A 57,499-nucleotide genomic window follows, 5' to 3' on the forward strand; every position below is an offset into this window, starting at 1 on the left:
CTAACAGCTCGCTGCCGCTGGGCGACAACGGTCGTCGGCCGGGCGCCGCCGGTCGCTCGGTGCGGCTGAGCGCCATCCGTGGCGATGTGCGGGCGGGCGCGGACCGCCATCAGCAGCGCGGCGAGCAGGACGCCCGCGGCCGCGAACGCCTCATACGAGGCCGAACTCCACCAGGTCACGACCGCGGACGGGCCGAACGCGACCGCGCACACCGTGAGCAGGCCGGTGAACGACGCGAGCAGGGACAGCAGGGTGACCGTCGCCGCGGTGGTGCCGGTGGCGCCGCGACGACGGTACTGCTGGACGGCGAAGGCCGCCGACATCGCCGAGCCGGCGGGCAGGGCCATGCTGATCGCCGAGCGGCTGTAGGTGATCGCCAGGGCGTCGCGGGCGGAAACGGTCACGCCGGCCGAGCGCAGCAGGCGGCGTTGCTGCCACGCGAACGCCGCCTGGGAGAGCACCTGGGCCAGCAGAGCGGACGCTGCCCAGCGCGCGTCCGCCGTACGAAGAATGGTCCAAATCGCACCGGGAGCCGGAAGTCGACCGCGGAGCGTGAGCACGACGGCGGCCGCGGCGATCGTCAGCACGGCGGACCGTGACAGCCAGTGCCTGGTCGCGGTGCTCAGGGTTTTCACAGCACCTAGTTTCACCCAAACTTGCACTTCCGGCAAGTTTGCACTTTGAGAAGTGGATCACGTCGTTTAGGGTTGCGCCGTGGAGGAGAACCTCGGTCTGCGCGAGCGCAAGAAGCTGGCCACCCGGATGGCGCTGTACGAGGCCGCCGTGCGCCTGGCCGCCGAGCGTGGCGCCGAGAACGTCACGATCGACGCGATCGCGGAAGCCGCCGGGGTGTCGCGGCGGACGTTCACGAACTACTTCGCGAACAAGGAAGAGGTCTTCTACTACCGCGACGCCTACCGGATGCGCCGGCTGTGCGCGGCGATCCGCCAGCAGCCGGGCTCCGATCTGTGGACGGTGCTGACCGGCGCGGCCCTGGAGTTGCTGACCGAGGCGTACCGGGACGCGGACACGTCGTGGATCACCCAGCGGCGGCTGCTGCACGGCGATCCGAATCATCTGGCGCACCAGATCGCGGCGTACACCGCGATCGAGCGGGAGCTGGCCGGCGAGATCGCGTCCCGGGTGACCGGGCCGGGCGCGGAGCTGCGCGCCCGGGTGTTCGCGGCGTCGTTCATGACCGCGATGCGCACCTCGGTCCAGTACTGGATCGACCACCCGGAGACGTCCCTGCCGGACACGTTCCGCACGGTCGCCGCGATGGTCGCCCCGAAGGGATCCTGATCGGTCAGCGGCCCAGACCCGGGTTGACCAGAACCAGTCAGCGCGGGCGGACCAGGCCCACGTCGTAGGCGATGATCGTCGCCTGCACCCGGTCCCTCGCGCCGATCTTGGTGAGCAGCGCGTTGACGTGCGCCTTGACCGTGCCGACCCCGATGCCCAGCGCCGCGCCGATCTCCGCGTTGGACAGCCCCTGCGCGATCTGCCCGAGCACGTCCCGCTCGCGCGGGGTGAGCGCGTCCAGCCGCGGATCACTTTCGGGCACGGACGTCACGGCCCCGGTGGCGAACGCATCGATCAGCCGCCGGGTGACCGCCGGGCTCAGCATCGCCTCACCGGCCGCGACCGTGCGGATCGCCGCGACCAGCTCGGCCGGCTCGGCGTCCTTGAGCAGGAACCCCGACGCGCCGGCCCGCAGCGCCGCGAAGACGTAGGCGTCCTGATGAAAAGTGGTCAGAACCAGGACCTTGGGTGGGCGCGGCCCGGCGGTCAGCCGCGCGGTCGCGGTCAATCCGTCAATTCCCGGCATCCGTACGTCCATCAGCACGACGTCCGGAGCGACCCGGGCGGCGAGGGCCAGCCCGGCAGCGCCGTCGCCGGCCTCCCCGACCACGTCCAGGTCGGGCTGGGAACCGACGATCGCGGCCAGCCCCACCCGGACCATCACCTGATCGTCCACGATCATCACCCGAACACCGATGGCGGCACCTCCTGATCCGAACCGGTCAGCACGGCCGACGCGGGCACGGCCTGCGTGGTCAGATTGTCGAGCAGGGAGCGCATCGCCCTCAGCGCCTCCCGGGCCGACGTCAGCACCGTCGGCAGATCACCCCGGTCCGCGGCCTGCGGGAGCGCCGCCGCGTGCTGCAGCACCGCCGCGCGCAACCCGTCGGCGAACCGGGCCCGTTCCGCGCGCGCCCGCAACCCCGCGAGCGCGGTGGCCGACGCCACCCCGGACTCCTCCCGGCTGCGCCGCCGCTCCCGCCGCACCCGGGCCGCCCGCCCGGCCGCCCAGCTGCCGAACATCGGCGCCGCCAGCAGCACCGCGATCAGCACCGTGAAGACCGCCAGCAGCGCCAGCCCGAAAATGTTCACGAACGGGTTGCCCGACGACGCCGCCGAGACCGCCACCATCAGCACGGACAGCGCCACCGCCGACGACAGCGCCGCACCCAGCCCGGCCAGCCAGGTCAACCGCGGCCGGACCCCGTACGCCGCGACCGCATAGACCGCGATCACCTCGGCACCCGCGCTGAACAGGAACACCCACGAGTCCTCGTCGCCGACCACCCCGGCCGCGACCAGCAGCGGGCCGAGCCAGGTGGTCGCCGCGACGGCGAGCAGCACCCACCACGGCCCGTGCCGGCGCCACAGCAGCGGCACCACGTGCGCGACCAGCGCCGCCAGCACCAGCAGGGTGGCCGCGGTGTTCAACGCGCTGTCCGGTGCGAACAACCCGGCCGCCGGGAGCAGCACGGCCAGCAGGACCAGGCCCGCGTCGATCACGGCTTGGCTGCGCAGCCAGCGGTTGACCCGCTGGTTGCGGCTCTCCGCATAGGGCAGCGAGGCCTGCACCCGCCACCCGCCGCCGTCGCGCGGGTCGGCGGTGAGCGTCCCGCCGAGCGCCTGTGCCCGGTCGCGCATCCCGGTCACGCCGCGCCCGCCGCCCAGCCCCACGACACCGGTGGCCTCGGTGCCCGTCCCGTCGTCGTCGACGGTGAATTCGGCGCTGTCCCGTCCGTACCAAAAACGGATTTTGATGGTGGATCCTGGCGCGTAACGCAGCGTGTTGGTGAGCGCCTCGCGGGCGATGCCGTGCAGCGCGCCGGCGAGCGGCCCGGGCGGATCGCCATCCGGAAGGTCAAGGACGACCTGCTGGCCCAGCTGGGCAAAACCGGCCACCAGCTCGCTCAGTGGCGGTGCTTCCTCCTGCGCGTCGGCCGCGTCCGCGGGCAGGATCGCGACCAGCCGGCGCAGCGCGTCGAGGGTCTCCCGGCCGGTGCGCGCCGCGAACGACAGCGCCTCGTCGCGCAGCTCCGGGCGCTGCTCGGCGAGCAGGTCGGCGGCCTGCGCGTTGACCACGATCGAGGTGAGGTGGTGCGCGGTGACGTCGTGCAGTTCCCGGGCGAGCCGACCGCGTTCCGCCGCGGCGGCCTCCCGATGTGCCGTTTCGGCCGCAGCGAGCCGGCGGGCGGCCGCGGCCCGGTCCCGGTGCCAGCGCCGGCGGACCCGCCCGAACGCCGCGGCCATCCCGTTGACCGCCAGCGAGAGCAGCACCTCGAGGGCGAGATCGCTGGTCACGCCGCTCTGCACGGCACTCAGCGCGCCCTGCCAGACGACCAGGCCGCCGAGGCTGAGCAGCATGGTCCGCATCGGACAGCGCGCCGCGACGCTGAACAGCGCGATCAGGTCGGCCAGACCGATCAGCAGCACGGCGGCAACGTGATCGTCCGCGGACACCACCGTGGTGGCGACCGCGAGCGCCGCGGAGACCACCAGCAGGCTCCCGACCGGGCGGCGCAGGCGCAGGCCGAGACCGCCGGCCACGGCCAGTGACGCGAGCACGACCGTCACGTTCTGCCACCGTGACAGCGGGTCCAGCGGCAGCAGGGCGAGTTGTCCCGCGGCGAGGAGGACGGGCAGCAACCAGGTGGCCATGGTGGCCATAGATTAGGCGAGCGCTCCGCACCGCCGGGTAGAGGGCGGTTCCTTGATCGCCGCGCTTGACCCGCTTGCTTAGGGTGATCCGCATTCATCGACGGGAGCATCATCGTGACGGCTGAATACCTGCTGCAGACCGCGGAAACCTACGAGCGCGCGTTCGGCTTCCTGACCGAGGAGTTCGACCTGCGCGCGGACCGCCCCCAGTTCCGCCACGGCGGGTTCGCCCTCACCTACCAGGGCGTTTCCACCGGTGTGCGGGTCGACTGGTACCCGCGCGACCCGATCTCGGTCTGGCTGCTCTGCCCGGAGGCGTTCGACCTGCAGGACTTCGAGGAGCTCAGCGGCCACACCCGCCAGGTCGGCGACGCCATCTACTCCCCGAGCCCCGAAAACGCACTGCTCCTCGCGGAGAATCTGCGGGCCTACGGCGCCGACGTGCTCCGCGGCGACCTGACCCGGGTCCCGCTGGTCCAGGCCCGCGTTCAGCAACGCGCCGCCGAGTTCCGGGTCCGCTGACCCCTATTCGGTACGTGTACGGAGCGCCCGTCCGCAGGCTACGAGCCGAGTCCCGGGCTGGTCTCGCGCGACACCGCCCCGCCTCCGGACCCAGCCGCGCCCTACGGTCCGCGCCGCTCACACTTCCGGACCGCTCACCAGGCGCGACCGCAGCCAGCCCGGACCGCCCGGCGCCACCCCGCCCTTGGCTGGTGCTCAGGGGTGTCTCGGCACGCCGGAGACACCCCTGAGCACCAGCCGGGCGCGGCCGGCTGGCCGTGAGAGGTACCTCAAGCGCCCGGAGACACCCCCGAGCACCAGCCGGGCGCGGCCGGCTGGCCGTGAGAGGTGCCTCAAGCGCCCGGAGACACCCCCGAGCACCGGCCGGGTGCGGTCGGCTGGTGGTGAGGGGTGTCTCGAGCGGTGGGAGGCAGCCCTCAGGGCCAGCCGGGGATCGTGGGGCGCGCGGCGGTCTGGGGTGGCGCGGGTGTGGCGCGAGACCGGCACGGGGCGTGGCTCGTGGCCTGCGGAGGGGCGCTCCGTCTTCGTACCGGAAAACGGCGGTCGGAGGGAGACGCCTGCCGCGAGTGATGGGGCGGCAGTGGGCGGTTTCGGTCAGGCGGGTTGTTCGATGAGGTCGAGGAGGTCGTCGAGGACGTCGGGCCAGGCGACACCGCGGGACTCGGCCAGCTGCTCGAGCATCTCGGCGGTGGCGGAGATCAGGACCAGGCCGTAGGCGGCCGGGCCGATCAGCGGGGGCTGGCCGAAGCCCAGCGTTGCGGAGAGTGCCCCGGCTACCTGTGCGGGGTCCGGCAGGCCCAGCCAGTCGCCGTGCCGGGTCGAGATGCGGGCGGCGAGCGCGTCGGCGGCTCGCTGCCGGGCGGCGGGGTCGTCCGGTTCGCCGACCGTGGCGGAGATCGCCAGGAGCAGTACCGCGCCGGAGAGCCGCAGGGCTTCTTCCGGGTCGTCGGCGTCCAGGCGTTCCAGCGCGGCGGTCAGGGTCGGCGCGTGGTGGGTGGCGACAGCCGCATACGCGTGCCGCAGCACGTCCTCGCGCTCCGATTCGATCTGCATCGCTGTTCTCTCGTCTCGCGGTGGGTCGTGCCCGTCATCCTCAGCGTGCCATGCAATAGCCGCAGATCGGACGCCACTGCCGAATTCGGCCTGCGATCCGAGCCGCCTTGACTCTCCGGGCCTCCCTGGTTCCTGGCCGCTCGCAATCCAAACCTCCGGCCACCCCACGCCTCGGGCCACCTCGAACTCCTGGCCGCCCGCGCCTCGAGGCCTCCCCCTGACTCCAGGTCACCCCGCGCCCAGGCTGCTCCGGGCTCGTGCCGCTCCGGTCGCGCTGCCGGCGCTGGCCCCCTGACCGAAAACGACGACCCGAAGCCGAACCGCCGGGCCGGGCCGTCGGCGCCGGGGCCGAGGGCCGAGGGTCGGGCCGGGGCGCTGGATCGCTGGTTAGCCGGCGGGCAGTCGAATGGGAGATATCCGGGTGATTAACGTCCGGATAAAACGATCATGAGGGGGCTTCTGTCGTTTTCCGGGGGCGGCGTCGTGTGCCACTCTGAACGCCCGGATCACGGCCAGGGAGCGGAATGACCAGACGCGTTTTCGTGCATATCGGCGCGCCGAAAGCCGGCAGCACCTTTGTACAGAATGTGTTGTGGGACAACCACGCGGCCCTGAAACGCGCCGGGATCCTGCTGCCCGCCACCCGCACCGCGCAAGACCAGGCGATGACCGATCTGCGCGAGGTCTCCTGGCGCGACCCGCACGCCACCTGGACCTGGGACCAGCTGGTCGAGGGCGCCGCGAGCTGGCCCGGCGACGTGATCATCACGAACGAGGGGCTGGGCGGCGCGACCGCCGAGCAGGCCGCCCGGGCGATCCGCAGCCTGCAGCCGGCTGAGGTACACGTGATCGTCATCGGCCGCGATCTGTGGCGGACCCTGCCGTCGATGTGGCAGGAGAACGTCAAGTCCCGCAGCGTCGGCGGCTTCGACGCGTTCCTCAGCGCGATCGAGCGAGGCAAGAACGACGCGTTCTGGAACCACACCGCGAACCGGATGCTGCGCCGCTGGGGCGACCTCGTGCCGGCCGAGCGCCGGCATCTGATCACCGTGCCGCCGCCGGGTTCGCCGCACCTGACGCTCTGGCAGCGGTTCGCCGGCGTGACCGGGATCCCGGACGGCCTCTGCGAGATCCGCGAACAGTCCGCGAACGCGTCACTCGGCGCGGCCGAGATCGAGTTGCTGCGCCGGCTGAACCGGGCGCTCGGCGACCGGTACCCGCACCGCGCGCCGTACCGGGCCGGGGTGCTGCGGCACCTGGTCAACCCGGTGCTCAAGCAGGGCCGCAACGAGCTGCGCTTCGGCATCGGCCAGGACCGCCGGCAGTGGATCCTCGACCTGACCGACGAGCGGATCAAGGAGCTCGAGGAGTACCCCTGCCAGATCGTCGGCGACCTCGCCGAGCTGCGCCCGCCCGACCTCACGGCGGCGATCTCCCCGGACGAGGTCACCGAGTCGCAGATCCTGGACGTCGCGGTCGAGGCGCTGATCGGCATGATCGGGTATGCCGACGGGCTCAGCCAGCGCGCCGAACGCGGCATCATGACCCGCATCCGCGGCCGGATCACCCGCCGGCTCAGCTGAACATTTTCAGCCCACCACCTCGCCGAGAAGGTGCAGCGGCGCGGCCACGACCCCCACAAGATCAAGAGCTTTCTGGTACGCCATGGCGTGCTCTGGCGTGACCGGCCCGCCCACCAGAGGCAGCCCGGGGGTGACCGCGTGCAGCAGCGACTCGAGCTGGCACGACGCGATCGCCCCGGGCAGCCGGCCGGGATGCGCGGAGATCGGCAACCCGGCGGTCATGGTCCGGGTCGACGGCCCGCAGTCGAGCAGTCCCCCGCCGACGATCAGCACGTCGTTGCGGGCGCGCATCCGCGCCAGCGCCCGCGTGGTGTCGAAGCAGTGCGGGAACGAGTCGTCGACCAGGATCGTGCCGGGCCGCAGCCGATCGACGTCGAGGGTGCCGGGCCCACCGCTGGTGGCGGCCACGATCACGTCGGACCGGTAGATCGCGCCGACCCCGTCGGTGACGATCTCGATCGGCCCCGGATACCCGTTCCGGCGCAGGTCGGCGCCGAGGGCGAACAGTCGCTCGGCAGCCGACGGCAGGTCGCACAGCACCAGCGCGGCCGGGGGTTCACCGGCCTGGGCCAGCAGCAACGCCAACGACGACGACCCGATCGAGCCGACCCCGAGCACGCCCAGCACCCGCCCGGCCAGGGAGTGGCCGGCCGCGGCGAACGTGGTCCGGACCACCGAGGCCGCGGTCACCGCGTGACCCGTGGTGACCTGCACGTCCGAGCGGATCAGCCGGGTGACCGCCGCGCCGTACCCGGTGTGCGCGGGGATCATGCCGGCCAGCGAGACGGTCCGGGCCCCGAGCCCGGCCGCCAGGTCGGCGGCGGCCGCGGCGTCGGGGGCCAGATCAGTTGCGGTCAGCTCGTCGGCGAAGCGGGGCAGGCAGACGAACCCGGACCGCCCGAGCGGGGTGTCGACCGTCTCGAGCAGCCGCGGAGCGTTGCCGGGGAAGAGGGCGGTCCGGATCGCTTCCCGGGAGAGGGTGGGCAGCATGTCCCGTACGGCTGGGGGCAGGTCGCCGGCGAGCGCCGCGAGGTGGGCGGGCGCCGGGAGGTAGCCGACGAGCGCGGCGTCCAGGCGGTCGGTGGCGGTCGTCGTGCCCGATGGCCGGGAGGCGGGACGGGTCGTGGCGCTCGTTGCCGGGCCCGGGCCCGAGCCGGAGTCGAAGCCGGGACCCGGGTCATCGAGCGGCGTGCCGGATTCCAGGTCGGTGCGGAGGTGATCGGCCAGGGTGGTCAGGGTCGCTTCGGGGAGGCGGCCGCGGAAGGTCAGGCGTAGGCCGCCGTTGACCGGGCGGGCCGCCAGCAGCACGTCGGTGCCGGGCGGCACGGTCATTTCGGCGTCCGTGTCGTCCCAGGTCAGGCGCAGGGTTCTGCCCCGCAGGGGACCGAGCGCGGCGAAGTCGAGGTAGGTGAAGAAGAACTGCCAGCCGCGTGGCGCGACGAAGCTGCGAGTGCGAGCCTCGGTCACCGCGGCCGCCATCCGTTCCAGGTCGGCGCGGAACCCGGCGGGCGGGCCGGGCCGCACGGCGACCGCTGTCGCGCACGGTCCGAAGATCCGGGCCAGGTCCGGGAGGGCGTGATCGCGACCGGTCACCGCGACACCGATCGCCGGGTCCGGGCGGTCCAGCACCCGGCTGAGGGCCCGATGGTAGGCGGTGAGGACCGGCGCCATCGGGGTGGTGCCCGCCGCCACGGCGAGGGCCCGCAGCCGGGACACCGTCGCCGCGCCGAGCGTGATCCCGGCCGTCGCGGTCGCCGTGCCGCGCCCGAGCGGCAGCCCGTCGTAGGGTGCGGACTCCGGCGCCAGCCCGTCGAGCAGCCCGACGTAGTCCCGGAACGACGACCGCAGCGGTGCCAGCTCTTCCTGGTCGTAAACGGTCAACAGTTCCCGCGCGAGCAGCGCCACGCTGTACCCGTCACCGACCAGGTGGTGCGCGTGCAGCAGCAGGACGTGCTCCTCCGGACCGACCTGGATCAGCCGCAACCGCACCAGTGGCCAGCGCGCAGGGTCGAAGCGATGCGCCCGCTCGGCCGCGATCGCCGCCTGCTCTGCTCCCGGCTCGGCGGCCGCGACGTATTCCACGGTCAACCGGGCTGTGGCTGACAGCTCTCGCTGCACCGGTGGGCGGGCGTGCCGGCGGAACACCGTTCGCAGCATCGCGTGCCGCTCCACCAGGGTGTTCACCGCCTGCTGCAGACGTTCCCGATCGATCGGGCCGTGCAGACGCGGCGCGGCCAGCCAGGTCGACTCGGCGCCGACCGCGTCGGCCAGCAGGAACCCGCGTTGGCTCGGCGTCAGCGAAAACTCCGCGTTGTCGGGAGCCGCAGCCGTGCCGCCCGCCGCGACCGCCCGCTCGGCCGGCCCGGTCTCCGACGCTGCCTGGGCCGCATCGATCGCTGCGGCCAGGGCCGCCACGGTGCGGTGCTGATAGATCACGGTGGGCCGGGGCAGAATCGGACACTCTGGTTCCAGGGCCGCGAACATCTCCAGGACCCCGATCGAGTCACCGCCCAGCGCGAAGAAGTCGTCGTCGCGCCCGACCTCCGGCACGTCCAGCTGCCGCGCCCAGATCCGCGCCAGCAGCCGCTCGGTCGCGGTGACCGGAGCCGCCCGCACCGGTTCCGCACCCGCCACCAGCACCGTCCGGTCGATCTTGCCGGTGGCGGTCAGCCGCAGCTCCGCCACGATCTCGATCCGCGCCGGCACGAGATAAAACGGCACAAACCTTTCCGCGTACGATCGCAGCTCCGCTCCGGTCACCCCCGCGCCCCGGGCCTGCACCCACGCGATCAGCCGTTTCCCGTCCACCCGCACGGCGACCCGGTCCACGTCGGGGTGCCCGCGCAGCACGGCCTCGACCTCACCCGGCTCCACCCGGTACCCGTGCAGTTTGACCTGGTCGTCGAGCCGCCCGCGGAACCACAGCACCCCGTCGCGGTCGCACACCGCCCGGTCGCCGCTGCGATACCAGCGCCGCCCGTCGCGCTCCACGAACACCGCCGCGGTCTGCTCCGGATCGTCCAGGTACCCGGCTGCCACCCCGGCACCGCCGATCCACAGCTCCCCGACCTCACCCGGCGCGCACACCCGCCCGTCCACGCCGACCACCTCGACGATCGCACCGCCGACCGCGCGCCCGATCGGCAGGTGCCGTACGTCGTCGCCCGGCCGCTCCGCGATCACCTGGAACGTCGCGTTGATCGTCGTCTCGGTCGGGCCGTACAGGTTGGCGACCCGCTGACCCGGCCCGACCAGGTCGAACCAGCGCCGTACGTGCGCCGGGGACAGCTCCTCGCCGCCGACGTGCACCCACCGCAGCGCGGACAGGTCGGCGTGCTGCCGCTCGGCCGCCGACAGCAGCTGCTCCCACAGCGTCGGCACCGAGCTCCACACCGTCACCCGGTCCGCGACGAGCCGGCGCACCAGCTCGGCCGGATCGCGGACGGTGTCGCGCCCCCAGCACACCACGGTCGCGCCGACCAGCAGTGGGGCGAGCAGCTGCCGTACCGAGGCGTCGAAACACGGCGACGCGGTCTGCGCCAGGCGGTCGCCGGCACGATAGCCGAACTCCGTGATCGCCCAGTCCAGGTAGTTGGCCATCGCCCGCTGACTGATGGCGACACCTTTCGGGCGGCCGGTCGATCCCGACGTGAAGATCACGTATGCGTCGTCGTCGGGGTGGGTGGTGACGGCCGGGCGCTTGCCCTTCGTACCATCGAGGGTGATTGCCGGTCGTGGGCGGACCTGCCTCCGGTCGCCTGCGGTGACCACCAGCGGCCTGTCGTCTTCGACGTTGACCAGCGTGAATCCGTTGAGCAGCGGTGCGGTGGTGGTGTCGCAGACGAGCACGGTGACGCCGGCACGTTCCAGCTGGCCGGCCAGGCGCGCGGGCGGGTGCGCGGGGTCGAGGGGCACCCAGGCCGCGCTCGCCTTGAGGATCCCGACCACGCCGGCCACCGTGGCGAACCCCGGGCCGGTGATCAGGCCGATCCGGGGGGCTCGATGGCTCGCCAGCCGCGCCGCCAGCCGATCCGAGGCTTCGTCGAGGTCGCGGTAGGTGAACGGTTGCCCGTCGGCGAGGACGGCTGTCGCGTCCGGGGTGCGACGGCTCTGCTCCCGGATCCGGTCGATCACCGCGGTCGGCGCGGGCGGCGCGCTTTCCGCGGGCGGCGCGCTTTCCGTCGGATGTTCCGCGGCGGTCGGCTCCGCGCCCTCGTCGGGCAGGGCCAGTGACGCGATTTCGGCCATGTGGTCCGCGGCGAAGCGGTTGATGGTGGCGGGGTGGAACAGGGCGGTCGGATAGTTCCAGGAGAAGTGCAGGGTCTGGTGGGACTCGAAGCAGACCAGGCCCAGCCGGGTCGCCGCCGACGCGGTGCCGGCGGTGGTCGCCAGCACCGGTGCCGCCGTGCCGCCCGCGCCCGGGAAGCGGGCGAAGCTGAAGCTCGCCGGGCTGGCCGTGCGCGGACCGGCCGGCCCGGTGGCCAGCATCCGGGCCAGGTCCACGGTGGCGACCGAGCCGTGGCGTTCGCTGTCCAGCCACGCCTGCCGCAGGCGGTCGGCGAGCGCCACCGCGGGCTCGCCGGGCACGATCCGGGCGAGCACCGGCAGGGTGTCCGCGAACGGCCCGACCATCCGGTCGATGTCGGCCAGCCGTGCGGTCCGGCCCGCGCGGGCGACCTGCACCGGTATGTCGTCCTGGCCGCTCCAGCGGGCCAGGCAGCGCACATATCCGGCCAGGAGCAGGTGGAACAGCGAGACACCGGCGTCGCGGGCCCGTTGCTGCAGCCGGGCGCTCAGTTCGGCGTCGATGGCGACCTGGTGCACGGCGTAGGGCGGCTCCGGATCCGTGCCGGGGTCCCCGTCGAACGGGAGGGCCAGAGCGGGATATCGGGTGAGCTCGGTCTGCCACCAGCGCAGATCGGCGGTCTCGGGCGGGACGCGGAGCGCCTCGTGGTCCGCGAACGTGGCTACCGGCGCCGCGGCCGGCTCGCCACCGGCATAGCGGGCCCAGAGTTCGTCGCCGAGGATCGCCAGGCTGTAGCCGTCGGCCGCGGCGTGATGCGCCACCAGGATCAGGTATGCGGTGGCCGGGCCAGCGATCGCGAGCACCGCCCGCAGGGGCGCTTCCCGGTCCAGGTCGAAGGTCCGGTTCCGCAGCGCCGCGTCAAGCTCCGCAACCGGGCCGGGCAGGTCAGTCGGACGGTCACCGACCGATCCGCGCAGGTCAGTGCGGAAATCCACGACCGGGCCGCGCAGGTCGGTCGCGGGATCCGCTGCCGGGTCGCGCAGGTCGGTGACGGTGAACCACGTCGGCCATCCGCCACCGCTCGCGGGTTCGACGTGCTGGCCGCCCGCGCCGAGGCGCACCCGCAGCATCGGATGCCGTTGCTCCAGGTCGGCGAAGGCAGCCGCCAGGCGCTGCACGTCGATCGGCCCGGCCAGGGTCTGCCGCACGCAGGCGTACGACGGCACCTCGGGATACAACCGCCCGTTGGTGTGGAACGCCCGCTGCACCGGGCTGAGCGGAAACGCCGGGCCGGCGACGGCACCGGCCGGAGTCTCGCCGCCGCTGAGGTGCCCGGCCAGTTCGGCCACCGTCCGGAACTCGAAGAACAGCGTCGTCGACAGCGTCCGTCCGAGCCGCGTCTCCAGCTCCTTGACCAGGTCGACCGCGGTCAGCGAGTCCAGCCCCAGCGTCAGGAACGGCTCGTCCGTCCCGATCGTCCCGGGTTCCCGCTCGAGCGCCCCCGCCAGCAGCTCCCGGATGATCGACGCCAACCCGTCCCGGCCCGCCGCCCCCGTCTCGGCCTGCCCGCGGGCCGCAACGATGCCGCTCGAACCCGCCGTGGTCCCGCTGCCCTCCGTCGGCGCCACCGCGGGGCTCACGGTCCGCACCGCCACCCGGGCCATCCCCTCCGGCAGCGCTCGGGCCAGGCCGGACGGCTCCGGACGTGCGGCGACAAGCGGCGATCCCCGCAATGCCGCGGCAGCCCGCGCCCCGCCGCCGGTCCGTGCTTCCGGAAGGGAGACCAGGACCTGGGCGACGTCCAGGCCGGCTGCGGCCCACAGCAGGTCGGGCAGCAGGTCGAGAGCGAGAGCGTCGCCGCCGACACCGTGGCCGGCGGCCAGGCCGCCACCGGCCAGGGCCGGCAGATTCACCGCGACGAATCTACGGCCGGCGGCACGCTCGGCCGCCGCGAAAGCATCGAGGTACGCGTTCCCGGCCACGTAGTCGCCGACCGCGCCGGCCAACCCTGGCAGCACCGACGACACCGAGGACAACGCGATCACCAGCGGCAGCGCCGGTAGCTGCAGCTGCGGCTGCGGCTGCGGCTGCGGCTGCGGCTGCGGCGGGCCGGAAACACCGGACACACCGGTTATTTCGGTTGGGTCGGTTTCCTGGCGGTCGCCGAGGACGGCTCGGGCCAGAACATCGGTGCCGCGGACCTTCGCCGCCAGCCCGGCGGCCAGATCGGAATCGGTCTTCGCGCGCAGGCTTCCCGGGCGCACCACCCCGGCCGCGTGCACCACCACGTCGAACGAGCGGCCGGCCACCAGCGTCGCCACGTCCTCTTCGACTGAAATGTCCGCGCGCCGATACTCCGCGTTCGCGCCCAGTCCGCGCAGCTCGGCCAGCAAGGCGACGGGCTCGGCCGAACGCCCGGCCAGCAGCAGATCCGGGTGCCCGCGCCGGGCGAGGTGCCGGGCGATCGCCGCGCCGGCCGCACCCGCGCCCCCGGTGATCAGGTAGTTCCCGTCCGGCGGCAGCACCAGCGGTTCGCCCGACACAACCGCATTTAAGGTACGGGTGAGCCGCCGCCCGTCCCGCCACGCCACGATCTCCGCGGGACCGGGCGCGGGCGGGACCTGCGCCTCCTCGTCGACGGCGGCGCGCCGGACGGCGTCGGGGGTGCCGGAGGTGACGTCGATGATGCGTACCCCGAGGTTGTGGTTCTCGTCGGCCAGGGCCATCAGCAGCCCGGACCAGACCGCGTGCGCCGCGCTCGGGGTTTCGCCGGGGTTCCCGGTCGCGTAGAGATCCTCGGTGACGACCAGCAGGTGCCCGGATCGCGGCAGCGTGGGCAGCGTGGCGATCGCGTCCGGCCCGCCGTGATCAAGTCGCAGCACCGAGGCCGTCGGGGGCGCGGACGACGGCGGCACCAGCGGCGTGTCGACCCAGCGGACCGTCGACAGGATGGGCGGGCGTGGGTCGGTCACCCAGTAGCGGCGGCGTTGATAGGGATAGGTCGGCAGCGCCACGCGGCGGGTGCCCCGGTCCAGTTCTGACCGATCCAGCACACCCCCGAGCCGCCACCACTCCCCCGCCGTCGTCAGCAGTTGCTCGTCGGCGACCAGCACCACGGCGCCGCTCGACCGCCCCGCCGGGATGCCCGCACCGATCACGACGGCCAGGTCATGACCCGCCGTCACCAGCCGCGCCACCGCCCCGTCGCCGTCGCTCTGGCAGCCGGGCGCGAACCGCGCCGGATCGAGGAGCGTGACGTGGTCGCCGGTGGCCGGGTCGAGCAGTGGGATCCGGGCCGTGCCCGGCTCACCGCCGACAGACACGTCCGGTGCCACCGGCCGGGCCGGACCCGGCTCACCGCCGTCGGACTCGGGCGGCATCGCCAGCCGGATCGCGGCCGCCGGGCGGAGCGCGCCGGTGAACACGGCCGCGGCCAGGGCGGCGACTCCGAGCCCGGTGACGGCGTCCGGGCGTACCCCGAAAGTCCGCAACCGATCGCCCACCGCGATCCCGAAAGCGACAGTGACCAGTCCGCTGACCTCGGGTTTCGCTGCGGCGTCCGGGTCAGCGAACCAGGAAGTGAGGGATCGGCCGGCCACCGGGCCGACCTCGGCGGACAGCTGGTCGACGGCGGCGCGGACCGCGGGCGTTGTCGCGTACAGATGGCTGGCCTGACCCGGCGCCGGCGCACTGAACAGCAGAAACGTCCGGGCGGTCCGGAGCACCGGAGGCCCGGTGGGCGCCGACGCGAGGCGGTCGGCGAGGTCGCCGTCGGCGACGACCGCGATCCGGTAGGGGCCGTCGTCACGCGCCGTCGACGCCGTCGCACAGACCTCGGCATCGCGGAGTTCCGGATGGGCGCGCAGGTGCGCGACCAGGTCATCCGCCGTGGCCCGCAGCCCCGCCGCCGACCGCGCCGACAGGGTCAGCAGACGCGCCCCGGCACCGGCAGGCGCGTCAGGTCCGGCCGGCACCGCGTCGGGCGCGGAGAGGATCGCGTGGGCGTTGGTGCCGCCGAAACCGAAGCTGTTGATCGCGCCCACCCGCGGCCCCACCCACGGACGGCGCTCGGTGACCACCGCGAACCCCGCCCGGGCCAGATCGAACCGCGGTGACGGCCGGCGGTGATGCAGCGACGGCGGCAACTCCCCGTGCTGCAGCGACAGCACCAGCTTCACCAGCCCCGGCATCCCCGCGGCGTTGAGCAGATGACCGATATTGGTCTTCACCGAACCGAGCAGGCGCACCCGCCCCTCCGGCAGCGGCGCGAACGCGTGCGCGAGCGACCGCGCCTCGATCGGATCACCGACCGCGGTCCCGGTCCCGTGCGCCTCCACATAGCCGACCTCGGCCGGATCCACCCCGCACTCCGCATACGCCTCGCTGATCACCTGCTGTTGCAGCAGCGGGTTCGGGGCCATCAGGCTCAGCGAGCGGCCGTCGTTGTTGACCGCGGTGCCCCGCACCACGGCCAGCACCCGGTCATCCGTCGCGTCGGCGAGCCGGGTCAGCACGAGCGCCGCACCGCCCTCGCCGGGGACGAACCCGTCCGCGCCGGCGTCGAAGGCCCGGCAGCGCCCGGTCGGCGAGAGCGCCTGCGCGCCGGCCAGCAGACGATGGGCGGTTCCGGTCAGGTTCAGGTTGACGCCGCCGACCACGGCGATGTCGCAGTCGCCGGCGGCCAGGCTGCGGCGGGCCAGGTGCAGGGCGACCAGCGCGGACGAACACGCGGTGTCGACGGCGAGCGCCGGGCCGTGCAGGTCGAGCAGGTGGGCGACCCGGGCGGCGGTGAGGTTGCGCAGCGTGCCGGTCAGCGCGTGCGCCTGGTCGAGGTCGGTGTCGTCGAACAGTTCCGGGTAGGCGCTCTCGCCGACCGCCGCGAACACCCCGATCCGGCGGCCACGGCGGCGCGGACCGGCGTACCCGGAGCGTTCCAAGGCCTCGTGTGCGAGTTCGAGCAGGATCCGGGCGTGCGGGTCGAGGTAGCGGGCCTCGGTCTCGCCGATCCCGAAGTAGCCGGCGTCGAACTGGGCCGGATCGGACAGGAACGCGCCATGACCGTCCCAGCCCGCGGCCCGGGTGACGCTGTCGCGGCCGGCGAGCAGGTTGGCCCAGAACTGTTCCGGGGTGTCGGCGTCCGGGAACCGGCAGGCCATCCCGATCACCGCCAGCTCTCCACCGCCCGGGCGCGCCACCGGGGCGGGCCGCTCGGCGGGGGCGGCCCCCGGGGTGAGCAGACGGGCGGCCAGGGCCGGCACGGTGGCACAGTCCCGCAGGTCAGCTGGGTGCAGCGGGCGGCCGAACGCGTCCTCCAGCTCGGCGAGCACTTCCATGGCGGCCAGCGACGTCCCGCCGATCGCCAGGAACCGGTCGTCGGGACCGATCTGCTCCACGGGCAGGCTCAGCACCCGGGACCAGGCGGCGCGGATGAGCTGCTCGGCCTCGTGACGGGTGCGCGGAGGTCGTACCGAGGAAAGGGGTGACGGAGAGACCGCGGGCGTCTGGTCAAAAGCGGTCGCAACCGTCGCCAGCAGGTGGTCGCGAAGCCGGTTGCGGCGCAGCTTTCCGCTGGTGGTGCGGGCGAACGTGCCGCGCGGCACGACGTGGACCTCGACCCGGTCGTAGCCGAGCGCCTCGGCGACCCGGACCCGGGCGTGTTCGGCGGCGGCCGGCTCGTCGCGCACCGCCGGCGCGGAGAGAAAGACGGCCACGCGTTCGCCGCCGGTGCCCGGATCGGTCACCCCGACCACCGCGACCGGACCGGCGCCCAGACCCGGGGTCGCCGCCACGAGCTGTTCCACATCGGTCGCGTGGAAGTTGCGGCCGTGGATGAACAGCACGTCCTTGGCGCGACCGGAGACGCAGAGCCGACCGGCGCGCAGAAAACCGATGTCGCCGGTCCGCAGCCAGCCGTCCACCAGAGCATCCGCGGTCGCGGCCGGATCCCGGTGGTAGCCGCGCATCACGTTCGGGCCGCGCAGCTGAATGCCGCCGGTCAGGCCGTCCGCCACCGGATGGCCGGCGTCGTCGACGATCCGGATCTCGCAGCCCGGCACCGGATGACCGACATCCATCAGCTCGACCGTGTCGTCCGACAACTCGGCGACCTCCACGGCGACACCCCGGGACAGCGCGGCACGGCTGAGCCGGACCGGCTCGGCCAGCGAGAACATCGGCGGGAACGCGACCGCTACGGTCGCCTCGGCCAGCCCGTAGACCGGCTGCAACGCCCGCGGGTCGAGCCGGGCCCGCGCCAGCTTGTCCGCGAACGCCCGCCAGACCGCCGGCGCGATCGGCTCCGCGCCGACCATGACCAGGCGGACCCGGCTCAGATCCAGCTCGTCGAGGACCTCGTCGCGGACCCGGCGCACGGTCAGCGCGAGCGCGAAGTTCGCCGCGGTCAGCACGGTGGCCCGGTGCGCGTGCGCGGCCCGCAGCCACACCTCGGGTCGCTTCGCGAAGGTCATCGGACTGATCCGGATCTGCCGGCACCGGACAAAAAGCGGCCCGAGATGGGTGCCGATCAGGCCCATGTCGTGGAAGTACGGCATCCAGGTCAGGATCACGTCGTCCGGTCCGGTGCCGGCCGCCCGGGAGGCCTGCTCCAGGTTCGCCACCAGGTTGCCGTGGGTGAGCTCGACGCCCTTCGGCGCGCCGGTGCTCCCCGACGAGAACTGCAGGAACGCCAGGTCGTCAGGCCCGGCCGAGACCGGCTCGGTCAACGCCGGACCGTCCAGCAACTGACCGATCGTGAACAGCCGCCCGCCGTCCGGTGCCAGATCGCCCGCCAGGGCCGGCTCACCCAGATGCCGCCAGACGGCCACGATCCGCTCCGGTTCCGGCGGCAACGGCACGGGTACGACCCCGGCCAGCACCGCACCCCAGAACAACGGCAGGAACTCCGCGCTGTCCTCGGCCACCAGGAGCAGGAAGTCACCCTGCGTGAGCCCGGCGGCGCGGAGTCCGCCGCCGACCCGCAGCGCGTCGGCATACAACTGCGCGTAGCCGGTGTGCCGCTCCGCACCGTCGCCGCCGACGTGCACCACCACCTGCTCGGGGGCGTGGGTGGCCGCACGGATCAGCACGTCGATCAGCGTCATGATCAACATCCTATCGGCGCAGTTCAACCCGTCTATCTTTACTGTCCGTGAGGTTATAACCATGCATCAGCCTGCAAAAAGCGCTCATTCCGTCGGCCGGGAGGGGCAGATCGGACGTTCCGTGCATCACACTCCGCTACCCCCATCCCCTTCCGCACCACCCGGAGCAGGTAGCCTCCCCGACCATGCGTGGATCCACCATCGCAGCTGTCGCCACGTTTACCCTCCTGGCGATCACCGGCTGCGCAAACAGTGACGAGTCAGCTCCCGCCGCCACCGCGGCCGGGTCTGCGAACATGGCCGGTTTCGACAAGGGCACGGCGGGCGCCTGCACGGTGGCCGACCAGGCCACCCACGGCGAGGAAGGACGCGACCTGGACCTGGCTACCGCCAGGGACATCGTCACTTTCGGTAAGACCTCGAAGAGCACGATCATCACCGCGGCCACCGAGGTGCTGAACAGTTCGGTGGCCAAGGCGCAGGCCGCGGCCGGCGAACCGAACGAGGCGGTCCTGACCGCCGAGGTCAGCTCCGCGATCCTGAAGGTCCAGACGGTCTGCAAGGACACCGAGGCCGTGAAGGCGAGCATCACCACGCCGTCCACGGTCAGCGACTCCGAGGACGCCACCCCCGGTACGGTCACCGACACCAAGGCCAACTGAACCGGATTTCTGCCGCGGGCCGGGGACGCTGAACCATCAGCGATCCCGGCCTGATTCTTTTCGATCAGCCAACGCTTGCCTAGTTCTTATCGGTCAGCCAGCACCGCCCGGTCAACCAGCACTGGCCGGGCGCCACGGGTGCCCCGCCTCGGTCGGCTGCGCCCCCGCGACGACCTCGACGGCATAGGTGGGCCGTTCCCCCGGCCGCTCCCCCGCCACCGGCCCGAGATAACGGTGACCGGTCAGATGACACCAGGCCGGCAGGTCAAGCGGCGCCGCCGGATCCGTGGCGACCAGGTGCACCACCGCGCCCAGCGTCAGCGTCGCGATCAGCCGCCGCAGCTCGATCAGCAGCAGCACACAGCGCCGATCCCCGCCGTCGAGCACCACCGGCACCACGTCGATCTCCACCCGCTCATCCCATCACATGCGAGATCCGGCTGAAGATTCCCAACTCCCGCCGCCCCTCAGCACCACCGTTGCTAGCTTCAGGCAAATCGCGCATATAACTCATTGCGCAGCCGACCGCAACGGGTGGAGACGTCATGCCGGCAGCACTCGAGGGGCACGGCACGCAAGCAGAGGAAATCGGGGTCCTCGGTGAGGCCGCCCTCGCCGACGGGGTCCGCGGCATCAGCCACGCGCCCTACAAGAGCGGTGTGATCGGCATCAACGACGCGGCGAGCCCACAGGCCGGCCCCGGCGTGCAGGGTGTCGGCAAGGTCGGCGCGGGGGTGGTCGGCGAGAGCGAGCGCTGGCACGGGATCTACGGCAAGACCGACAGCACCATCGGCGGCGCCGGGGTGATGGGCGAGGGCGCCGCCGGCGGCCCCGGCGTGCTCGGCAAGAGCCAGCACTGGCACGGCGTGTACGGCGAGACGTCGGCAGCCGGAACCACCGGCGCCGCCGCGGTCTGAGGCGAGAACAAAGCCGACGGCACCGGCGTCGTCGGCCACAGCGCCCACGGCACCGGCGTCTACGGCAAGAGCGACACCGGAGCGGCCGGCATCTTCGACGGCAAGCTCGAGGTGCGCGGCGACCTGGACGTGGCCGGCGACATCAAGCTGCTCGGCGGGGACCTCGCCGAACTGTTCGCCAGCCGGACCGCCACCCACCCCGCCGAGCCCGGCACCGTGATGAGCCTCGACGAGAACGGCACGATCGCACCCAGCGCCGCCGCCTACGACAAGAAGGTCGTCGGCGTGATCGCCGGCGCCGGCAGCTACCGGCCCGGCGTGATCCTCGACGCCGGCTGCGGGGAGCAGGCCCGGCCCATCGCCATGGTCGGGAAGGCGTACTGCCGCGCGGACGCGTCCTACGCGCCGATCGAGGTCGGGGATCTGCTGACCGCCTCGCCCACCGAGGGACACGCGATGAAGGCGACCGACCCGTCCCGGGCGTTCGGCGCCGTGATCGGAAAGGCGATGGCCGCGTTGCCCGAGGGCACCGGGCTGCTGTCCATCGTTGTCACCCTGCGATGAACCCTGCCAAGACCGGAGCGGCCGACATGGACGACACCTCGCTGTCTCAGAAGACCTCGTCGCGGCGCACGTTGCTGCTCGCCGCGGCCACCAGTGCCGGGCTCGTCCTCAGCGGCGGCATCACGGTCCGCGGCACCGCGGCTCACGCCGATGTCGCCGCCGCACCGGAGCTCGCCGTGCGAGGTGCCGTGCCGTCGCTCCGCACCGCGATCACCCAGTTGGGTCTCGAGGGTGTGCGGCCGCGCGGCATGCGCGCCGTCCTGGCCCAGGCGCACGTGCACACCGTCCGCGAACTCCTCGACCAGGCCCGGACCGCCAGGGAGCTGCCGCCGCAACTGCAGTTCCGGCTCCGCGGCTTCTCCGAGCACGCCTCGAACGACAAATGGATCCAGGGCGTGAACGACGAGGTCTTTCTGTCCGCGGTGGGCACCGACTCCAGCGACGTCACCCTCGACGCCGACGGAAAGCCGCGGGCTCGGACCATCATCACGCCGTCGTTCGGTGACGTCTCCGACGATTCGATCAGGAACGCGTGGCAGCAGAACCCACACGTACTGATGAGCTTCGACCTGCGGCATCCGGCCAACTGGCCCCGGGCGTTCGTGGTGACCCTGCTGCTCGTCGAAAAAGACGACGAGGACCTCGCCAACTCGTTCCGGGACGTCCTGGGAAAGGTCGGCGGCAAGATCAGAAGTGCCGCGGAAAGTGCGGCCGCCGCGGGCGCGAGCGCCATCGCGGGCGCGACGATCGGCACGGTTATCCCGGGCATCGGCACGGTCGTGGGCGCCGCGGTCGGCCCGCTGGCCGGGCCCGTGTACGACGGCCTCGTCACGGCGATCATGAACGGCCTCGCCAACGACGTCTTCTCGCCGCTACCCGTCGGGATCACGATCGACGATCCCGGCCAGGTGCGCCGGCACACCGCCATCGGCAAACCTCAGGTCCTGGAGATCAAGGAGCTGGGAGCGCACTACACCATCGAATACGACTGGTTCCTGGCAAGCTGAGAAGCAAGGACAAAATCATCATGGGTACGGAGATCGAAGGCACCACCACCGAACCCGGGACCGCCGGCGTCAAGGGCACCAGTGACCGCTGGAACGGCGTGTTCGGGGTGAGCGTCGCACCGGGCCAGGCGGGCGTCGCCGGCGTCAACGAGAACACCACCGGCGGAACCGGCAACGGCATCTACGGCCGCGGATCCGGCCAGGGCGTCTGGGGGCACGGAGCCGTCCAGGCCGACGCGGTCGGTGTCTGCGGCGTCAGCGACCACAACGACGGCGTACGCGGCTACTCCTCGACCACCGCCAAGACCGGCGTGCTCGGGGTGCACCAGGGCGAAGGCGGCCGGGGCGTCGCCGGAGTCGCCGACAAGGGGCAGGGCGTCTCCGGGGTCAGCGTCACCTCACACGGCGTGTACGGCCGATCCGAGCAGAGCGAAGGCGTGCGCGGCGAATCCAACAACGCCCAGCACGGCGGCGTGGTCGGGGTCAGCCTGGCCGCCGGCGGCCACGGCGTCTACGGCACCTGCGACAACGGCACCGGGGTGATGGCCATCGTCAAGAAGGGCAACGCCCTCTACGCCAAGGCCGACGAGGGAACCGCCGCGACGTTCGACGGCGACGTCGTGATCACCGGCGATCTCCGGCTGGACGGCGCCGACTACGCCGAGTCGCTGACCGTCGCGGATCCAGCGGTCACCGCCGGCATGGTCGTCGTCATCGACGCCGAGGGCAGGATCCGCCCGTGTGTGACCGAATACGACACCCGGGTCGCCGGGGTCGTCTCCGGCGCCGGCGGCGTCAAGCCCGCCATCGTCCTGGACCGGCACGACGGCGGCGTACCGGTCGCCCTGATGGGCAAACTGTGGGTGCTGGCGGATGCCGCGTCCGGGCCGATCCGATGCGGGGACCTGCTGACCACGTCGTCGACACCGGGACACGCCCGCCGGGTCACCGATCCGGCCAGCGCCATCGGCGCCATGGTGGGCAAGGCGCTGACCGAACTCGACCACGGCACCGGGCTCGTCCGAGTGCTGGTGAGCGCGACCTAACCGGGCTCAGCCGTCCGGTAGTTCCTGCCGGGCGGCGCCCCCGGGACCGGCTTCGCGATCAGCGCCACCGGCACGAAGAAACAGATCTGCGCGATGACCAGCGTCAACGTCCACAGTGCCCGCTCGTCATAGTGCTCCGCCACGCGGGCGAAAAGCCGATCAGAAACCCTTTCACCGTACGAAGGAGCCGTCAGCACCGCCTCCACCAGCTCCAAAGCGACCCGTTCGGCCGGGGTGAAGAACGGCGCGTCCACCCACGACGCCACCGCCGTGATCCGTTCCTCGGTCTCCCCCGCCCGGCGCAGGTTCCCGGTCTGCCGGACCGTGTGATAGGTGTTCCCGACGATCTGCCCGGCCCGCAACTGCACCAGTCCGATGGTGATCGGCGGGATCGCACCGTTGAGAGTGGCCTTGGTCAGCGACGCGGCGAACCCGGCCATCTCCGGGAAGTAGCCGGCGGGGTCGCTCAGGCGTGAAGTCTCGGTCATGTCCGCTCGACGAGACAGCCCCGGCTAACGTGAGGCCTCACATTCCCGCGCGCTGTTCCGTCGGAAGGACATGCGCACCACCATGACCGTCCCGCTGAACGAGCGACGCCAGCTGATCAACGTGGCCTACCGGCTGCTCGGCTCCCTCGCCGACGCCGAGGACGTGGTCCAGGAGACGTACGCCCGCTGGTATGCCCTGACCCCCGCCCAGCGGGACGCGATCGACGTCCCCGGCGCCTGGCTGACCAAGGTCGCCAGCCGGATCTGCCTCGACCAGCTGCGCTCGGCCCGGGTCCGCCGCGAACGCTACGTCGGCGCGTGGATCCCGGAACCGCTCCCCGCACCGGACGGCAGCGACCCCGCCGACCGGATCACCCTCGACGAATCGGTCAGCATGGCGTTCCTGATCGTCCTGGACGCGATGACCCCGGCCGAACGGGTGGCGTTCGTGCTGCACGACATCTTCCGGTACTCGTTCGCCGAGGTGGCCGAGGTCGCCGGCCGCACACCCGAGGCCTGCCGCCAGCTCGCCTCCTCGGCCCGCCGCCGGATCGCGGCCCAGCCGGTGCTGCCCACCCCGGCCGACCAGCAGGCCCGGGTGGTCCGCGACTTCAAGGACGCCTGGGAAGCGAAGAACATCAAAGCCCTGATCAGCCTGCTCGACCCGGCCGCCACGGTGATCGCCGACGGCGGCGGCCTGGCCGCCGCGGCCCTGCACCCGATCGAGGGCCGCACCCAGATCGCGCGCTACGCCGTCACCATCGCCGACCGCGCCCCCGACATGCACTTCCTGGAACGCACGGTCAACGGCGAGCCCGGCCTGATAGCCCAGGTGAACGGCCAAACCACCGCCGTCCTGGCCTTCGAACTAACCGGCCACCTCATCAAGAACATCTGGTCCATCCGCAACCCGGAGAAGCTGCACCCCTGGCGCTGACCGCCAGGTCCCGGCCGGCACTCAGGGGTGCCTCCGGGCCCCGGAGGCACCCCTGAGCACCAGCCAAAGACCGCGAGCTGCACTGCGACCTTGAGCGGTCGCGGTCCCTGGCTGGCGGTCAGGGGTGCCTCCGGCGTCTCGAGACACCCCTCAGCGCCAGCCGAGGACCGCGAGCTGCACTGCGACGTCGAGCGGTCGCGGGTCTCGGCTGGCGGTCAGGGGTGCCACCGGCGTCTCGAGACACCCCCCAGCGCCAGCCGAGGACCGCGAGCTGCGCTGCGACGTCGAGCGGTCGCCGGTCTCGGCGCTGGTTCGGGAGGCGTGGTTGTGGAGGGCACGGCCTCTTGGGTGTCCTAGGAGGCTAGGTGGTTGGTGGAAGCGAGCGGCGGGGGTCAGGTGGTGGGGGTGATCAGTTCGTCGGCTACCCAGCGGGCGGCGTTCTGCGGGAACGGGGCGGGTAGGCCCAGGATGATGTGGTGGAAGCCGGCGGTGATGGCTTCGGTGATGGCGGCGCGCGTGGGGGCCGGGTTGGTATAGGTGACCGGAAGGTGGATGGAGCGGGTGATGGACGCGGGGTCGCGGCCGATCTCGTGGCAGTAGCGGTCCAGCAGGGCGCTGCGGGCGATCAGATCGGTGATGGGGCCGCCGCCGGGGATGTTCCAGAGGTCGGCGTGCTGGGCGACGATGCGCAGGGTGGCCGAGGAGCGGCCGCCGATCATGATGGGTGGGTGGGGGCGCTGGATCGGCTTCGGGTTGCCGAAGGCGCCGGTGAGCTGCAGGTAGTCGCCGGTGAAGTCGAACGGCTCCGGGGACGTCCACAAGCGGCGGATCACCGTGAGGGCCTCGGCCAGGCTGCCGACGGCGTGGGCGGTGTCGTGGAACGGCAGGCCGTGGGCGAGATATTCGCGCAGGGCCAGCGGGTGGCCGGGGCGGGAACCCACGCCGATGCCGAAGTCGAGGCGGCCGCCGGAGACGACGTCCACCGTGGTGGCGATCTTGGCGAGCATCGCCGGTGGGCGGACCCGGTTGCTGGTCACCAGCAGGCCGAGGCGCAGGCGACGGGTCTGCGCGGCGAGCGCGGACAGCAGGGTCCAGCCCTCGAAGATCGGGCCGTCCGGGTCGCCGCCGATCGGTAACAGGTGATCGAACAGCCAGGCGTGTTCGATCTCCGGGATGGTGTCCGCTTCCTGCCAGACCCGCAGCACGTCCTGGTACGCGACCTGCTGCGGCGCTGTCATGATCCCGAAGCTGGGCATGGCTCCGCCTCTCTTTCCGGAACGTGGTTCCGGTAACCACTATACGGAACATGGTTCCGATTGCGCGAGGGAACGATCATTGCCTGACTACTACGATCGTAGTAGTTTCGGGGCATGGCACACGTGGTGATCGTGACGATCGGGACTCGGGGTGACGTCGTCCCGTACGCAAGCCTTGGTGCCGCCCTCACCGCGGCCGGTGACCGGGTGACGGTCGTGACCCACGCATCGCTCCGCGCGTACGCCGAAGAAGCCGGACTGGGATTCGCCGCCGTGCCCGTCGAATTCGGCGCGGGACCACTGACTTCCGTGCGGTTCGCGCGGACCCTGGCCGGGCGCTGGCTCGACGTCGGCCGGGCGATCGCGGCAGCCGCCGCCGACGCGGACCTGCTGGTCCTCGCGCCGATGGGCACACTCGGCTACCACGTGGCCGAGGCGCGGCGGATCCCGAGCATGGGCGCGTTCCTGCAGCCGCTCGAACCGACCCGCGCGTTCCCGCCGCCGCTGGTGACCACCCGGTCGCTCGGCGGGCGGGGTAACCGGGTTGCCGCTCGACTGTTCCGGGTGGCGGGGCAGGTGCCGTTCGCGCGGGCCACGGCGAAGTTCCGCCGGGAGCTGGGATTGCCTCCGCTGGGGGTGCGGGCGACGTTCCGGCGGATGGAGGAGGAGCGGTGGCCGGTGGTGCACGGCTTCAGCCCGTCGGTCGTGCCGCCGCCGGAGGATTGGCCGGCACACCGCCCGATCACCGGCTACTGGTGGCCGGCGATCGAGGGCGAGGCGGGCGGGCTTTCCTCCCGGGTTCGCGCCTTCCTGGACGACGGCGAGCCTCCGATCTTCGTCAGCTTCGGCAGCATGTCGTGGCCCGGCCTCACCGCGATCGTCGGTGCGGCGCTGGCTCGTCTCGGCCGGAGGGCCGTCGTTCAACGGGGGACGGCGGACCTGTCGGCTGACGGCGCGAACGTCCTGGTCGTCGACGCGGAGCCGCATGCCGAACTGTTTCCGCGGATGGCCGTGGTGGTGCATCACGGCGGGGCCGGCACGACGGCGGCGGCACTGCGGGCCGGTGTGCCGTCGGTGGTCACCCCGTGCACGGCCGACCAGCCGTTCTGGGCTGCGCGGGTGGCCGCGCTGGGTGCCGGGCCGCCGCCGATTCCGCTGCGGCGGCTGACCGCGGGGCGGCTGGTGGCCGCGATCGAGGCCGCCGCCGGGTATCGGCCGGGCGCCGAGGCGATCGCGCGGCGGCTGGCGAGCGAGGACGGCATCGGCGCCGCGATCACCGAGATCCGGAAACGGACCGCGGCCGCGCGGAACTCCGGCGCAGCGGAACAACCGCCGATCTCCGGCGCATCGGAGAGCCCACCGGGTGCCGGCGCGGCGGGAGCACCGCCGGGATCGGACGCGACGGGGCTTCCGCCGGAAGCCGGCGGAAAGCGCTTTCGGTAAGGTGGGACCGTGCCGCATCCCACCGCTGTCCGGATCACCGACGCGGCGTTGGAGGTGCTCGGCGCCGGTGGTCTGCACGCGCTGAGCCACACCCGGGTCGACGCGACCGCCGGGCTGCCAACCGGTTCCACCTCTAATCATTTCCGGACCAGGGCGGCGCTGGTCACGGCCACCGTCGCCCGGCTGCGGCAGATCGACGCCGAGAACTTCCAGGCGCGGCTCGCCGCGGGGCTGCCGGCGAGCCTGGACGAGCTGATCGACGCGTACGCGGCGTTCGTCGACGACGCGACCGGGCCGTCGCGGGCCCGGACCGTAGCGCGGTACGTCATCTTCATCCAGGGTGTTGTCGAGCCCGCCCTGCTCGAACAGCTGAACGCCGACCGCCGGTTGCTGGCCGACTGGACCGCCGCCGCGCTCACCGCTGTCGGCGCGCCGGCCGGCATCGCCTCGACCCTGCTGGCCGCCGTGGAGGGGCTGATCCTGCACCGGCTCACCGACTTCACCACCGGCCCGGCCGGCCCGGATGTCCGCCGCCTCGTCACCGGCCTCACCGGCCACGGAGAGCACCACCCGTAATGGCTCACCAGCTGTGCAACGTCCCGTCCGTCAAGCGGCTGACCGGCAACGACGCCGCCCGGTACGGATACGACCCGGCCAGCTCCTCATCGATGTCCACACCCAGCCCCGGCACCTCGCTCGGATGCAGGTACCCGCCCTCGAACCGGTACCCGTGCGGGAACACCGCGTCCGTCTCCGCGCTGTGCGGCATGTACTCCTGCAGCCCGAAGTTCGGGATCGCCACGTCCACGTGCAGCGCCGCGGCCATGCACACCGGCGACAGATCGGTGGCGCCGTGCGACCCACTGCGTACGTGATAGATCGCCGCCAAGTCGAAGATCCGTCGCAGATGGGTGATCCCCCCGGCGTGCACCACGGTGGCCCGGATGTAGTCGACGAGCTGCTCGGTGATCAGCTGGCGGCAGTCCCAGATGCTGTTGAACACCTCCCCCACCGCCAGGGGTGTCGTGGTGTGCTGCCGGATCAGCCGGAACCCCTCCTGCAGCTCGGCCGGCACCGGGTCCTCCAGCCAGGTCAGCGCGTACGGTTCGAGGCTCTTGCCCAGCCGCGCCGCCTCGATCGGCGTCAGCCGGTGGTGCACGTCGTGCAGCAGCTTCAGCCCCGGCCCGAACTCGGCGCGCACGTCGGCGAACACCCGCGGCAGGTGATCGAGGTAGCGATCGGTGTCCCACACGCTCTCGACAGGCACCGCCGCGGAGGCCGGCTCGTAGGTCATTCCCTCGCTCACCCCATAGACCGAGGGCAGTCCCGGCACGCCGCTCTGCACCCGGACCGCGCGATACCCAAGACGGACATAGTGCGAAATTTCCGAAAGCAAGGCGTCGCTGGTGGAACCGCTAGCGTGGCCATAAACGGTCACGCCCTCGCGACTCCGACCCCCGAGCAGCCGATAAACCGGCACCCCCGCGACCTTCCCGAGGATGTCCCACAACGCGGTGTCCACCGCCGCGACAGCACTCATCGTCACCGGCCCCCGCCGCCAGTACGCCCCCTTGTAGAGGTACTGCCACGTGTCCTCGATCCGCCGCGCATCCCGCCCGATCAGCGCGGGAACCACGTGCTCGCGCAGGTACGCCGCGACCGCCAGCTCCCGCCCGTTGAGCGTCGCGTCCCCCACCCCGCTGACCCCGTCCTCCGTGACGATCTTCAGGGTCACGAAGTTCCGCCCCGGGCTGCACACGATCACCCGCGCCTCGGTGATCCTCATTCGCTGTCGTCCTTGACCCGGGCCACCAGCTGGGTCGGGTTCACGAACCGCAGCGCCACCACCAGCAGGATCACCATCATCACGCAGTAGATGACCGCCATCGCGTCCACCGACTGCTGCGCCCGGATCCCGGCCGCCGACATCGAGTAGAACAGCGCCACGACCAGGGTCTGCGAGTCCGGCCCTGCGGTCAGGAACGTCAGCTCGAACATCCCCACGGTCCGGACCACGACCAGGATCGACGCGGCCAGGATCCCGGGAACCAGCAGCGGCGCCAGGATCCGGCCGAACACGTGCCGGGTCCGCGCCCCGCACATCCGCGCGGCCCGTTCGACGGCCGGGTCGATCTGCTCGATGAACGGCGTCATCGTGAGGATCACGAACGGCACCGACGGGACCAGGTTCGCCAGCACGACACCGGACAGGTGCCCGGCCAGGCCGTACTTGTAGAGGACGGTGGCCAGCGGGATGCCGTAGGTGATCGGCGGCATCAGGATCGGGAGCAGGAACAACAGATACAGCAACCGGCCGCCGGGAAACTTGCGGCGGGCGAGCACATAGGCCGCGGGGACCCCGATGAGTACGGAGATGCCGGCCACCAGCAGGCACACCACCAGCGTCACGGTCAGCACCGGCAGCAGGGTGAAGTCGGTCCACGCCTGGCCGTACCACTGGGTCGTGTACGTCTCGGGCAGCCACGTGTCGAACCAGCGCACCCCGAACGAGTTGACCACGACCGACCCGATCACCCCGGCCAGCCCGACGAAGAAGATCGTCACGAGTCCCCACACCACCCAGGCCCCGGGGCGGGCCACGATCCGGCGTCTCACCCTTTACCTCCGGCTGTCGATCCGGTGTAGAGCAGGCTGCGCAGCCCGAGCACCACGCTGATCACGACGAGCTCGACCACGCCCATCACGATCGCGGCAGCCGACGCGGCCGCGTAGTCGTAGCGCACGTAGGCCGCCTCGTACGCGGCGATGCTGATCACCCGGGTGCTGCCGGTCGGGTCGCCGACCAGGATCGCGGACGGGAACACGCTGAACGCCAGCACGAACGTCAGGCAGAACGTGGTGGCCAGCCCGGGCGCGAGCAGCGGCAGCGTGATCCGGAAGAACCGCTGCGCCCAGCCCGCGCCCAGGGTGGCCGCGGCCCGTTCCAGGCTGGGATCGATGCCGGACAGGTAGGACAGCACCAGCAGGAACGCGAACGGGAACCCCGTGATGATCAGGGAGAGGAACACGCCGGTGTAGTTGTGGGTGAGCGTGACCGGCTGGTCGATCACACCCAGTGACAGCAGTGCCCGGTTGAACCAGCCGGTCGGTCCGAGAAAGCCCAGCAGCCCCTCGGCGGTGAGCACCGTGCCCAGCGTGATCGGCACGACCAGCACCGTGGTCAGCAGCCGCTTGCCGCGGAACTTCCCGCGCATCCGGTACGCGATCGGCACCGCGGCGAGCACGTTGACCAGCGCGGCCGGCAGTGCGATGCCGAGCGTGGTGGTGATCGTGTCGCGCTGGTAGGCGTCGGTGAAGAACGCCCGGTAGGCGGCGAGCGCACCGCCCTGGGCCGGCTGCAGCGAGACCGCGATGCCGTAGCAGAACGGGTAGACGAACAGCGCGATCACGAACACCGTCGCCGGGACCAGCAGGAACAGTTGCGGGTCGATGCCCCGCTCGGCGAGCCGGTGCCGCAGGGCGAGCGCCGAGGTGGTCATCCGGGGAACACCAGCAACCGTGACGGCGGGAGGGTGACCTCCACCTTGTCGCCCGGGGCCAGCCGCTGCGACGTGCGCAGGTGCAGGGTCAGGCCGTCGGCGGTGCGGACCTCGGCGGCGATCTCCCGGCCGTGGTACTCGGCGACGTCGACGGTCACCTCCAGCCCGGAGCCGATCTCGACGTCCTCGGGGCGGATCGCGGCCACCACCGGATCACCGACACCGATGGCGCCGACGAACGAGGCGGACGGTCGTACCCCAAAGCCGTTGATCTTGATGGACGAGGCGGAGACCGCTTTGCCGGGCAGCAGATTGCGGAAACCCAGGAAGTCGGCGACGTGCCGGTTCGCGGGGCGGTTGTGCACTTCCTCCGGGCTGCCGATCTGCTGCACCCGGCCGCCGCGCAGCACCACCAGGCGATCCGCCATCGACAGCGCCTCCTCCTGATCGTGGGTGACATAGACCGTGGTCAGTCCGAGGTTCTGGTGCAGGCGGCGGATCTCGGTGCGCATCTCCAGGCGCAGTTTCGCGTCCAGGTTGCTCAGCGGTTCGTCCATCAGCACCAGCGACGGCTCGACCACGACCGCGCGGGCGATCGCGACCCGCTGCTGCTGGCCGCCGGAGAGCTGGCCGGGCAGCTTGCCGGCGTGCTCCTCGAGGTGCACCAGCCGGATCGCCTCGTCGGTCCGGCGCCGCGCTTCGGCACGTGGCACGCCGCGCATCTGCAGACCGAAAGAGATATTTTTCCGTACGGACATGTGCGGGAACAGCGCGTAGTTCTGGAACACCATCCCGAAGCCCCGGCGCTCCGGTGGCAGGGTGTCGAGCCGGGTGCCGTCGCGCCAGATGCTGCCGTCGCTGAGCGGCAGCAGCCCGGCCAGGCAGTTCAGCGCGGTGGACTTGCCGCAGCCGGACGGCCCGAGCAGCGCGATGAACTCGCCGCGCCGGATCTCCAGGTCGAGCCCGGTCAGCGCGTCGGCGCCGCCGAACCGGCGGGTCACCCCGTCCAGGCGCAGCGTCGTGAAGGCCGTCACTTCTTGACCTTGGCGCCGCCGATTTCCCGGTCCCAGCGATCGAAGGCGGCCACCAGTGCTGTCGCCTCGAGGGGGATCTGCAGCGGGTGCTCGATCAGCAGGGTGTGGTACTCCGGGCGGCCGTACTCGGCGATCGCCTGCTGGCTCTCCGGCGGGGCCATCGTGATCGGCACGTCGGCGATCGCCGGGCCGGGGTAGAAGTAGCCCTTGTCGTACGCTTTGGCCTGCTGTTCCGGGGTGAGCATCCAGGCGAGCAGGGTGAGCACGGCGGCCTGCTTGTCGGTGGAGACGCCCTTCGGCACGACCGCGTAGTGCGCGTCGGTCACCCAGTTGAAGCCTTCCAGCGCGCCGACCTGCGCCTCCTTGGGCACGGTGCCGAGCACCCGCGGGTTGATGTCCCAGCCGGTGGTGGTCGCGATGATCTTCGCGGAGCCGTTGGCCAGGTTCTTCATCGTCTCGCTGGTCGCCGACGGGTAGAGCGTGATCGACTCACCGAGCTGCTTGAGGTAGGCCCAGGTCTTGTCCCAGCCGTTGACCGGGTCCTTCGGGTTGGTGTCGCCGAGCAGGTACGGCAGGCCCATCAGCAGCGTGCGCCCCGGCCCGGAGTTGGACGGGCGCGCGTACTGGACCGCGCCCGGGTTGGCCTTGGCGTACTCCAGCAACGCCGCCGCGGTCTTGGGCGGGCTCGGCACCTTGGCCGGCAGGTATTCGATCAGCGGGCCGGACGGGTAGTAGGTGACGGTCACCCCGTCGTTGCCGGCGAGCTTCTGCATGGCTGCGGCGCCGGGCAGGTACTGCTTCATCCCGGACAGCCGGTCCGCGTAGGCCGGCAGCAACGGCACCCACAGCTGCTGGGCGATCCCGGCGGCCAGCCCGTCCACTCCGGTCAGCACCAGGTCGATGTCCACCCGGTTCGCCGCCTGCTGCGCCTTGATCTTGCCGACCAGTTCCGGAGCGGTCGCCTTGGTGTAGGTGACCCGCTCGACCACGCCGGCGTTCTTCGCCACGAAGTCGTCGATCATGCCCTGGGTGAGCTGCAGGTTGCCGGCCACGTCGAGCACGTTGAGCGTGACCGCTTTCGACGGCTTGTCCGGGACCGCGCCGGTGGCGCTGGTGGCCGGGCTGTTGTTGTCCGGCGGGCTGCACGCGGCCACGGTGGCGGCGGCGGCTCCCAGAACGAGAAATTGACGGCGGTTGGGCGACATGTCGGTCCTTTCCTCAGCGAGCCACGGGGCCCGTCGAACCACGCACGATGAGCTGGGTGGGCACCACCCGGCGGGCACGCCCGCCACGGCCGGGACCGGCGCGCTCGGAGCCGGCGCGGTCGAGACCGGCGGCCCCCGGGGCGGCCATCAGGGCGAGCAGCAGGTCCACACCGACCCGGCCGATCTGCTCCTTGCCGATCGCGACGGTGGTCAGCGGCGGGCCGACCAGCGCGGCGACCAGGATGTCGTCGAAGCCGACGACGCTGAGCTGCCCGGGCACCGCGATCCCCCGGGCCTGGAACCGTTGCACCAGGCCGAGCGCGACCAGGTCGTTGTAGGCGAGCACCGCGGTGACCGGCGCCGCGGCGACCAGGTCGGCGGCGGCCGCGCCACCCGCCACGGTGGGTGCCACGTTGCCGATCTCGATCAGGGTCATCCCGAGCGCCGACGTGGCGGCCCGCAGTCCGCGGAGCCGGTCGCGGTTGGACCACGAGGTGCGCGGCCCAGCGACGTACGAAATGGTCCGATGACCCAGAGCGTGCAGGTGGCTGACCGCCTGCCGCATCCCGCCGGAGTTGTCGGCGGTGACCGACGGGAACGGTGAGATCCGCCGGTTCAGCACCACCATCGGTTTCTCGGCGACCGCCCGCAGTTCGTCGTCGGCGGCCCGCGGCGAGCAGAGCAGGAACCCGTCGACCTGCATGGCGAGGGCCCGGATGGCCGGCACCTCGACCGCCGGGTCCTCGTCGGTGTCGGTGAGCAGCACCGCGTAGTCGCGGCGGCGCGCCTGCGTCTGTATCGCCTTGACCACGGTCGGGAAGAACGGGTTGCCCAGGTCCGGCAGGACCACGCCGATGTTCGCGGTCCGGCCGGTGATCAGGCTGCGGGCGACCCGGTTGGGGTGGTAGCCGAGCTGCCGGGCCGCGGTCTGCACCCGGTCCCGGGTCTCCGGCCGGACCCGATCGGGATCGGCCAGCGCCCGGCACACCGAGGACGCCGAGACCCCGGCGAGCCGCGCCACGTCCTTGATGGTCACCGCCACGCCCGGCTCCCCGATCATTCGATGACGATCGATTGATGAGGCCAGTCTGGAATCGTTTCCAGAACATTGTCAAGACGTTGCCGTCAGCGCTCCCGGCAGGCTGGTGGCGAGCTGGGCGCGGCTCGTCACGGCGAGTTTCTGGAACGCGTGGGTCAGGTGGGTCTCCACCGTCCGCCGGGTCACGAAGAGCTGATCGGCGATCTCCCGGTTGGTGTGCCCGAGCGCGGCCAGCACCGCGACCCGGTGCTCGGACGGGGTCAGCGCGCCCGGCCCGGTGACCACCGCGCGCCGGGGGCGGCCGCCGGCGGCGAGCAGCTCCTGCCGGGCCCGGGCCGCGATCAGCCGCATGCCGCCGCGGTCGGCCAGGTCGAGGGCCTGGGTCAGCGGTTCGCGGGCGGCGGCGCGCTGGTTGGTGCGGCGCATCGCGGCGCCGAGGTCGACCAGGATGCGGGCGTACTCCAGCCGGACCGGTGACCCGGCGAGCAGGTGCGCGGCCTGGGTGAGCAGCGGGATCGCCTCGGCCGGGGCGACCGTGCGGGCCAGGGCGCGCAGTCCGGCGCCCCGCGGGCCGGGCAGGCCGAGGCGGGCCGCGAGGCCGAGGTGCTCCTCGGCACGACGGCGGGCCGCCGGTGGGTCACCGAGGGCGGTCAGCGCCAGGCTGTCGTCGACCCGCCAGGAGGCGAGACCAGGATGGCGTACGCCCAGAGCGTGCCAGCTCGCGGCCGCCGCGGTCAGGTCGGCGTGCGCGTCGGCGGGGCGGTGCCGGGCCAGGTGCAGCCGGGCCCGCCGCTCCAGGAACATCGCGGTCCGCAGCTTGCCGGGCTCCGGCTCGCCGGTCATCCCCGCCGCGACCAGCGCCGCCTGCGCCGCGGCCGGCTCGTCCGCCTCGACCAGCGCGTCCACCAGCGGGAACAGCGCCCACACCACACCCGGCGCCGGGCTGTTGGCGAGTTTGAACTCGAACGCGAACCGGGCGTCGGTCACCGCCTCCCGCACCCGGCCGGCCTGCACCAGCGCGTGCGCCCGGATGAAGCTGCCGTGCGCGAGCGCGGTCATCCACCCCCGCGGGCGCGCCTGCTCGATCAGGGCGTCGCACAGCGCCCGTACGGTGTCCAGGTCCTCCGCCGCGACCAGGCCGAACTTGACGAATGTTGCCAGCAGCGAGTCGCTCTCCACGTCCGTCACGCTGCGCAGCAGGGCCAGCGCCTCGCGCGCCGGGCGGCCCTCGATCGTCGCCAGGTGACCGCGGTGCACGTTCCAGAGCGGCAGCGCCGACGCCGCCGCCCGCGCCGTGCGGTCGCGCGCGTCGGCGGCCTCGGTGGCGTCCAGCCACGCGTCGGCGACCAGTTCCGCCTCGAGCCGGTCGAGCAGCTCCGGATCCGCGCCGGTCGGGTGGTCCAGCACGCTGCGGCACAGGCGCAGCGCCTCGTCGGCGTACCCGGCCAGCCCCAGCGCCCGCGCCCCGGCCAGCGCGATCCGGGCTCGCTGATCAGGATCGGTCGCATGGTCAACGGCGTCGGCGAGCAACCGGCATGCCTGCGGCTGGACCTGCTCGGCGGCGAGAAGGCCGAGCCGACCGCGCAGCTCGGCCTCGTCATCCGTCCCGGCCGGCGGCTCGGCCAGCGCCCGCCGCAGGAACGTCGCGGCGTTCTGCGGCGCCCCGCGGCGCCAGGCCCGGTCGGCGGCCGTGCTCAGCGCGCTGACCGTGCTGGCCTCACCAGCGGGTTCGGTGCGCAGCAGGTGCAGCGCGACGGTCTCCGGATCGGCCCGCTCCCGGGTCAGCAGGCGCGCCGCCCGGGCGTGCCACAGTGCCCGCTCCCCCGGCGGCAGCCCACCGTAGATCGCCCCGGCCACCAGCGGATGGACCAGCCGGTACCCGTCGGTGCCGCCGGTCAGCAACCCCGCCACCCGCAGCCGATCCGCGAGCAGCACCGCCCGCTCATGGTCACAACCGGACAAGTCCCGGGCGTGCCGGAGCAGCGCACCCCGCCCGAGAACGGTGAACGCCCGCGCCAGCTCCGCGGCCCCGGCCGGCATCCGGGCGAGCTGGCGCTCCACGGCCCGGCCCACCTGCTCCGGACCGAAGTCGCGGAGCGGACCGGCGGATCGGGGCGCGGCGACCGCGGCGGCGACCGCGATCGGGTCGGCGCTGAAGTCACCGAGGCGCCCGATCCGCGCCGCGACGTCACCGTTGGGCGCCAGCCCCTCCGCGGCGAGGTGGCCGAGCAGCGCCCCGAGCAGGAACGGGTTGCCGGCCGTCGCCGCGTGACAGGCGAGCACGAACTCCGGCCCCGCCGCGGGCAGCCGCTCGCGCAGGATCAGTCGTACCGCGTCCGGCCGCAGCGCGGCGGGCCGCACCGGCGGGCCGGCCGCCGCCAGCAGCTCGGCGAGCAGGTCCGGTTCGGCCGGCGGCTCACCGGAGCGCACCGCGCACAGGATGCCCAGCGGCAGACCGGCCAGCCGCCGGGACAGCTGCCCGAGCCAGCGCAGCGACGGCGCGTCGGCCCAGTGCACGTCGTCGACGACCAGCACAGTCCCGGACCGTGCGGCGAGACCGCAGGTCAGCCACGTCAGCCCGTGTGCGGCGGCGTGCATGGCGTCACCGGTCGGCGCCGGCGCGGCCAGGTCGGCGTCCAGCGCTCGCCGGGCCGGCGCCGCGGCGCCCATCACCAGCGCGTCCCACTCCCGGCTCTGCCACAGCGGAGCGAACAGCTGCCGGGCGATCCCCCACCCGGCGTCGTGTTCCAGCGGACCACCCCACGCGGTCAGCACCCGCAGCCCGCTCGCCGCCGCGCGGCTCCCGGCCGCGGCCAGCAGACTGGACTTGCCGATCCCGGCCGGGCCGTCCACGACGATCACCGCACCGGCGCCCGCGCGCACCTGCCCGAGCCGGAGATCGAGCATCGCCAGCTCGGCATCGCGCTGCACCAGGGTGCGCGGCATGCCGCCGACCGTACGGGGTACCGGCCCCGCCCGTAACCTCGTGGTCGGATCCACGATTCAACCCGGCCGGCCGCCGCCGAGTCTCAGAGGATGAACACCACTGACTACGCGCTGGGCCACACGCCCGCCGAATACGACCGTGTCCGCGCCCAGGCCCGCCTCTGGGAGTCCGACACCGCCCGGCTGCTGGACCACATCGGCGTCAAGCCCGGCGCCCGCTGCCTGGACGCCGGGTGCGGGCCGGGCGAGACGATGCGCCAGATGGCCGACCGTACCGGCCCGTCCGGCACGGTCACCGGCCTGGACATCGACCCGGCGATGGGCGCGGCGGCCGAGGCCGCGCTGCACCGGGACGGCCACACCCAGTGCCACGTGCGGGTCCACGACCTGACCGCCGACGAACCGGTACCCGGCGGGCCGTACGACCTGGTCTACGCCCGGCTGCTGCTCTTCCACCTGCACGACCAGGCCGCGGCGCTGCGCCGGCTCTGGCAGGCCGTCGCGCCCGGCGGGCACCTGCTGATCCAGGACTACGACATGCGCACCGCGGGCGTCATGCCGCCGCTGGCCAACGCCGAGGCGATGACCCGCCTGCTGATCGACGCGTTCGGGCTGGCCGGTTGCGACGTGCACGCCGGCGCCCGGCTGCCCTACCTGATGGCCCGTTCCGGCGTCGGCGCCCCGGACGGCACCGACGTCGCCGGCCGGCTGGTGCCGATCGCGGCCGGCGCCCCGGTCCTGGAATCCGTCTACCGCAGCCTGCTCCCGCTCGCCCACGCACGCGGCCTGATCACCCCGGCCGCATCCGAGCAGGCCATCGCCACGCTGCACCAGGACACCGCCGAGCACCCCGACCGCTCCGTGCTGCTGCCGCTGCTGCTCGCGGCTTGGAAGCGCAGGTCCTGACCGCTTCGTTTTTTCCGGTACGACGGTGGAGCGCCCGTCCGCAGGCTACGAGCCGAGTCCCGTGGTGGCCTCGCGCGACGTCCGCGCCACCCCGGACCGCCCCGCGCCCCCGGCCCCCAGCTGGCTCTCAGGGCCGTTTCGGTACCCCGGACACGGCCCTGAGAGCCAGCCGAGACCGCCGCGCACGCACGGTCCCGGCTGGTTGTCAGGGCCGTTTTGATACCCCGGATACGGCGCTGAGAACCAGCCGAGACCGCCGCGCACGCACGGTCCCCGGCTGGTTGTCAGGGCCGTTTCGGTACGCCGGATACGGCGCTGAGAACCAGCCGGGACCGCCGCCACCCCGGACCGCCGCGCACGCCACGGTCCCCGGCTGGTGCTGGCGGCTGTCTCTCGGCTGTCGAGGCAGCCGTGAACACCAGCCGAGACCGCGACCGAGACGGACCGGTGCGCTGGTCGCGGTCCTGGCTGGTCCTCAGGGGTGTCTCCCCGCCCGGGAGACACCCCTGAGGACCAGCCGGGGACTCTGGGGCGCGCTGCGGTCCGGGGTGGTCGCGGTCTCGCGGGGTTGGTGGCCCGGGGCGGGGTTGGTGGCGCGGGGCGGGGTGCGGCTGGGGCGGCCGGGGCTGGTGGTCTCGGCCGGGGCAGGGGCGGTGTGGGTACGCGGTGCCTGTTCGCGGACGTCTGCCGCCCCCAGGTGGGCGATAGCAGTCCGCAGGACACGATTGCGTCCTGCCACCGCCCCGGACCCCGCAGATCGCGGACTGCCGCCGCCCCGCCAGTGCAGATCGCGGACTGCCGGCGCCCCACCAGTGCACACCGCGGACTGCCGCCGCCCCACCAGCGCACACCGCGGACTCCCGGCGCCCCACCAGCGCACACTGCGGACTCCCGGCGCCCCACCAGCAGACCGCGGGCTGCCCGCGGCGGCCCGCCAGTGCTGGCCGTGGACTGCCGGCGCGCTGCCGGTGACGGACGAGGACTCACGCTGCACACCGCCGGAGTTGGCCGGGGCGTCCGGTCGACATTGGGATAGGTGCTGGTGGGGGGTCTGCCTTCGTTGAGCGAGAGGGGGTGCGGGTGGGTGGGTGCTCCGTGTCGTACCGGAAAAGGACCTTGGGGACAGCGGTCTGGGACGTGCGGCGGGGTGGTGAGGGTCAGGGGAGGGCGCCGAGGCCGGCCAGGAGCTCGATGCGTTCGTGCTGGTCGAGGGCTTGGTAGATCGGCTCGTCGCGGCGGTTGGTCTCGTCCTCGAGGGCTTGGCGGTCCGGGCCGGCGGGCAGTGCCCGGACCTGGTCGACGGTCAGGCCGGCCGCCTGCCAGGCGGCGCGGTGGGCGTCGGCGCGGTGGTGGCGGAGCGCGCCCAGCCTGGTCGTCAGGCGGACCGCCGGGGACGCGTCCGGTGGCTCGTGGACCGGGGACAGCGCTCGGAAGGCCGGGCCGCCGGTGGCCTGACCGGCGTCCAGGAGGCGGCCGACCAGGTCGGCGAGCCGGGGCACCGAAGCGGGCCCGGGGAGCACGGTGTCGAAGGGCGGTCCGGGATTCCAGCGCTCGGCCGCGGTGTCGCCGATCGCCTGCTGCACGGCCAGGGCCACGGCCCGGCCGCGGTCGGTGAGGTGCCAGGTCCCGGCGGCGTCGACCTCCGCGATGCCCTGTTCCAACTCGCCGGTCATGTCCCCGGCGCCGTAGGTGGTCGCCGCCGCGAAACCGTCCGCCGGCATCGGGCGGGCCAGCAGGCCGAAATAGAAGCTGGACTCGAAGCCGGGCCGCAGGCCGTGCTTCGCGTAGACGGCCAGGACGCGCTCGCGGCCGGCCGCCCGGACCCCGATGTAGATCCGGTCGACGACCGGCCTGATACTCCCCGCGTAACTCATGACCGCCGAGGCTAGTCGCGGGTGCGGTGCGGGATCTGCCCCGGGCCCGGGCCGAACGGGTCAGGTGACGGCTGTCGGGGCCGATGGGGTGGGCATGGGTGCTGTGACGCGACCGTCGACCTGGCCTGCGGTCGTGTTGCGCGGGCTCGGGCCGCGACAGGCGGTGGCGGCCCGCCTGTGGATCATGATCATGATCGGTACGTGCACCGCGGTGTTCTTCACCGCCGCCCTGCTCGGCGACGGCGGGCTCGACCCGTTGCAGCTCGGGTGCGGCGTCGTTCTCGCGCTGTTCTGCCTCACCGTGCTCCTGCTGCGGCCGGAGCGCGCCGCGAGCCTCTGCGTGGCCGGGCCGCTGCTCGGCGTGGCCGGCGTCGTCGTGCTGGACCTGGGTACCGCCGACGCCGGGGTCACCGGGCAGATCTTCTTCACCATGCCGGTGCTCTACGCCGCCGTGCACCTGCGCGTGCCCGGATCCGTGCTGGTCACCGCGGCCGCGATCGGCGGCGACGCGATCGTGGTCGGCCGGCTGCTCCCCCTCGACCAGGCGCTCACCGACCTGGCGTTCACCGGCGGCATGCTGATCCTGATGGGCTCGGTGCTGACCCGGGCCATGGTCACCCAGCAACGACTGGTCGAGAAGCTGCGCCGGCAGGCGTCCGTCGACCCGCTGACCGGCCTGGTCACCCGGCGGGTCCTCGACGACGCGGTCAGCGCGATCTCCAGCGCCACCTCCGACGCGGGCACCGCTCTCGTCCTGATCGACGTCGACAAGTTCAAGACCATCAACGACACGTACGGGCATGCCGTCGGCGACGACGCGCTGGTGCACATCGCGGCGGTGCTGTCCGCCCGGTGCCGGCCGCAGGACGTGCTCGCCCGGATGGGCGGTGACGAGCTCGCCGTGCTGATGCCGGGCTGCAGCTACGAGACCGCGCTCGGCCGTGCCCGGGACTTCGTCCGGGTCATCCACGACGAGCCGCTGCCGCTGGCCGACGGGCGCAGACTCCCGCTGTCGATCAGTGCCGGAGCCGCGCACGCCCACCAGCACACCGGCTCGGCACGGGACCTCTACATCAGCGCCGACACCGCCCTCTACGCGGCCAAACGCGCCGGTCGCGGGCGGGTCGGCGAACTGACGACCTAGGGTTTCGGAACCCGGCCGGCGCGTTCCTGACACGCCGCAGCCCGGGCGGGTTCCGAAACAGGCCCTACGCCGCCGGGGCGAGCGCATTCTGCCGCACGGCCCGCATGGCCGTGGCCCACGTCTCCAGCTGGGTCAGCATGAGGGGCAGGAAGATGTCCTGGACGGCGCTCGGCGCGAGGGTGGGCTGCTCGGTGCGCCAGCCCTCGAAGTCGGTGAACGCGGACAGGCTCAGCGACTGCTGGACGTGCGCGATCTGCACCTCGCTGAGGATGCCGCGCAGGTGCTCGATCGCCCGGGCGCCACCGGCTCCCCCGTAGCTGACCAGGGCGGCGGCCTTGTTCGCCCACTCGTGGTAGAGGAAGTCGACGGCGTTCTTCAACACGCCGGAGACGGAGTGGTTGTACTCCGGCGTGACGAAGACGAACCCGTCGTAGCCGGCGACGGTCGCGGACCACCGCCGGGTGTGCTCCCTGGTGTATCCGGCCGGGCCGGCGACCTTCGCCGAGGCCGGCTCGTCCAGCAGTGGAAGCCCGGCGTCGGCGAGGTCGAGGAGGTGGTAGCCGGCGCCGGGCCGTCCGGCGGCCCGGTCGAGGACCCACTCGGCGACGGTCCGGCTCTTGCGGCCGGGGCGGGTACTGCCGGCGATGACGGCGATCTTGAGGTCGGCCATGGGACACCTCTCAGGTTCACGTGAACATTCATGTGAACCGTACCGGCGGATGACATGAACGTTCATGTGATTAGGCTCTCCGGTATGACGTCCGAGGAACCCACCTGGCTCACCGCGGAGCAGCAGCGGGTCTGGCGGTCGCTGCACGGTGTCCTGCTGCTGCTCCCGATCGCCCTGGACCGGCAGCTGCAGCAGGACTCGGAGCTCAGCCTGCTGGAGTACTACGTGCTTGCGGGCCTGTCCGAGGACCCAACGGGCGCGGCCCGGCTCAGCGACGTGGCCTTCCTGACCAACGCCGAGCTGTCCCGGGTCTCGCACCTGGCCGCCCGCCTGGAGAAACGCGGGCTGCTGGTGCGCCGGCCCGATCCCGCCGACGGCCGCTACACCAACGCGGTGATCACCGAGGAGGGCCGTGACCTGGTCCGCCGCGCCGCCCCCGGCCACGTCGCCACCGTCCGCAAGCTGATCTTCGACGCGCTGGGCGAGGCGGGGGTGCCGGAACTCGGTCGCGCGATGGACCGGATCGGGACCGCGCTCAGCGAGACCGACGTGCCCCGGATCCCGGGCGCGGGACGACGCCCGCCGCCCGGGTCGTGACCGGCGCCGCGGTCAGGCTCCGGCGCCGCCGTCGACCGGGACGATCGCGCCGGTGACCATCGAGGCCCGGTCGCTCAGCAACCACGCGGCCACCTCGGCGACCTCACGGGGCTCGGCCATCCGGCCGGTCGGGGAACTCGCGTTGATCTGCGCTTTGATCCCCGGGGTGGCCGCCTCCCACGCGTCGATCATCTCGGTCGCGGTGCCGCCCGGGGTGATCCCGTTGACCCGGATGCCCTGGCCGGCCCAGGTGACCGCGGCCGTCTCGGTGATGCTGTTCAGGGCGCGTTTCATCGCACCGTACGCGGGGAGCGCCGGGTTGGCGCGGCGGCTGCCGATGCTGGACGTGTTGACGATCGCGCCGCCGCCGGTGCCGCGCATCAGCTCGGCCTCGGCGGTCATCGCGGTCCAGTGCGCGCGGAAGTTGACCGTGAACTGCAGGTCGATGTCCTCGTCGCTGGTGGTGTCGAGGGGGCCGGGCTGCTGGATCGCGGCGGCGTTGTTGAAGGCGCCGTCCAGGCGGCCGTGCAGCTGGGCGACCCGGTCGACGGCGGCGCGGATGCTGCCACGGTCGGCCAGATCCATCGGTACGGCGTCCGCGGTGCCGCCGTCGGCGCGGATCTGTTTGACGATCTGATCGAGCGCGTCGGTGGAGCGGGCGGCGAGGACGACCGCGGCACCCTCGGCGGCGAAGAGCCGGGCCGCCGCCGCGCCGATGCCTCGGCTGGCGCCGGTGATGAGGACGACCTTGCCGGTGAGCAGGCCGATCGGGGCGGAGTCACTGTGCTGGGTCATGCCGACAAGGCTGCTGCGGGCCGGCGGCCGGATACAGGCACCAGTGGTACCAGGCTCGGCCGCCGGGTGCCGGGCACACTTGCGACATGGACAAGCAGGAGCTCGGGGCGTTCCTCCGGACCCGCCGGGAGCGGCTGCGGCCCGAGGACGCAGGGTTGCCGTCCGGGGCGCGACGCCGCACACCGGGGCTGCGCCGGGAGGAGGTCGCGGTGCTCGCACACATCTCCACCGAGTACTACGTGCGGCTCGAGCAGGGGCGGGCGCCACGGCCCTCGAGTGAGGTCCTGGCCGGGATCGCCGGGGCGCTGCGGCTCACCGGCGCCGAGTCCGATCACCTGCACGTGCTCGCCGGGACCGCGCCGAGCCGCACCGGGCTGCACCGGCGCGACGTGCGGCCGAGCATCCTGGCGCTGCTGGAACGGCTGCCGCAGACCGCCGGGCTGGTGACGTCCGCGGCGTTCGAGGTGCTCGCCTGCAACCCGCTCGCGGCGACGCTGATGGAGGACTTCACCGAGCTCGCGCCCCGCGACCGCAACCTGGCCCGCCGAGCGTTCCTGGAGCCGGGCCCGCTCTACGGCGTCAGCGACGCCTCCGAGTTCCGGCACCACGTCGTCATGCAGTTGCGGCTCACCCTGGCGCGGTACCCGTCCGATCCGGCGGTCACCTCACTCGTCGACGAGCTGCGCGACGGCAGCGCCGAGTTCGCGCGGCTCTGGGAGCGGCACGACGTGCAGGCCGCGCCGATGCTCACCAAGACGTTCCGGCACCCGGTCGTCGGCGAGGTGACGGTGGACTGCGACACGCTCACCCTCGACGACCGGGACCAGCACCTGGTGCTCTACACCGCGCCGGTGGGCTCACCCAGCGCCGAGGCCCTCGCGCTGCTCACTGTGCTCGGGTCGGAGCGGTGGCCTGTTTCATGATCCATTCGCGGATGCCGGGGAGGGTGTAGGCCACCTGCTCCGCCGAGCCGCCGGTGATGCCCACGACGTTGACGGTGGCCTTCTTCGCTTCCAGGGCGGCCACGTCGGTGGCGGTGGCGGTGCTCGGCCAGGTGGCGTGGGCGGCCGGACTCGGGGAGGCCGGGGTGGCACCCTCGTCGGCCAGGACCCATAGGGGCTTCTTCGGCAGCGTGGCGGGCCACCGGCCGGCCACGACATAGGCGGCGGCGAACAGGTCCGGGTGCGCGGCGGTGATGCCGAGCGCCATGGTCGCGCCCGTCGACTGACCCGTGACGTACCGCCGCGACTTGTCGAGGTTGTACTGCCCGGTGAGCGCGGTAAGCAGGTTCAGCGTGGTGCCGGCGTCGCCGCTCGCGGCGGTGGCGTACTGCGGGGCGAGCACGAACGCCGGGTTCTTCGCCTGGTCGGCGGGGCTCGCCCAGGCGACCGCGCCGAGGCCCTGCACCAGCGCGCCCTTGGCCCCGGCACCGGCCACGCTCGCACCGTGCAGGTAGAGCACCAGCGGGTACGCCTTGGCCGGGTCGTAGCCCTTCGGCACGAACAGGTTGTACGGCAGGGTCTGCCCGGTGGCCGGGTCCGCGAAGGACAGCTGCTTGAAGTCGTCCACGATCGGGCTGACCACCGAGCTGACCGGCACGGCGGTGTCGGTGGGCTCGAAGACCGTGCCGCTGACCGCGGTGACCGCGCCGACCTTGGTGACCGAGGTGGCCGCCATCGTGATCTTCGGTGCCGCGCCGCCCGAGGCCGGTGTCCACAGCGCGGCGCCCTCGTCGTCCGGGGACAGCTCGACGATCACGAACCGGCCGTCGGCGCCCTGCTCGGCGACCGCCGCGGCGGTGTTCGCGTACACCTTGGTCACGGTCCGGCCGTCGACGGTGAACGCCGCGGCGCTCAGCTTCGCGGTGGCGATCGGCTCGGTGAACTGCACCGCGACCGCGATGAACTTCTGCCCGTCGCCGTCGACCCGGGTGATCGCGATGGCGCTCGTGTTGGCGGCCACCGTGCCGGACTGCGCCGAGCAGGCCGCGACCCCGGAGAACATCAGGGCGCCCGCGACGCCCTTGAGCAGTGCTCTCCGCTGCATGAACCAGACCCTTCGTCGACGATCCGCCGAACAGACACTACCAACGAGTCGATCATGCACGTTTTGCGACAGTATTACCTTTACGCGCCGAGAGCAGGCATCAGGGCTTTTGCGGGATATGCGGGTGGAAAGTACGTTCCGTTGCGGTTGGCCAACCACGATCGTCACGACCGCCAGCTCGGAAAGGTTCCACCATGCGTATCGCACTCGCCACCGGCACCACCCTCCTCGCCACCCTCGCCGGCGCCGCCACACCGGCAAGCGCCGCACCGGCCCGGCCGCCGGTGCCGAGCGACGACATGGTCATCGACGTGGTGTCCGCGAACGGCTCCGGCTGCCCGCTGGGCACCGCGGCGGTGACCGTCTCGCCGGACAACAAGGCGTTCACGGTCAGCTACAGCGAGTTCACCGCGCAGGTCGGCGCGGGGGCCAAGCCGACCGACTTCCGCAAGAACTGCCAGCTCGGGTTGAACGTGCACGTGCCGCAGGGCTACACGTACGCGATCGCGAACACCGACTACCGGGGCTTCGCGCACCTGGAGCGCGGCGCGTCCGCGACGCAGACCGCGTTCTACTACTTCCAGGGCGAGCGGCAGACCACCAAGAGCCGCAACACGTTCACCGGGCCGGTGGACAGCGACTGGCAGCGCACCGACACCGTGGCGGTCAGCTCGTTGTCGTTCCTGCCCTGCGGGGAGCAGCGCTACCTCAACGTGAACACCGAGCTGCGGGTCGCGGCGGGCTCGTCGGACAAGAAGAAGACCAGCTTCGTCACGATGGACTCCACCGACGGGAACCTGGACACCGTCTACCGGGTCGCCTGGAAGAAGTGCTGACCACGGTGGGCTGAACCTAACGCGGCCCCTCCTCGTGGTGAGGAGGGGCCGCTGCCCGCTTCTACTCAAGCGCGCATCTGCAGGACCGGCAGCCGGTCAGCGGTTGCCGAAGTGACCCGGACCGCCGCGGTGCCCACCCGGACCCCGGTGGTCGCCGTCCCGGTGGTCGCCGCCACGGTGGTGGCCCGGCCACTGCGGACGGTACGACCAGTTGCTCGGCCAGTAACCGCCACGCCACCGGCTGTCCCACCGGTCGTCCCAGTCGTTGTCGTCGACGACCAGGGCGAAGGCGCCGCCCCGGAAGCCCACGCGAACCTGCACGCAGTCGTAGTCCTCCCAGGCGCCGAACCGGTCACCGGTGCGGCCGGCCTGCTCGCAGCTCCAGAAATCGCGGTAGTAACCGACGACCTCGTCGCTGCCCCAGCGGGCACCCTGGGTGCTCGCCGTCGTGGTGGTGTTCGCCTGACCCGCGGCCGGCGCGGCCTGGGCCGGGCCCGCCGCGAGCGTCGCTCCGGCGAGGAGGCCCATGCCTACCATGGTGAGCAGGCGCATCGTCTTTGTCATGTCTTTCCCTTCTTCCGCCTCCCCAGGACTGGACTAACCATCACAGAAGATGATCTGGAAGACTAAAAGGACATCTAGTACTTTCGGCTGATCTTGGGGACCAAGAAGTGGATCAAGGGATCGGCCGCCCGGGCAGCGGAAACGGATGTCACACCCGCGATTGACCAGATGACTTACGGGGCATGTCTATTCATGTGGCTCATCGGAGCCCACGCGAAGAGTGGAGGCTGACGATGAACACCACTCCGGTCGTGGACGAGCACGAGACGGACGACTTCCAGGTGGTCACGCACACCCTGGACGGCGTTTCCCTGATCCGGCTCATCGGCGACGTCGACCTGTCGGTGGCGGCCCGGCTGCGCACCACCTTCGAGACCGCGCTGGCGGCACACCCGTCGATCATCGTGGACCTGAGCCAGGTCGGCGCGGTCGACTCGGTGGGCCTGGGCGTGCTGGTCACCGCACGTCAGACGGCCCGCCGGCAGTCCGGTGACGTGCTGCTCGCGGCGGCGCCGGCGTTCTTCACGGCGGTCCTGCACGCGGCCCGGCTGGGCGCGGTCTTCACCACGTTCGCCACCGTCCCGCAGGCGATGACCGCCGCACTGGCCGGGACGACGTCACTCCACCACCACCCCGGAGCGTGACGGCGGAGCGCTGGTACCGGGAAAGGCCGTTTGCCGGGCGCGACCTCGGGTAGCCGCTGACCGTTCCGTCAGCACGTCCGCCGTCCGAAGGATCTCGTCAGCATGAATGCCAAGAAGCCCGTCAAGGCAGCGAAGAAGGCCGTGGAGAAGGCGGCCGGGAAAGCCCTCGAGGTCCCGGGTGCGCCGGGCAGCGCCCCGGAGAGCCTCGAGGAGCCGGTCACGCCCCGCGAGCCGCTGCCGCCGAAGCCGGAGCAGGGCTCGCCGCAGACCCGGACGCCGACCGGCGCGGAGACCGGTGCGCCGCCGGCCGCGAACGGTCAGCAGGGCGCGTTCCTCACCACCGCGCAGGGCGCGCGGCTGCGCGACACCGACCACTCGCTCAAGGCCGGGGCGCGCGGACCCGGTGCTGCTGCAGGACCACCACCTGCGCGAGAAGATCACCCACTTCGATCACGAACGGATCCCGGAGCGCGTGGTGCACGCCCGCGGCGCCGGCGCGCACGGCACGTTCACCGGCTACGGCACCGCCACGAAGCTCAGCCGCGCCGGGTTCCTGAAGAAGAACAAGCAAACCCCGGTTTTCGTACGATTCTCGACCGTCCTGGGGTCGCGGGGGTCGGCGGACACGGTCCGGGACACCCGCGGGTTCGCGACGAAGTTCTACACCGACGAGGGCACGTTCGACCTGGTCGGCAACAACATCCCGGTGTTCTTCATCCAGGACGCCATCAAGTTCCCGGACGTCATCCACGCCGGCAAACCGCACCCGGACCGGGAGATCCCGCAGGCGCAGAGCGCGCACGACACGTTCTGGGACTTCGTCTCGCTGCACACCGAGGCGCAGCACCACACCATCTGGAACATGTCCGACCGGGGCATCCCGCGCTCGTACCGGACCATGGAGGGCTTCGGCGTCCACACGTTCCGGCTGGTCGACGACGCCGGCGAGACGGTGCTGGTGAAGTTCCACTGGAAGCCGAAGCTCGGCGTGCACTCGCTGGTCTGGGAGGAGGCGCAGCTCGCCGCGGGCGTCGACCCGGACTTCCACCGCCGGGACCTGTACGACGCGATAGAAGCCGGCGCGTACCCCGAGTGGGAACTGGGTGTGCAGGTCTTCCCGGACACCCCGGAGGAGACCTTCGCCGGGATCGACCTGCTCGACCCGACCAAGTTCGTACCGGAGGAACTCGCGCCGGTGCAGCCGATCGGCTCGATGGTGCTGGACCGGACGCCGACGAACTACCACGCCGAGGTCGAGCAGGTCGCCTTCCACCTCGGTCACCTGGTGCCCGGCATCGACGTGACGAACGACCCGCTGCTGCAGGGCCGGCTCTTCTCCTACCTGGACACCCAGCTGACCCGGCTCGGCGGGCCGAACTTCCACCAGATCCCGATCAACCGGCCGCACGCGCCGGTCAACGACATGCTCCGCGACGGCATGCACCAGCACGCCGTGCACGGGGGTGTGGCGCCGTACCACCCGAACTCCCTCGACGGCGGCAACCCGGCCGAGGCCGGCGACGCCGACCACGCGTTCGCCGACGTACCGGTGACCGTCACCGAGGCGCCCAAGATCCGGCAGAGCCCGGCGTCGTTCGACGACCACTACAGCCAGGTCCGGCTGTTCTGGCTGAGCATGACGCCGGTCGAGCAGGAGCACATCATCAGCGCGTACACCTTCGAACTCGCCAAGTGCTACCAGCAGGCGATCAAGGAACGTCAGCTGCTGTCGCTGGCCAACGTCGACCCGGTGCTGTGCCGGCGGGTGGCCACCGGGCTGGGCCTGCCCGCGCCGTCGCCGATGATCGAACTGCCCGAGGTGACCCCGAGCCCGGTGCTGTCCCAGCTCGGTCAGACCTGGCCCGGCGACGGTCGTACGATCGGGATCGTCGTCGACCCGGACGGCGACCTCGGTGACCTCGAAGCGGTCCGCAGCGCGGTCTTCGCCGCCGGGATGGTGCCGCTGGTGATCGCTCCGCACGGCGGCAAGGTCGGCGGCGTGGCGGTGCAGCGGACGTTCGCGGCCAGCCGCTCGGTCGAGTTCGACGCCGTCCTGCTCGCCGGCGCGCCGGTACCGGCACCGGACGCGCTGCCCGCCCGTGACGCGAAGGCCGGCGGCGCCACCACCGTGGACCCGCGCGTGCTCCTGCTCGTCGAGGAGTGCTGGCGGCACGCCAAGGCCGTCGGCGCCTGGAGCGCCGGGGCCACCGTGCTGACCGAGACCGGGATCGCGGACACCCCCGGCGTGGTCACGGCGAAGACCGGCGAGGAGGCCTTCGCGGCCGTGCAGCAACTCCTCGGCGCGCACCGGATCTGGGAACGATTCCCGGCTCCGGTCGCCTGACCCGGACGGCCCGCACATCGCCGGACGGGGCCCGCCCCCGTCCGGCGATGTGAACGATCATCACGTTCGATCGTGATGTGGGGGTTTTCGATCTGAGCCCGGGGGCAACACCTGGCTCATGAGTTCCTTGCGGTTGCTGGCGCCCCCTGCGCATGCCGTGCAGCTGCTCACCTGGAACCTGACCAGTGGCGACGACCTCGGCGAGATCCGGGCCGAGATCCACCGGCACTTCGAGGACGGCCTGAGCGAGCTCGCCGGCCGGATGGCGCTGGTGGTCACCGAGCTGGCCGGCAACGCGCTGCGACACGGCCGGCCACCGGTCGTCGTCCAGGTGCTCCAGGACGCCGACTGCTACCTGCTCGACGTGGCCGACCACGCCCCGGAGCACGTCCCCCACCTCGCCGCGCCGACCAGCTCCGTCCTTCCCGGCGGCCGGGGGCTGCTGATCGCGAGCACGCTGGCGCAGCAACTGTGCTGGTATCCGGGCGATCGCACCAAGCACGTCTGGGCGTCGTTCCCCGCCCGGGACGAGCCGATGAGCTGACGTCGTACGAATGTGCTAGAAATGCCGGTTGTGACTACCCCTGTCTTCACCATCGCCCACCACGCGGAGCCCGATGGTGTCCTGCGGGTCTGCCTGGCCGGCGAATTCGACATGAGTGTCGGCGACGCCCTCTCCGCCGCGCTGCTGGAGGCGGCCGCCCGGCCGGGCGTCACCCGGGTGCTCGTCGACCTGGCACAGACCCGGCTGATCGACTCGCATGCCATCGCCGGGCTGGTCGCCGGGTACCAGGCCGCGACCTCGGCCGGCCGGAACTTCACCGTGGTCAACGCCCGCGGCCTGGTCCAGCAGGTCCTCGACATCACCGGGCTGTCCGAGGTGCTCTGCGCCCAGCCGTGACCGCGGCCGTCCGCCGGCGCGGTGGTCAGGCGGTCACGCCGGCGCCGCGGGCAAGCCCGGCCCGGGCGCGCACCAGCAGCCAGGAGAGCAGCAGGACGCCGGTGGCGGCCAGCGAGATGGCCGCGCCGGCCGCGACGTTCCACCGGGTCGAGGCGTAGAGACCGGCGAGCCCGCTGACCACGGCGAACAGCACGGACAGCCCCGAGGCCACCGCGAGCCGGTCCGACCACAGCCGGGCGGCCGCCGCCGGCGCGACGATCAGCGACAGCGCCAGGATCGTGCCGGCGGCCGGCACGATCGTCACCACGACCACCTCGACGGTCAGCAGCAGGACCACGTCCCAGAACCCGGTCGACAGCCCCGCCGCCTCCGCCCCGGCCCGATCGAAACCGGTCAGCAGCAGCGGCCTGGCACAGACGGTGAGCACCCCGGCCACCGCGGCCAGCACCACCGCCGTGGTGATCAGATCGGTGGTGTCCACCGTGAGGATCGAGCCGACCAGGAACGACGACAGGTCCCGGCTGAACCCGCTCTGCGTGGCCACCAGCGCCGCACCCAGCGCGAACCCGCCGGAGAGCAGCACCCCGGTCGCCGCCGCGGCGTCCTGACCCCGCCGCCGGCTCAGCGCCGCCACCCCCAGCGCCACCACCGCGCCGGCCACCACCCCGCCGAGCAGGATGTTCACCCCGATGATCGAGGCGGCCACCACGCCCGGGAAGGTCGCGTGGGTCAGCGCCATCGTGAAGAACGACAACCGGCGCAGCACCACCTGCACGCCGATCAGCCCGGCCAGCGCGCCGACCAGGACCACCTCGGCGATGGCGCGGTGCAGCACGTCATCCCACCAGTTCATGCGGTGAGCTCCTCTCCCGCTGGCGCGGCACGCGGACGGTGCGCCGCCCGCGCCACAGGCGGACCGGCAGCAGGGCCAGATAGGCCAGCACGAGCAGCAGCACCACCGACGACGCCGAGGTCAGCGCGACGCCGTAGTGCACCGAGGCGGTCCAGCTCAGCAGCAGACCGGCGTACCCGGCCGCGGCGACCAGCACGGTGCCGAGCACCGCCATCACCGCCAGCCGGTCGCTGACCATCCGGGCCGCCGCCGCCGGGACGATCAGCAGCGCCACCACCAGGATCGTGCCGACCGCGCGGACCGCGGCGACCACCACCAGCGCGAGCAGCACGTTGAGCCACAGGTCCAGCCGGCCGACCCGGAAGCCGGCCGCGGCCGCGCCGCCCGGGTCGAACGACCGGAACAGCAGCCCCCGGGCGGTGACCAGCAGCGCCACCAGGATCACCACCACCAGCACCGCGGTCTCGGCGAGCTGGCGTGGCGTCACGGTCAGCAGCCGGCCGAACATCAACGAGGTCAGATCCGAGGTGTACGAGGAGCGCCGCGACACCAGCACCACCCCGATCGAGAACATCGCGGTGAGCACCACGGCGGTGGCCGCGTCGTCGGACAGCCGGGCGCTGCGGGTCAGCACGGTCAGCGCCACCGCGGTGACCACGCCGGCCACCAGCGCCCCGGCGAACAGGCCCTCCACTCCCCCGGCGACGAAGCCGATCACCACACCGGGGAAGACCGTGTGGGTGAGCGCGTCGGAGACGAACGACAGCCCGCGGACGAAGACGAACACGCTGATCGGGCCGCAGACCAGCGCGAGCAGCACGATCTCGGCGAGCGCCCGGCCCATGAACGGCACCGCGAACGGCTCGATCACGGTTCCACCACGACCAGCCGGCCGTCGGCCACCTCGATCGCGGCGCTGCCGTACGCCTGACGCAGTGTCGCGGCCGTGAGCGTCTCGCCCACCGGGCCCACCGCCCACTGCCGCCCGTTGATCAGGCAGATCAGGTCGGCGAGATCCCGGGCGACCGCCAGGTCGTGCGTGCTGATCACCAGCGCGGTGCCGGCCGCGCTCAGCTCGCGCAGCACCCGGACGATCGCCTCCTGGCTGACCACGTCGACGCCGTTGAACGGCTCGTCGAGCAGCAGCAGGCGCGGCTCGGACACGATCGCCCGGGCCAGCAGCACCCGCTGGCGCTGGCCGCCGGAGAGCGCGCCGAACCGGCGACCGGCCCGATCGGCCAGGCCGACGCGATCGAGGGCCTCGTCCACCGCGCCGCGGTCGGCCGCCCGGGCCGGGCGCCACCAGCCGAGGTGCCGGTAGCGGCCCATCATCACCACCTGCCGCACGCTGACCGGGAAGTCGGCGTCCAGGGTGTCGGTCTGCGGCACGTACCCGGCCAGGCCGCGGGCCCGGGCCGGCGGGCGGTCCAGCACCGTCGCGGTCCCGGCGAGCAGCTGGGTCAGGCCGAGCATCGACTTGATCAGCGTGGACTTGCCGGCGCCGTTCGGGCCGACCAGGGCCAGCCGCTGTCCGGCGCGCAGGTCCAGATCGATGCCGGTGAGCACGGGTACGCCCTGGTAGCCCACGCTGGCCCCGGTGTATCGCAGTGCGGCGGACGCCATCTCAGCCGGCCAGCGCCTCGACGATGACCTGCGTGTTGTGCCGCTCGGCGCCGAGGTAGGAGCCCTCCGGCGTGCCGGCCGCGCCGAGGCTGTCGCCGAACAGCGCGTCCTCGCCCGCGACCACCTTGACGCCGGCCTGCTGCGCGATGGCCTCGGCGGTCTTCGGCGGCAGCGAGCTCTCCGCGAAGATCGCCTTCGTCCCGGTCGCCTTGATCTTCGCGACCAGGTCGGTGAGCTGCTTGCCGGACAGCTCCGCCGAGGTGTCCATGCTCGGGATCACCGAACCGACGAACTGCAGCTGGTAGCGGGCCACGTAGTAGCCGAACGCGTCGTGGTTGGTGACCAGCTTGCGGTCCTGCGCCGGCAGCGTGGCGAAGGCGGCCGCGGTGTCGGCGTCGAGCTTGTCCAGCTGCGCGGTGTACGCGGTCAGGTTCGCCGCGAAGGCCGCCGCCTTGCCGGGCTCGGCCGCGGCCAGGCCCTTCTCGATGTTCGTCACCATGATCTTGGCGTTGCGCGGGTCGTGCCAGATGTGCGGGTCCGGCCCGTGCTCGCCGCCCTCCTCGCCCTCGCGCAGCGTCACGCCGGAGCTGGAGTCGACGACCGCGCCGGTGAAGCCGGCCGACGTGATGGTGGTGCCGAGCCACTCCTCGAGGCCGACGCCGCTCTTCACGACGACCTTCGCGGTCGCGATGGCCTGCAGGTCGGCCGGGGTGGGCTCGTACTCGTGCGGGTCGACGTTCGGCTTGATGATCTGGGTGACGGCGACGTCCGCGCCGCCGATGTTCCGGACGAAGTCCGCCACCTCCGGGGTGGTGGCGACGACCGCGAGAGCGCCGGTCGACGCGGGCTCGGAGCCCGCGGCCTTCGCGCCGCAGCCGGCGACGACGGTGAGGGCCGCGGCGGCTGCCGTGATCCGGAGTAAGCGCTGCTTGTTCATCATGTCCTTCACTCCTGTACCTGAGGAGCGAAACGATAATCGTTTTCAACTTTTATCGTCTAATGGCAAGATGACCATGCGTCGGACGCCGGATCCATCGACGGCGGGCCAGCCGAGCGCGGCGCGCAGCTGGGCCAGGCCCTGTTGCATCAGGGCCGGGAAATCCGCGGACGGGGTGGCGATCCAGTCGGCGGCGGCCACCGTGAAGACGGCCAGGGCCGACTGCGCGGCGAACGCGGCGGCCCGCTCCTCGGCGCCGCGGCCGACGAGCGTCGCGGTCATCGCCGCGGCCAGCCGGGCCGACTTGATCAGGTCGCGTTCGCGCAGCTCCGGGGTGACCGCGAGGACCGCCAGGCGGGCCTTGGCGAACTCGTAGTACGGGGCCAGCTCCAGCCCGGCGCGGGTCAGCGCGGCCATCGCGGCGCCGATCGTGTCGAGTGCCGGGTCGGCCTCGGCCAGGTGGGCAAGCACGCTCTGCTCGAACATCTGCGCGTTGGCGAAGAACACCTCGCGCTTGTCGGCGAAGTGGTTGAAGAACGTCCGCTTGGTCAGCCCGGCCCGCTCGGCGATCTCGACCACCGTCACCTCGGCGAAGCCGCGCTCCCGGAACAGCTCCATGGCGGCCTGCTGCAGCCGGCCCCGCGCGTCCGGTTCCCATCGTGCCATCCGGTGATCCTACCCGCGATTGCACTTGGTGCACTCACGTGCCACACTCTGATTGCACCAAGTGCACTGACAAGGAGTGTGTCGCCATGCCCACGAACACCGCCGCCTGGATCCCGGCCCGCAACGGCACCCTCGCCGTCGGACCGGCCCCGTACCCCACGCCCGGCCCGGACCAGATCCTGATCCGCAACCACGCCGTCGCGATCAACCCGCTCGACTGGGTCATCCAGGTGGCCGGCCGGGTGGCGTACGCCTGGCTGAAGTACCCGGCCGTGCTGGGCGCCGACGTGGCCGGCGAGGTGGTCGAGGTCGGCTCGGCGGTCACCCGGTTCCGGGCCGGCGACCGGGTCCTGGCCCTCGCCGTCGGCACCGACCGGGACGCCAACAGCCCGGCACAGGGCGCGTTCCAGCAGTACACGGTGGTGCTGGAGCGGCTGGCCAGCCCGATCCCGGCGGCGATGGCCTATCCGGACGCCGCCGTGCTGCCGCTGGGCGTGTCCACCGCGGCCTGCGCGCTGTTCCAGACCGATCACCTCGGGCTGCGGCACCCGGTCGCGGGCGCCGCGCCGGCCGGGGAGACCGTCCTGGTGTGGGGCGGCGCGACCAGTGTCGGCAGCAACGCCGTCCAGCTGGCCGTGGCGGCCGGCTACGACGTGATCACCACGGCGTCGCCGCGCAACGCCGGATGGCTCACCGACCTCGGCGCGTCCCGGGTCTTCGACTATCGCAGCCCCACCGTCGAGGCCGACGTCGTCGCGGCACTCGACGGCCGCACGCTGGCCGGGGCGGTGGCGATCGGGTCCGGGTCGGCGCCCGCCTGCGTCCGGATCGCCGGCGCCGCCCGCGGGAACCGGATCGTCTCGGTGGCCACCGCCCCGGTCACGTTCGAGAACGGGTTCTCGCTGCCCCGGACGGTGACCGGCATGCTCGGCGGGGTGCTGCGCCTGGAGATCGCCGCCCGGCGCCGCGGCGTACGTACGAAATTTGTCTTCGGGTCGGATCTGAAGAACAACGAGGTCGGACCGGCGATCTTCCGGGACTTCCTGCCGGCCGCCCTGGCCGAGGGCCGCTACCTGGCGCTGCCCGCGGCGTCCGTGGCCGGCAGCTCGCTGGCCGACCTCCAGCAGGCCATGGACCGGCAGCGCAAGGGCGTCTCGGCCACCAAGCTGGTGGTGACCCTCTGAGGTCCCGTCATCAGGTCGAAACGTGCAGGCTCTTTCGCCGAGATCATTCGCCGTGCAAGATTGGATCCAATCTTAGATGGATCGGATGCCGATGGTGCGGCATGTGATCCCGGCGAAGGAGGCGGCGTGCTCAAGCGCGAGGACAACGAACGCGTCACCCGGTCCGGCCCCGGCACTGCCCTGGGCGGCCTGATGCGGGCCTACTGGCAGCCCGCCGCGCTCGTCTCCGAGCTGGCGCCGGACCGGCAGGTCACGCCGGTCCGGCTGCTGGGCGAGGACCTGGTGCTGTTCCGCCGCGACGACGGCGGCTGGGCGCTGGTCGGCCGGTTCTGCGCGCACCGCGGGGTGGACCTGGCGTTCGCCCGGCACGAGGACGGCGGGCTGCGCTGCCTCTACCACGGCTGGCTCTACGGAGCCGACGGGCGCTGCAAGGAGCAACCGGCCGAGCCGGCGCACAGCCGCTTCGCCGACAAGATCCGCATACCCAGCTACCCGTGCGCCGAGCGCAACGGGATCGTGTTCGCCTATCTCGGCGAGGGTGACCCGCCGCCGCTCCCGGCCTACGACGCGTTCGCGGCGCCGGCCGAGTACACGTTCGCGTTCAAGGGGCTCTGGGAGTGCAACTGGCTGCAGGGCCTGGAGGGCGGGATCGACCCCAGCCACGTGTCGTTCCTGCACCGGTTCATCGACGAGGACCCGCGCGAGGTCTACGGCCAGCAGTTCAGCGAGATCGTCGAGGGCACCGGGCAGAAGCTGTCCAAGCTGGTCGGTGACTCCCACCGGCCGGACATCGAGGTCGAGGACGCCGAGCACGGCCTGCGGGTCTACGCGCTGCGGCAGCTCACCGACGAGATCACCCACGTGCGGATCACCAACCTGGTGTTCCCCAACGCGTTCGTGGTGCCGTTCGGCACCAGCAAGGTCTTCATCCAGTGGCACGTGCCGATCGACGACGAGAACCACCACTGGTACATGATCTTCTACGACTTCGCCGAGCCCACCGACCAGGAGACGCTGCTCGCGCAGCGGCTCGCCGAGGTCAGCCTGCCGGACTACCGGCCGCTGCGGAACCGGGCCAACAACTGGGGGTACGACCCGGCCGAGCAGCGCGACCTGACGTACACCGGGATGGGTCTCGACATCAACGTGCACGACCAGTGGGCGGTGGAGAGCATGGGCCGCATCCAGGACCGGACCACCGAACGCCTCGGGGTCTCCGACCGCGCGGTGACCGCGAACCGGCGCAAGCTGCTGCGGGCGATCGACGCGCACGCCGCCGGTGGGGCGCTGCCGGCCCGCGGCGCCGGGCTGACCGGCCCGGCCGCGGTCGACACGATCGCACCGGCCGGCGACTGGGAGGCGACCTGGCGCCGGCGCGAGGCCGAGCGCCGCGCGGCGTCGCCGTGGGCCGGACAGGTCCGCGAGCATGCGTAGCGTCGACGAGCGCCCGGTCGCCGGGGGCGGGGACGCCCGGCCGATGCTCGCCGCCGACCGGGGTGGTTTCATCGACCGGCACGGGCTGTGGTCGCCGGAGCAGTACGCGGCGGCCGGCCAGATCCGCCGGGTGATCGACGAGCTGGGCCTGGAGCTGATCCGGTTCTCCTTCGCCGACCAGCACGGTGTGCTGCATGGCAAGACCCTGACCCGGGCCGCGGTGGCCCCGGCGCTGCGCTCCGGGGTGACCGCGCCCAGCTCGCTGCTGCTCAAGGACTCCTCCGGGCGGTCGGCGCTGCCGGTGTTCACCCCGGACGCGGAGGCCGGTTTCGCCGGCGCCGGCGACGTGGTGCTGGTGCCGGACCCGACCACGTTCCGGGTGCTGCCGTGGGCCGCGAAGACCGGCTGGATCCTGTGCGACCTGCGGTTCCCGGACGGTTCCGCGGTGCCGTACTGCACCCGGGGGCTGCTGCGCGAGCAGCTCGACCGGCTCGCGGGGCAGGGGTACGCCATGACCGTCGGCGTCGAGCTGGAGTTCCACGTCTTCCGCGCCGAGGAGCAGGTGCTGGCCGCCGACCGGGTCGGCGCACCGGGTGCTCCCGGGCGCCCGCCGCGGGTCGGCCCGATCAGCGGCGGCGCCCAGCTGCTGCACGAGGAGGGCCTGGACCGGGTCGACGACCTGGTCCAGCTGCTGCAACGCGGGCTGCAACGACTGGACCTGCCGCTGCGCTCGATCGAGCTGGAGTTCGGCCCGAGCCAGCTGGAGATCACCATGTCGGCCACCGGGGCCGCCGCGGCCGCCGATCACGTGGTGCTGGCCCGGTCGGCGATCCGGCAGCTGTGCCGGCGGGCCGGGTACCACGCCACGTTCATGTCCCGGCCGGCCGGCGCGGCGACCGCGTCCACCGGCTGGCACCTGCACCAGTCGCTGCGTGCCACGGCGGACGGCGCCGCGGTGTTCGACCCGGGGCCGGAC

47 protein-coding genes and 1 pseudogene (1 of these 48 cut by a window edge) are annotated in these 57,499 nt (G+C 72.5%); 23 read left to right on the forward strand and 25 right to left on the reverse strand.

What is annotated here, in order from left to right:
- On the reverse strand, positions 1–635 hold a 635-nt coding region (locus Apa02nite_RS29565; protein ID WP_203827930.1), incomplete at its 3' end, for a lysylphosphatidylglycerol synthase domain-containing protein.
- A 79-nt stretch (positions 636–714) separates the two neighbouring features.
- Between Apa02nite_RS29565 and Apa02nite_RS29570 the strand changes: the two genes are divergently transcribed.
- Positions 715–1,302 (forward strand): TetR/AcrR family transcriptional regulator, encoded by a 588-nt coding sequence (locus tag Apa02nite_RS29570; RefSeq protein ID WP_203827931.1) that lies wholly within the window; start codon positions 715–717, stop codon positions 1,300–1,302.
- Positions 1,303–1,339: 37 nt separating this feature from the next.
- On the opposite strand, the gene Apa02nite_RS29575 is transcribed toward Apa02nite_RS29570, so the two are convergent.
- Both Apa02nite_RS29575 and Apa02nite_RS29580 read right to left on the reverse strand, forming a co-directional pair.
- On the reverse strand, positions 1,340–1,984 hold the full coding sequence (locus Apa02nite_RS29575; protein ID WP_232344313.1) for a response regulator: 645 nt from the start codon (positions 1,982–1,984) through the stop codon (positions 1,340–1,342).
- Entirely contained in the window at positions 1,984–3,957 is a 1,974-nt protein-coding gene (locus Apa02nite_RS29580; RefSeq protein WP_203827932.1) for a sensor histidine kinase, read from the reverse strand. The genes Apa02nite_RS29575 and Apa02nite_RS29580 overlap by 1 nt, the downstream gene beginning before the upstream one ends.
- Before the next feature lie 114 nt (positions 3,958–4,071).
- On the opposite strand from Apa02nite_RS29580, the gene Apa02nite_RS29585 reads away from it, so the two are divergent.
- The gene (locus Apa02nite_RS29585; RefSeq protein ID WP_067695489.1) at positions 4,072–4,479 is read left to right on the forward strand and encodes a hypothetical protein; all 408 of its coding nucleotides are present in this window, start codon (positions 4,072–4,074) and stop codon (positions 4,477–4,479) included.
- Between the two features lie 594 nt (positions 4,480–5,073).
- Here Apa02nite_RS29585 and Apa02nite_RS29590 read toward each other — a convergent pair.
- A complete protein-coding gene (locus Apa02nite_RS29590) occupies positions 5,074–5,532 on the reverse strand; it encodes a hypothetical protein (RefSeq protein ID WP_203827933.1) in 459 nt (152 codons plus the stop codon).
- A 524-nt stretch (positions 5,533–6,056) separates the two neighbouring features.
- On the opposite strand from Apa02nite_RS29590, the gene Apa02nite_RS29595 reads away from it, so the two are divergent.
- Positions 6,057–7,115, forward strand: coding sequence for a hypothetical protein (locus tag Apa02nite_RS29595; RefSeq protein ID WP_203827934.1), 1,059 nt, complete (start codon positions 6,057–6,059; stop codon positions 7,113–7,115).
- Between the two features lie 6 nt (positions 7,116–7,121).
- On the opposite strand, the gene Apa02nite_RS29600 is transcribed toward Apa02nite_RS29595, so the two are convergent.
- Positions 7,122–18,461, reverse strand: coding sequence for a non-ribosomal peptide synthetase (locus Apa02nite_RS29600; protein ID WP_203827935.1), 11,340 nt, complete (start codon positions 18,459–18,461; stop codon positions 7,122–7,124).
- 185 nt (positions 18,462–18,646) lie between these two features.
- Between Apa02nite_RS29600 and Apa02nite_RS29605 the strand changes: the two genes are divergently transcribed.
- On the forward strand, positions 18,647–19,123 hold the full coding sequence (locus Apa02nite_RS29605) for a hypothetical protein (RefSeq protein WP_203827936.1): 477 nt from the start codon (positions 18,647–18,649) through the stop codon (positions 19,121–19,123).
- A 111-nt stretch (positions 19,124–19,234) separates the two neighbouring features.
- On the opposite strand, the gene Apa02nite_RS29610 is transcribed toward Apa02nite_RS29605, so the two are convergent.
- The gene (locus Apa02nite_RS29610; protein ID WP_203827937.1) at positions 19,235–19,534 is read right to left on the reverse strand and encodes a sulfurtransferase TusA family protein; all 300 of its coding nucleotides are present in this window, start codon (positions 19,532–19,534) and stop codon (positions 19,235–19,237) included.
- 134 nt (positions 19,535–19,668) lie between these two features.
- Between Apa02nite_RS29610 and Apa02nite_RS29615 the strand changes: the two genes are divergently transcribed.
- From Apa02nite_RS29615 to Apa02nite_RS29630, 4 genes are all read left to right on the forward strand, one after another.
- Positions 19,669–20,040 (forward strand): hypothetical protein, encoded by a 372-nt coding sequence (locus Apa02nite_RS29615; RefSeq protein ID WP_203827938.1) that lies wholly within the window; start codon positions 19,669–19,671, stop codon positions 20,038–20,040.
- Positions 20,041–20,151: 111 nt separating this feature from the next.
- A complete protein-coding gene (locus Apa02nite_RS29620) occupies positions 20,152–20,604 on the forward strand; it encodes a hypothetical protein (protein WP_203827939.1) in 453 nt (150 codons plus the stop codon).
- Positions 20,601–21,611, forward strand: coding sequence for a hypothetical protein (locus Apa02nite_RS29625; protein WP_203827940.1), 1,011 nt, complete (start codon positions 20,601–20,603; stop codon positions 21,609–21,611). The genes Apa02nite_RS29620 and Apa02nite_RS29625 overlap by 4 nt, the downstream gene beginning before the upstream one ends.
- A gap of 20 nt (positions 21,612–21,631) precedes the next feature.
- Entirely contained in the window at positions 21,632–22,657 is a 1,026-nt protein-coding gene (locus Apa02nite_RS29630) for a hypothetical protein (RefSeq protein ID WP_203827941.1), read from the forward strand.
- Here the strand turns inward: Apa02nite_RS29630 and Apa02nite_RS29635 are convergent.
- Entirely contained in the window at positions 22,654–23,145 is a 492-nt protein-coding gene (locus Apa02nite_RS29635) for a carboxymuconolactone decarboxylase family protein (protein ID WP_203827942.1), read from the reverse strand. The two genes, Apa02nite_RS29630 and Apa02nite_RS29635, sit on opposite strands and share 4 nt — an antisense overlap.
- Positions 23,146–23,215: 70 nt before the next feature.
- Here Apa02nite_RS29635 and sigJ point away from each other — a divergent pair, with 70 nt between their 5' ends.
- Entirely contained in the window at positions 23,216–24,082 is an 867-nt protein-coding gene (sigJ, locus tag Apa02nite_RS29640) for an RNA polymerase sigma factor SigJ (RefSeq protein ID WP_239164659.1), read from the forward strand.
- Between the two features lie 392 nt (positions 24,083–24,474).
- Here sigJ and Apa02nite_RS29645 read toward each other — a convergent pair whose 3' ends face one another.
- A complete protein-coding gene (locus tag Apa02nite_RS29645; protein WP_239164660.1) occupies positions 24,475–25,320 on the reverse strand; it encodes an LLM class flavin-dependent oxidoreductase in 846 nt (281 codons plus the stop codon).
- A gap of 132 nt (positions 25,321–25,452) precedes the next feature.
- On the opposite strand from Apa02nite_RS29645, the gene Apa02nite_RS29650 reads away from it, so the two are divergent.
- Both Apa02nite_RS29650 and Apa02nite_RS29655 read left to right on the forward strand, forming a co-directional pair.
- Complete coding sequence (locus tag Apa02nite_RS29650) at positions 25,453–26,781, forward strand: glycosyltransferase (RefSeq protein WP_203827944.1); 1,329 nt, start codon at positions 25,453–25,455, stop codon at positions 26,779–26,781.
- 9 nt (positions 26,782–26,790) lie between these two features.
- Positions 26,791–27,357 carry a TetR/AcrR family transcriptional regulator gene (locus tag Apa02nite_RS29655; RefSeq protein WP_203827945.1) on the forward strand — a complete coding sequence of 189 codons (567 nt, stop codon included), beginning with the start codon at positions 26,791–26,793 and terminating at the stop codon, positions 27,355–27,357.
- A 4-nt stretch (positions 27,358–27,361) separates the two neighbouring features.
- Here Apa02nite_RS29655 and manD read toward each other — a convergent pair whose 3' ends face one another.
- Genes manD through Apa02nite_RS29690 form a run of 7 tightly spaced genes read right to left on the reverse strand, consistent with a single transcriptional unit; the run spans position 27,362 to position 36,505 of the window.
- Positions 27,362–28,567, reverse strand: coding sequence for a D-mannonate dehydratase ManD (gene manD, locus Apa02nite_RS29660; protein ID WP_203827946.1), 1,206 nt, complete (start codon positions 28,565–28,567; stop codon positions 27,362–27,364).
- Entirely contained in the window at positions 28,564–29,397 is an 834-nt protein-coding gene (locus tag Apa02nite_RS29665) for an ABC transporter permease (RefSeq protein ID WP_203827947.1), read from the reverse strand. The genes manD and Apa02nite_RS29665 overlap by 4 nt, the downstream gene beginning before the upstream one ends.
- Positions 29,394–30,281, reverse strand: a complete 888-nt coding sequence (locus tag Apa02nite_RS29670) for an ABC transporter permease (RefSeq protein ID WP_203827948.1) — start codon at positions 30,279–30,281, stop codon at positions 29,394–29,396. Before Apa02nite_RS29670 ends, Apa02nite_RS29665 begins: the two co-directional genes overlap by 4 nt.
- Positions 30,278–31,315, reverse strand: a complete 1,038-nt coding sequence (locus Apa02nite_RS29675; RefSeq protein WP_203827949.1) for an ABC transporter ATP-binding protein — start codon at positions 31,313–31,315, stop codon at positions 30,278–30,280. Before Apa02nite_RS29675 ends, Apa02nite_RS29670 begins: the two co-directional genes overlap by 4 nt.
- Positions 31,312–32,520, reverse strand: a complete 1,209-nt coding sequence (locus tag Apa02nite_RS29680; protein ID WP_067695537.1) for an ABC transporter substrate-binding protein — start codon at positions 32,518–32,520, stop codon at positions 31,312–31,314. Before Apa02nite_RS29680 ends, Apa02nite_RS29675 begins: the two co-directional genes overlap by 4 nt.
- Before the next feature lie 13 nt (positions 32,521–32,533).
- A complete protein-coding gene (locus Apa02nite_RS29685; RefSeq protein WP_239164661.1) occupies positions 32,534–33,580 on the reverse strand; it encodes a LacI family DNA-binding transcriptional regulator in 1,047 nt (348 codons plus the stop codon).
- A gap of 51 nt (positions 33,581–33,631) precedes the next feature.
- Complete coding sequence (locus tag Apa02nite_RS29690) at positions 33,632–36,505, reverse strand: ATP-binding protein (RefSeq protein ID WP_203827950.1); 2,874 nt, start codon at positions 36,503–36,505, stop codon at positions 33,632–33,634.
- A 90-nt stretch (positions 36,506–36,595) separates the two neighbouring features.
- On the opposite strand from Apa02nite_RS29690, the gene Apa02nite_RS29695 reads away from it, so the two are divergent.
- The gene (locus Apa02nite_RS29695) at positions 36,596–37,411 is read left to right on the forward strand and encodes a class I SAM-dependent methyltransferase (RefSeq protein ID WP_203827951.1); all 816 of its coding nucleotides are present in this window, start codon (positions 36,596–36,598) and stop codon (positions 37,409–37,411) included.
- Positions 37,412–38,568: 1,157 nt separating this feature from the next.
- Here the strand turns inward: Apa02nite_RS29695 and Apa02nite_RS29700 are convergent.
- Complete coding sequence (locus tag Apa02nite_RS29700; RefSeq protein ID WP_203827952.1) at positions 38,569–39,285, reverse strand: hypothetical protein; 717 nt, start codon at positions 39,283–39,285, stop codon at positions 38,569–38,571.
- 94 nt (positions 39,286–39,379) lie between these two features.
- On the opposite strand from Apa02nite_RS29700, the gene Apa02nite_RS29705 reads away from it, so the two are divergent.
- Positions 39,380–40,429, forward strand: a complete 1,050-nt coding sequence (locus Apa02nite_RS29705; RefSeq protein WP_203827953.1) for a GGDEF domain-containing protein — start codon at positions 39,380–39,382, stop codon at positions 40,427–40,429.
- A gap of 64 nt (positions 40,430–40,493) precedes the next feature.
- Here Apa02nite_RS29705 and Apa02nite_RS29710 read toward each other — a convergent pair whose 3' ends face one another.
- The gene (locus tag Apa02nite_RS29710) at positions 40,494–41,099 is read right to left on the reverse strand and encodes an NADPH-dependent FMN reductase (protein ID WP_203827954.1); all 606 of its coding nucleotides are present in this window, start codon (positions 41,097–41,099) and stop codon (positions 40,494–40,496) included.
- Between the two features lie 84 nt (positions 41,100–41,183).
- On the opposite strand from Apa02nite_RS29710, the gene Apa02nite_RS29715 reads away from it, so the two are divergent.
- Complete coding sequence (locus tag Apa02nite_RS29715) at positions 41,184–41,696, forward strand: MarR family winged helix-turn-helix transcriptional regulator (protein WP_239164662.1); 513 nt, start codon at positions 41,184–41,186, stop codon at positions 41,694–41,696.
- A gap of 12 nt (positions 41,697–41,708) precedes the next feature.
- On the opposite strand, the gene Apa02nite_RS29720 is transcribed toward Apa02nite_RS29715, so the two are convergent.
- Positions 41,709–42,491: an SDR family NAD(P)-dependent oxidoreductase gene (locus tag Apa02nite_RS29720; protein WP_203827956.1), complete on the reverse strand. Its 783-nt coding sequence runs from the start codon at positions 42,489–42,491 to the stop codon at positions 41,709–41,711.
- Between the two features lie 86 nt (positions 42,492–42,577).
- Between Apa02nite_RS29720 and Apa02nite_RS29725 the strand changes: the two genes are divergently transcribed.
- Positions 42,578–43,414 (forward strand): helix-turn-helix transcriptional regulator, encoded by an 837-nt coding sequence (locus tag Apa02nite_RS29725; RefSeq protein ID WP_203827957.1) that lies wholly within the window; start codon positions 42,578–42,580, stop codon positions 43,412–43,414.
- Here the strand turns inward: Apa02nite_RS29725 and Apa02nite_RS29730 are convergent.
- On the reverse strand, positions 43,377–44,537 hold the full coding sequence (locus Apa02nite_RS29730) for an alpha/beta hydrolase-fold protein (RefSeq protein WP_203827958.1): 1,161 nt from the start codon (positions 44,535–44,537) through the stop codon (positions 43,377–43,379). The genes Apa02nite_RS29725 and Apa02nite_RS29730 overlap by 38 nt on opposite strands.
- 194 nt (positions 44,538–44,731) lie before the next feature.
- Between Apa02nite_RS29730 and Apa02nite_RS29735 the strand changes: the two genes are divergently transcribed.
- A complete protein-coding gene (locus Apa02nite_RS29735) occupies positions 44,732–45,373 on the forward strand; it encodes a DUF4360 domain-containing protein (RefSeq protein ID WP_203827959.1) in 642 nt (213 codons plus the stop codon).
- Positions 45,374–45,469: 96 nt separating this feature from the next.
- On the opposite strand, the gene Apa02nite_RS29740 is transcribed toward Apa02nite_RS29735, so the two are convergent.
- Positions 45,470–45,937, reverse strand: coding sequence for a hypothetical protein (locus Apa02nite_RS29740; protein ID WP_203827960.1), 468 nt, complete (start codon positions 45,935–45,937; stop codon positions 45,470–45,472).
- 233 nt (positions 45,938–46,170) lie between these two features.
- Here Apa02nite_RS29740 and Apa02nite_RS29745 point away from each other — a divergent pair, with 233 nt between their 5' ends.
- The 4 genes and pseudogenes from Apa02nite_RS29745 to Apa02nite_RS29760 all read left to right on the forward strand — a co-directional run bounded on the left by Apa02nite_RS29745 (position 46,171) and on the right by Apa02nite_RS29760 (position 49,826).
- Positions 46,171–46,581 carry an STAS domain-containing protein gene (locus Apa02nite_RS29745; RefSeq protein ID WP_203827961.1) on the forward strand — a complete coding sequence of 137 codons (411 nt, stop codon included), beginning with the start codon at positions 46,171–46,173 and terminating at the stop codon, positions 46,579–46,581.
- Between the two features lie 102 nt (positions 46,582–46,683).
- Positions 46,684–48,925, forward strand: a pseudogene (locus Apa02nite_RS29750) (catalase).
- Positions 48,926–49,043: 118 nt separating this feature from the next.
- On the forward strand, positions 49,044–49,469 hold the full coding sequence (locus Apa02nite_RS29755) for an ATP-binding protein (protein ID WP_203827962.1): 426 nt from the start codon (positions 49,044–49,046) through the stop codon (positions 49,467–49,469).
- Positions 49,470–49,499: 30 nt separating this feature from the next.
- A complete protein-coding gene (locus Apa02nite_RS29760) occupies positions 49,500–49,826 on the forward strand; it encodes an STAS domain-containing protein (RefSeq protein WP_203827963.1) in 327 nt (108 codons plus the stop codon).
- A 25-nt stretch (positions 49,827–49,851) separates the two neighbouring features.
- On the opposite strand, the gene Apa02nite_RS29765 is transcribed toward Apa02nite_RS29760, so the two are convergent.
- The 5 genes from Apa02nite_RS29765 to Apa02nite_RS29785 are packed head-to-tail and all read right to left on the reverse strand — an operon-like array spanning position 49,852 to position 53,905.
- On the reverse strand, positions 49,852–50,679 hold the full coding sequence (locus Apa02nite_RS29765) for a metal ABC transporter permease (protein ID WP_203827964.1): 828 nt from the start codon (positions 50,677–50,679) through the stop codon (positions 49,852–49,854).
- On the reverse strand, positions 50,663–51,550 hold the full coding sequence (locus Apa02nite_RS29770) for a metal ABC transporter permease (RefSeq protein ID WP_203827965.1): 888 nt from the start codon (positions 51,548–51,550) through the stop codon (positions 50,663–50,665). Before Apa02nite_RS29770 ends, Apa02nite_RS29765 begins: the two co-directional genes overlap by 17 nt.
- Positions 51,547–52,302, reverse strand: a complete 756-nt coding sequence (locus Apa02nite_RS29775) for a metal ABC transporter ATP-binding protein (RefSeq protein WP_203827966.1) — start codon at positions 52,300–52,302, stop codon at positions 51,547–51,549. Before Apa02nite_RS29775 ends, Apa02nite_RS29770 begins: the two co-directional genes overlap by 4 nt.
- Position 52,303: 1 nt before the next feature.
- Positions 52,304–53,242, reverse strand: coding sequence for a metal ABC transporter substrate-binding protein (locus tag Apa02nite_RS29780; protein ID WP_203827967.1), 939 nt, complete (start codon positions 53,240–53,242; stop codon positions 52,304–52,306).
- Positions 53,243–53,284: 42 nt separating this feature from the next.
- Positions 53,285–53,905: a TetR family transcriptional regulator gene (locus tag Apa02nite_RS29785; protein WP_203827968.1), complete on the reverse strand. Its 621-nt coding sequence runs from the start codon at positions 53,903–53,905 to the stop codon at positions 53,285–53,287.
- Positions 53,906–53,991: 86 nt separating this feature from the next.
- On the opposite strand from Apa02nite_RS29785, the gene Apa02nite_RS29790 reads away from it, so the two are divergent.
- The 3 genes from Apa02nite_RS29790 to Apa02nite_RS29800 all read left to right on the forward strand — a co-directional run.
- Positions 53,992–55,089, forward strand: coding sequence for a zinc-binding alcohol dehydrogenase family protein (locus Apa02nite_RS29790; protein ID WP_203827969.1), 1,098 nt, complete (start codon positions 53,992–53,994; stop codon positions 55,087–55,089).
- 126 nt (positions 55,090–55,215) lie between these two features.
- Positions 55,216–56,523 carry a Rieske 2Fe-2S domain-containing protein gene (locus tag Apa02nite_RS29795; protein ID WP_203827970.1) on the forward strand — a complete coding sequence of 436 codons (1,308 nt, stop codon included), beginning with the start codon at positions 55,216–55,218 and terminating at the stop codon, positions 56,521–56,523.
- A protein-coding gene (locus tag Apa02nite_RS29800) for a glutamine synthetase family protein (RefSeq protein WP_203827971.1) crosses the window boundary here: on the forward strand, positions 56,516–57,499 show its 5' portion. Its footprint extends 522 nt past the window's final position; only the first 984 of its 1,506 coding nucleotides appear in the window; its start codon is at positions 56,516–56,518; the stop codon falls past the right edge of the window. The genes Apa02nite_RS29795 and Apa02nite_RS29800 overlap by 8 nt, the downstream gene beginning before the upstream one ends.

The sequence above is a fragment of the Actinoplanes palleronii genome (assembly GCF_016862315.1).
Taxonomy (GTDB): domain Bacteria; phylum Actinomycetota; class Actinomycetes; order Mycobacteriales; family Micromonosporaceae; genus Actinoplanes; species Actinoplanes palleronii.

Coding starts and splice junctions, on each gene's coding strand:
- Apa02nite_RS29785 (WP_203827968.1), bottom strand. CDS start 53,905: ATGGCACGATGGGAACCGGACGCGCGGGGCCGGCTGCAGCAGGCCGCC.
- Apa02nite_RS29630 (WP_203827941.1), top strand. CDS start 21,632: ATGGGTACGGAGATCGAAGGCACCACCACCGAACCCGGGACCGCCGGC.
- Apa02nite_RS29670 (WP_203827948.1), bottom strand. CDS start 30,281: ATGACCACCTCGGCGCTCGCCCTGCGGCACCGGCTCGCCGAGCGGGGC.
- Apa02nite_RS29705 (WP_203827953.1), top strand. CDS start 39,380: ATGGGTGCTGTGACGCGACCGTCGACCTGGCCTGCGGTCGTGTTGCGC.
- Apa02nite_RS29625 (WP_203827940.1), top strand. CDS start 20,601: ATGAACCCTGCCAAGACCGGAGCGGCCGACATGGACGACACCTCGCTG.
- Apa02nite_RS29590 (WP_203827933.1), bottom strand. CDS start 5,532: ATGCAGATCGAATCGGAGCGCGAGGACGTGCTGCGGCACGCGTATGCG.
- Apa02nite_RS29575 (WP_232344313.1), bottom strand. CDS start 1,984: ATGATCGTGGACGATCAGGTGATGGTCCGGGTGGGGCTGGCCGCGATC.
- manD (WP_203827946.1), bottom strand. CDS start 28,567: ATGAGGATCACCGAGGCGCGGGTGATCGTGTGCAGCCCGGGGCGGAAC.
- sigJ (WP_239164659.1), top strand. CDS start 23,216: ATGCGCACCACCATGACCGTCCCGCTGAACGAGCGACGCCAGCTGATC.
- Apa02nite_RS29695 (WP_203827951.1), top strand. CDS start 36,596: ATGAACACCACTGACTACGCGCTGGGCCACACGCCCGCCGAATACGAC.
- Apa02nite_RS29790 (WP_203827969.1), top strand. CDS start 53,992: ATGCCCACGAACACCGCCGCCTGGATCCCGGCCCGCAACGGCACCCTC.
- Apa02nite_RS29605 (WP_203827936.1), top strand. CDS start 18,647: ATGCGTGGATCCACCATCGCAGCTGTCGCCACGTTTACCCTCCTGGCG.
- Apa02nite_RS29595 (WP_203827934.1), top strand. CDS start 6,057: ATGACCAGACGCGTTTTCGTGCATATCGGCGCGCCGAAAGCCGGCAGC.
- Apa02nite_RS29635 (WP_203827942.1), bottom strand. CDS start 23,145: ATGACCGAGACTTCACGCCTGAGCGACCCCGCCGGCTACTTCCCGGAG.
- Apa02nite_RS29685 (WP_239164661.1), bottom strand. CDS start 33,580: ATGATCGGGGAGCCGGGCGTGGCGGTGACCATCAAGGACGTGGCGCGG.
- Apa02nite_RS29715 (WP_239164662.1), top strand. CDS start 41,184: ATGACGTCCGAGGAACCCACCTGGCTCACCGCGGAGCAGCAGCGGGTC.
- Apa02nite_RS29645 (WP_239164660.1), bottom strand. CDS start 25,320: ATGACAGCGCCGCAGCAGGTCGCGTACCAGGACGTGCTGCGGGTCTGG.
- Apa02nite_RS29600 (WP_203827935.1), bottom strand. CDS start 18,461: ATGACGCTGATCGACGTGCTGATCCGTGCGGCCACCCACGCCCCCGAG.
- Apa02nite_RS29580 (WP_203827932.1), bottom strand. CDS start 3,957: ATGGCCACCTGGTTGCTGCCCGTCCTCCTCGCCGCGGGACAACTCGCC.
- Apa02nite_RS29725 (WP_203827957.1), top strand. CDS start 42,578: ATGGACAAGCAGGAGCTCGGGGCGTTCCTCCGGACCCGCCGGGAGCGG.
- Apa02nite_RS29745 (WP_203827961.1), top strand. CDS start 46,171: ATGAACACCACTCCGGTCGTGGACGAGCACGAGACGGACGACTTCCAG.
- Apa02nite_RS29740 (WP_203827960.1), bottom strand. CDS start 45,937: ATGACAAAGACGATGCGCCTGCTCACCATGGTAGGCATGGGCCTCCTC.
- Apa02nite_RS29700 (WP_203827952.1), bottom strand. CDS start 39,285: ATGAGTTACGCGGGGAGTATCAGGCCGGTCGTCGACCGGATCTACATC.
- Apa02nite_RS29775 (WP_203827966.1), bottom strand. CDS start 52,302: ATGGCGTCCGCCGCACTGCGATACACCGGGGCCAGCGTGGGCTACCAG.
- Apa02nite_RS29720 (WP_203827956.1), bottom strand. CDS start 42,491: ATGACCCAGCACAGTGACTCCGCCCCGATCGGCCTGCTCACCGGCAAG.
- Apa02nite_RS29780 (WP_203827967.1), bottom strand. CDS start 53,242: ATGATGAACAAGCAGCGCTTACTCCGGATCACGGCAGCCGCCGCGGCC.
- Apa02nite_RS29710 (WP_203827954.1), bottom strand. CDS start 41,099: ATGGCCGACCTCAAGATCGCCGTCATCGCCGGCAGTACCCGCCCCGGC.
- Apa02nite_RS29680 (WP_067695537.1), bottom strand. CDS start 32,520: ATGTCGCCCAACCGCCGTCAATTTCTCGTTCTGGGAGCCGCCGCCGCC.
- Apa02nite_RS29615 (WP_203827938.1), top strand. CDS start 19,669: ATGCCGGCAGCACTCGAGGGGCACGGCACGCAAGCAGAGGAAATCGGG.
- Apa02nite_RS29650 (WP_203827944.1), top strand. CDS start 25,453: ATGGCACACGTGGTGATCGTGACGATCGGGACTCGGGGTGACGTCGTC.
- Apa02nite_RS29730 (WP_203827958.1), bottom strand. CDS start 44,537: ATGCAGCGGAGAGCACTGCTCAAGGGCGTCGCGGGCGCCCTGATGTTC.
- Apa02nite_RS29765 (WP_203827964.1), bottom strand. CDS start 50,679: ATGAACTGGTGGGATGACGTGCTGCACCGCGCCATCGCCGAGGTGGTC.
- Apa02nite_RS29755 (WP_203827962.1), top strand. CDS start 49,044: ATGAGTTCCTTGCGGTTGCTGGCGCCCCCTGCGCATGCCGTGCAGCTG.
- Apa02nite_RS29690 (WP_203827950.1), bottom strand. CDS start 36,505: ATGCCGCGCACCCTGGTGCAGCGCGATGCCGAGCTGGCGATGCTCGAT.
- Apa02nite_RS29735 (WP_203827959.1), top strand. CDS start 44,732: ATGCGTATCGCACTCGCCACCGGCACCACCCTCCTCGCCACCCTCGCC.